The 50,098-nt window shown below is 71.8% G+C and carries 44 protein-coding genes; 20 read left to right on the top strand and 24 right to left on the bottom strand.

Annotated elements, in window-relative coordinates; genetic code table 11:
* Positions 1 to 90: 90 nt before the first annotated feature.
* Both ACIP4X_RS34325 and ACIP4X_RS34320 read right to left on the bottom strand, forming a co-directional pair.
* Complete coding sequence (locus tag ACIP4X_RS34325; protein ID WP_391460148.1) at positions 91 to 1,914, bottom strand: DEAD/DEAH box helicase; 1,824 nt, start codon at positions 1,912 to 1,914, stop codon at positions 91 to 93.
* An 87-nt stretch (positions 1,915 to 2,001) separates the two neighbouring features.
* Positions 2,002 to 2,205 carry a cold-shock protein gene (locus ACIP4X_RS34320; RefSeq protein WP_023544341.1) on the bottom strand — a complete coding sequence of 68 codons (204 nt, stop codon included), beginning with the start codon at positions 2,203 to 2,205 and terminating at the stop codon, positions 2,002 to 2,004.
* Between the two features lie 289 nt (positions 2,206 to 2,494).
* On the opposite strand from ACIP4X_RS34320, the gene ACIP4X_RS34315 reads away from it, so the two are divergent.
* Both ACIP4X_RS34315 and ACIP4X_RS34310 read left to right on the top strand, forming a co-directional pair.
* Positions 2,495 to 2,842 carry a hypothetical protein gene (locus ACIP4X_RS34315; protein ID WP_358737315.1) on the top strand — a complete coding sequence of 116 codons (348 nt, stop codon included), beginning with the start codon at positions 2,495 to 2,497 and terminating at the stop codon, positions 2,840 to 2,842.
* 261 nt (positions 2,843 to 3,103) lie between these two features.
* On the top strand, positions 3,104 to 4,915 hold the full coding sequence (locus ACIP4X_RS34310) for a phosphatidylglycerol lysyltransferase domain-containing protein (protein ID WP_391460145.1): 1,812 nt from the start codon (positions 3,104 to 3,106) through the stop codon (positions 4,913 to 4,915).
* On the opposite strand, the gene ACIP4X_RS34305 is transcribed toward ACIP4X_RS34310, so the two are convergent.
* The 4 genes from ACIP4X_RS34305 to ACIP4X_RS34290 form a co-directional block, all read right to left on the bottom strand.
* Positions 4,912 to 6,387, bottom strand: a complete 1,476-nt coding sequence (locus ACIP4X_RS34305; RefSeq protein WP_358737311.1) for a HAMP domain-containing sensor histidine kinase — start codon at positions 6,385 to 6,387, stop codon at positions 4,912 to 4,914. The two genes, ACIP4X_RS34310 and ACIP4X_RS34305, sit on opposite strands and share 4 nt — an antisense overlap.
* Entirely contained in the window at positions 6,388 to 7,116 is a 729-nt protein-coding gene (locus ACIP4X_RS34300; protein ID WP_358737309.1) for a response regulator transcription factor, read from the bottom strand.
* A gap of 188 nt (positions 7,117 to 7,304) precedes the next feature.
* A complete protein-coding gene (locus tag ACIP4X_RS34295; RefSeq protein ID WP_391460153.1) occupies positions 7,305 to 7,955 on the bottom strand; it encodes a CE1759 family FMN reductase in 651 nt (216 codons plus the stop codon).
* Between the two features lie 11 nt (positions 7,956 to 7,966).
* Positions 7,967 to 9,070: an LLM class flavin-dependent oxidoreductase gene (locus ACIP4X_RS34290; RefSeq protein ID WP_358737307.1), complete on the bottom strand. Its 1,104-nt coding sequence runs from the start codon at positions 9,068 to 9,070 to the stop codon at positions 7,967 to 7,969.
* A gap of 129 nt (positions 9,071 to 9,199) precedes the next feature.
* Here ACIP4X_RS34290 and ACIP4X_RS34285 point away from each other — a divergent pair, with 129 nt between their 5' ends.
* From ACIP4X_RS34285 to ACIP4X_RS34275, 3 genes are read left to right on the top strand one after another with little or no spacing between them, the layout of a single operon-like run.
* On the top strand, positions 9,200 to 9,538 hold the full coding sequence (locus ACIP4X_RS34285) for a YnfA family protein (RefSeq protein ID WP_100572389.1): 339 nt from the start codon (positions 9,200 to 9,202) through the stop codon (positions 9,536 to 9,538).
* A 52-nt stretch (positions 9,539 to 9,590) separates the two neighbouring features.
* On the top strand, positions 9,591 to 10,367 hold the full coding sequence (locus ACIP4X_RS34280; RefSeq protein ID WP_358737305.1) for an SDR family oxidoreductase: 777 nt from the start codon (positions 9,591 to 9,593) through the stop codon (positions 10,365 to 10,367).
* Positions 10,367 to 10,519 carry a hypothetical protein gene (locus ACIP4X_RS34275; RefSeq protein WP_358737303.1) on the top strand — a complete coding sequence of 51 codons (153 nt, stop codon included), beginning with the start codon at positions 10,367 to 10,369 and terminating at the stop codon, positions 10,517 to 10,519. The genes ACIP4X_RS34280 and ACIP4X_RS34275 overlap by 1 nt, the downstream gene beginning before the upstream one ends.
* A gap of 15 nt (positions 10,520 to 10,534) precedes the next feature.
* Here ACIP4X_RS34275 and ACIP4X_RS34270 read toward each other — a convergent pair whose 3' ends face one another.
* A complete protein-coding gene (locus tag ACIP4X_RS34270) occupies positions 10,535 to 11,728 on the bottom strand; it encodes an RtcB family protein (RefSeq protein ID WP_358737301.1) in 1,194 nt (397 codons plus the stop codon).
* Between the two features lie 185 nt (positions 11,729 to 11,913).
* Between ACIP4X_RS34270 and ACIP4X_RS34265 the strand changes: the two genes are divergently transcribed.
* From ACIP4X_RS34265 to ACIP4X_RS34255, 3 genes are all read left to right on the top strand, one after another.
* Positions 11,914 to 12,777 carry a DUF3558 domain-containing protein gene (locus ACIP4X_RS34265; protein ID WP_391460140.1) on the top strand — a complete coding sequence of 288 codons (864 nt, stop codon included), beginning with the start codon at positions 11,914 to 11,916 and terminating at the stop codon, positions 12,775 to 12,777.
* 118 nt (positions 12,778 to 12,895) lie between these two features.
* The gene (locus ACIP4X_RS34260) at positions 12,896 to 13,819 is read left to right on the top strand and encodes a DUF3558 family protein (protein WP_358737297.1); all 924 of its coding nucleotides are present in this window, start codon (positions 12,896 to 12,898) and stop codon (positions 13,817 to 13,819) included.
* A gap of 129 nt (positions 13,820 to 13,948) precedes the next feature.
* Positions 13,949 to 15,232 (top strand): DUF2637 domain-containing protein, encoded by a 1,284-nt coding sequence (locus ACIP4X_RS34255; RefSeq protein ID WP_358737319.1) that lies wholly within the window; start codon positions 13,949 to 13,951, stop codon positions 15,230 to 15,232.
* Between the two features lie 59 nt (positions 15,233 to 15,291).
* On the opposite strand, the gene lysS is transcribed toward ACIP4X_RS34255, so the two are convergent.
* On the bottom strand, positions 15,292 to 17,061 hold the full coding sequence (gene lysS / locus ACIP4X_RS34250) for a lysine--tRNA ligase (protein ID WP_358737295.1): 1,770 nt from the start codon (positions 17,059 to 17,061) through the stop codon (positions 15,292 to 15,294).
* Positions 17,062 to 17,292: 231 nt separating this feature from the next.
* On the opposite strand from lysS, the gene argS reads away from it, so the two are divergent.
* The 5 genes from argS to ACIP4X_RS34225 all read left to right on the top strand — a co-directional run bounded on the left by argS (position 17,293) and on the right by ACIP4X_RS34225 (position 25,570).
* A complete protein-coding gene (gene argS, locus ACIP4X_RS34245) occupies positions 17,293 to 19,056 on the top strand; it encodes an arginine--tRNA ligase (protein ID WP_358737293.1) in 1,764 nt (587 codons plus the stop codon).
* A 165-nt stretch (positions 19,057 to 19,221) separates the two neighbouring features.
* Positions 19,222 to 20,424 (top strand): hypothetical protein, encoded by a 1,203-nt coding sequence (locus ACIP4X_RS34240; RefSeq protein WP_358737291.1) that lies wholly within the window; start codon positions 19,222 to 19,224, stop codon positions 20,422 to 20,424.
* Positions 20,425 to 20,427: 3 nt separating this feature from the next.
* Positions 20,428 to 22,293 (top strand): hypothetical protein, encoded by a 1,866-nt coding sequence (locus tag ACIP4X_RS34235; RefSeq protein WP_391460136.1) that lies wholly within the window; start codon positions 20,428 to 20,430, stop codon positions 22,291 to 22,293.
* Positions 22,290 to 23,585, top strand: coding sequence for a KH domain-containing protein (locus ACIP4X_RS34230; RefSeq protein WP_391460134.1), 1,296 nt, complete (start codon positions 22,290 to 22,292; stop codon positions 23,583 to 23,585). The genes ACIP4X_RS34235 and ACIP4X_RS34230 overlap by 4 nt, the downstream gene beginning before the upstream one ends.
* Positions 23,582 to 25,570 carry a VWA domain-containing protein gene (locus tag ACIP4X_RS34225; RefSeq protein WP_391460132.1) on the top strand — a complete coding sequence of 663 codons (1,989 nt, stop codon included), beginning with the start codon at positions 23,582 to 23,584 and terminating at the stop codon, positions 25,568 to 25,570. Before ACIP4X_RS34230 ends, ACIP4X_RS34225 begins: the two co-directional genes overlap by 4 nt.
* Positions 25,571 to 25,610: 40 nt before the next feature.
* On the opposite strand, the gene hemB is transcribed toward ACIP4X_RS34225, so the two are convergent.
* Positions 25,611 to 26,603: a porphobilinogen synthase gene (gene hemB, locus ACIP4X_RS34220; RefSeq protein ID WP_358737284.1), complete on the bottom strand. Its 993-nt coding sequence runs from the start codon at positions 26,601 to 26,603 to the stop codon at positions 25,611 to 25,613.
* A 403-nt stretch (positions 26,604 to 27,006) separates the two neighbouring features.
* Between hemB and ACIP4X_RS34215 the strand changes: the two genes are divergently transcribed.
* Positions 27,007 to 28,341, top strand: a complete 1,335-nt coding sequence (locus ACIP4X_RS34215) for an NAD-dependent succinate-semialdehyde dehydrogenase (RefSeq protein WP_358737283.1) — start codon at positions 27,007 to 27,009, stop codon at positions 28,339 to 28,341.
* A gap of 85 nt (positions 28,342 to 28,426) precedes the next feature.
* On the top strand, positions 28,427 to 29,845 hold the full coding sequence (locus ACIP4X_RS34210) for a PH domain-containing protein (protein ID WP_391460130.1): 1,419 nt from the start codon (positions 28,427 to 28,429) through the stop codon (positions 29,843 to 29,845).
* An 11-nt stretch (positions 29,846 to 29,856) separates the two neighbouring features.
* Here the strand turns inward: ACIP4X_RS34210 and ACIP4X_RS34205 are convergent, their stop codons facing one another.
* The gene (locus ACIP4X_RS34205; protein ID WP_391460128.1) at positions 29,857 to 30,861 is read right to left on the bottom strand and encodes a helix-turn-helix domain-containing protein; all 1,005 of its coding nucleotides are present in this window, start codon (positions 30,859 to 30,861) and stop codon (positions 29,857 to 29,859) included.
* A 495-nt stretch (positions 30,862 to 31,356) separates the two neighbouring features.
* Here ACIP4X_RS34205 and ACIP4X_RS34200 point away from each other — a divergent pair, with 495 nt between their 5' ends.
* On the top strand, positions 31,357 to 32,196 hold the full coding sequence (locus ACIP4X_RS34200) for a helix-turn-helix transcriptional regulator (RefSeq protein WP_358737276.1): 840 nt from the start codon (positions 31,357 to 31,359) through the stop codon (positions 32,194 to 32,196).
* Complete coding sequence (locus ACIP4X_RS34195) at positions 32,193 to 32,396, top strand: DUF397 domain-containing protein (protein WP_358737274.1); 204 nt, start codon at positions 32,193 to 32,195, stop codon at positions 32,394 to 32,396. The genes ACIP4X_RS34200 and ACIP4X_RS34195 overlap by 4 nt, the downstream gene beginning before the upstream one ends.
* A 57-nt stretch (positions 32,397 to 32,453) precedes the next feature.
* Here the strand turns inward: ACIP4X_RS34195 and ACIP4X_RS34190 are convergent, their stop codons facing one another.
* The 5 genes from ACIP4X_RS34190 to ACIP4X_RS34170 all read right to left on the bottom strand — a co-directional run bounded on the left by ACIP4X_RS34190 (position 32,454) and on the right by ACIP4X_RS34170 (position 38,233).
* Positions 32,454 to 34,160 (bottom strand): uroporphyrinogen-III synthase, encoded by a 1,707-nt coding sequence (locus tag ACIP4X_RS34190; protein WP_391460125.1) that lies wholly within the window; start codon positions 34,158 to 34,160, stop codon positions 32,454 to 32,456.
* The gene (gene hemC / locus ACIP4X_RS34185; RefSeq protein ID WP_358737270.1) at positions 34,157 to 35,122 is read right to left on the bottom strand and encodes a hydroxymethylbilane synthase; all 966 of its coding nucleotides are present in this window, start codon (positions 35,120 to 35,122) and stop codon (positions 34,157 to 34,159) included. The genes ACIP4X_RS34190 and hemC overlap by 4 nt, the downstream gene beginning before the upstream one ends.
* A complete protein-coding gene (locus tag ACIP4X_RS34180; protein WP_391460123.1) occupies positions 35,119 to 36,888 on the bottom strand; it encodes a glutamyl-tRNA reductase in 1,770 nt (589 codons plus the stop codon). Before ACIP4X_RS34180 ends, hemC begins: the two co-directional genes overlap by 4 nt.
* Positions 36,885 to 37,649, bottom strand: a complete 765-nt coding sequence (locus ACIP4X_RS34175; protein WP_358737266.1) for a redox-sensing transcriptional repressor Rex — start codon at positions 37,647 to 37,649, stop codon at positions 36,885 to 36,887. The genes ACIP4X_RS34180 and ACIP4X_RS34175 overlap by 4 nt, the downstream gene beginning before the upstream one ends.
* A gap of 299 nt (positions 37,650 to 37,948) precedes the next feature.
* The gene (locus tag ACIP4X_RS34170) at positions 37,949 to 38,233 is read right to left on the bottom strand and encodes a glutaredoxin family protein (RefSeq protein WP_358737264.1); all 285 of its coding nucleotides are present in this window, start codon (positions 38,231 to 38,233) and stop codon (positions 37,949 to 37,951) included.
* Positions 38,234 to 38,386: 153 nt separating this feature from the next.
* Here ACIP4X_RS34170 and ACIP4X_RS34165 point away from each other — a divergent pair, with 153 nt between their 5' ends.
* The 3 genes from ACIP4X_RS34165 to ACIP4X_RS34155 all read left to right on the top strand — a co-directional run bounded on the left by ACIP4X_RS34165 (position 38,387) and on the right by ACIP4X_RS34155 (position 42,074).
* The gene (locus ACIP4X_RS34165; protein ID WP_358737262.1) at positions 38,387 to 39,313 is read left to right on the top strand and encodes an HAD-IB family hydrolase; all 927 of its coding nucleotides are present in this window, start codon (positions 38,387 to 38,389) and stop codon (positions 39,311 to 39,313) included.
* 415 nt (positions 39,314 to 39,728) lie between these two features.
* On the top strand, positions 39,729 to 40,553 hold the full coding sequence (locus ACIP4X_RS34160) for an ECF subfamily RNA polymerase sigma factor, BldN family (RefSeq protein ID WP_358737260.1): 825 nt from the start codon (positions 39,729 to 39,731) through the stop codon (positions 40,551 to 40,553).
* Positions 40,554 to 40,787: 234 nt separating this feature from the next.
* Positions 40,788 to 42,074 (top strand): DUF5667 domain-containing protein, encoded by a 1,287-nt coding sequence (locus ACIP4X_RS34155; protein ID WP_391460120.1) that lies wholly within the window; start codon positions 40,788 to 40,790, stop codon positions 42,072 to 42,074.
* Positions 42,075 to 42,144: 70 nt separating this feature from the next.
* On the opposite strand, the gene ACIP4X_RS34150 is transcribed toward ACIP4X_RS34155, so the two are convergent.
* The 9 genes from ACIP4X_RS34150 to ACIP4X_RS34110 form a co-directional block, all read right to left on the bottom strand.
* Positions 42,145 to 43,200 (bottom strand): 1-acyl-sn-glycerol-3-phosphate acyltransferase, encoded by a 1,056-nt coding sequence (locus tag ACIP4X_RS34150; protein WP_391460118.1) that lies wholly within the window; start codon positions 43,198 to 43,200, stop codon positions 42,145 to 42,147.
* Between the two features lie 13 nt (positions 43,201 to 43,213).
* Entirely contained in the window at positions 43,214 to 44,275 is a 1,062-nt protein-coding gene (locus ACIP4X_RS34145) for an NAD-dependent epimerase/dehydratase family protein (protein WP_358737255.1), read from the bottom strand.
* Positions 44,276 to 44,509: 234 nt separating this feature from the next.
* The gene (locus tag ACIP4X_RS34140) at positions 44,510 to 44,608 is read right to left on the bottom strand and encodes a 30S ribosomal protein bS22 (RefSeq protein ID WP_003948845.1); all 99 of its coding nucleotides are present in this window, start codon (positions 44,606 to 44,608) and stop codon (positions 44,510 to 44,512) included.
* Positions 44,609 to 44,772: 164 nt separating this feature from the next.
* On the bottom strand, positions 44,773 to 44,985 hold the full coding sequence (locus ACIP4X_RS34135) for a helix-turn-helix domain-containing protein (protein ID WP_157842153.1): 213 nt from the start codon (positions 44,983 to 44,985) through the stop codon (positions 44,773 to 44,775).
* Positions 44,986 to 45,113: 128 nt separating this feature from the next.
* A complete protein-coding gene (locus ACIP4X_RS34130; RefSeq protein WP_358737253.1) occupies positions 45,114 to 45,929 on the bottom strand; it encodes a phosphatase in 816 nt (271 codons plus the stop codon).
* 91 nt (positions 45,930 to 46,020) lie between these two features.
* The gene (locus ACIP4X_RS34125) at positions 46,021 to 47,193 is read right to left on the bottom strand and encodes an acetoin utilization protein AcuC (RefSeq protein WP_391460115.1); all 1,173 of its coding nucleotides are present in this window, start codon (positions 47,191 to 47,193) and stop codon (positions 46,021 to 46,023) included.
* A complete protein-coding gene (locus ACIP4X_RS34120) occupies positions 47,144 to 48,397 on the bottom strand; it encodes an MFS transporter (protein ID WP_391460113.1) in 1,254 nt (417 codons plus the stop codon). Before ACIP4X_RS34120 ends, ACIP4X_RS34125 begins: the two co-directional genes overlap by 50 nt.
* 60 nt (positions 48,398 to 48,457) lie before the next feature.
* On the bottom strand, positions 48,458 to 49,204 hold the full coding sequence (locus tag ACIP4X_RS34115) for a VC0807 family protein (protein ID WP_358737247.1): 747 nt from the start codon (positions 49,202 to 49,204) through the stop codon (positions 48,458 to 48,460).
* Between the two features lie 93 nt (positions 49,205 to 49,297).
* Complete coding sequence (locus ACIP4X_RS34110; RefSeq protein WP_358737245.1) at positions 49,298 to 49,942, bottom strand: HAD family hydrolase; 645 nt, start codon at positions 49,940 to 49,942, stop codon at positions 49,298 to 49,300.
* Positions 49,943 to 50,098 lie beyond the last annotated feature (156 nt).

Raw genomic sequence — 50,098 nt, 5'->3', positions numbered from 1 at the left:
CGGCAGCAATCTCGTCCGGAGTCACACCCCCTCAACGCCACACCGAACCCGAAAGACACGCACCACCACAGCCGACCTGACCAAGCACTACTAGGTGGCGGAGCCCCGGCGGCCGCCGGTGCCCGAGGAACCGCGGCCGCTCGTGCCGCGCGTGGCTCCACCGGCCGCCGGGCGGCGGCCGGAGCCGCGGGCCGGTGTGCCGGAGGCGGCGCCGGGCGCGGTCCGGCGGTCGGAACCGCGGCCGCCCGTACCGGCGGCGCCCTTCGCTCCGGCCGCTCCCGCCCGGCGGGCAGCGGCGCCGCGCCCGCCCGACCCCGACGCGGAGGAACCACCAGCAGCACCGGCGGTTCCGGCCGATCCGGCCGAGGCACGACGGCCGCGACCGCCCGTACCGACGCCGGCGTCCTTGGCCGATCCGGCCCCGCCACGCCCGCCCGTGCCGGCGGCACCGCCCTTCGCCGGACCGCTCGCGCCGCCCGTACCGGCGGCACCGTTCCTCGCCGGGCCCGACCCGCCGCCGCTCCGGCGTCGGCGGCTGGGGCGCCTGCCCGGTTCCGTGGCGGACTTGCGGTCGGTGCCGGATGCCGGCGGTGTCGTGGGCTGGGGGATCTCGATGGTGACGGCCACGCCGGACGGCTCGCGGGCGCCCGTGAGGGTGGCCAGTTCCGCGTCGCTCGACCTGATGCTCGCCGTCCGGGGGCGGATGCCCGCGTCCGACATGAGCCGGGTGACGTCCCGCTTCTGGTCGGGCAGGACCAGCGTGACCACGCTGCCGGAACCGCCGGCGCGAGCCGTGCGGCCGCCCCGGTGCAGATAGTCCTTGTGGTCGGTCGGGGGGTCGACGTTCACCACGAGGTCGAGGTCGTCGACGTGTATGCCGCGGGCCGCGACGTTCGTCGCCACCAACGCGGTGACCTGGCCGTTCTTGAACTGCTCCAGGGTGCGGTTGCGCTGCGGCTGCGAGCGGCCGCCGTGCAGTGCCGCCGCGCGGACACCGACGGCGAGGAGGCGCTTGGCCAGCCGGTCGGCGGACCTCTTGGTGTCGAGGAAGAGGATGACCCGGCCGTCACGGGCCGCGATGCGCGTGGTGACCGCCTTCTTGTCGGTCTCGTCCTGGACGTGGAGCAGGTGGTGCTCCATGGTCGTCACCGCGCCCGCGGACGGGTCCACGGAGTGCACCACCGGGTCGGTCAGGAACCGCTGCACCAGGCGGTCGATGTTGCGGTCCAGGGTGGCCGAGAAGAGCATGCGCTGCCCGTCGGGCCGCACCTGCGTGATCAGCTTGGTGATCTGCGGCAGGAAGCCCATGTCGGTCATCTGGTCGGCCTCGTCCAGCACCGTGATGCGTACGTCGTCGAGCACGCAGTCCCCGCGCTCCACGAGGTCGTTGAGCCTGCCGGGGGTGGCCACGAGCACCTCGGCGCCGCGCCGCAGCGCACCGGCCTGCTTCGTGATGGACAGCCCGCCGACCACGGTGGTGAGCCGGACGTCGACCGCCGTCGCGTAGGGGCTCAGCGCGTCCGCGACCTGCTGGGCGAGTTCACGGGTGGGCACCAGCACCAGCGCGAGGGGCGCCTTGGGCTCCGCGCGCAGCCCGGCCGTACGCGCCAGGAGCGCCAGCCCGAACGCGAGCGTCTTGCCGGAACCGGTACGCCCACGCCCCAGCAGGTCACGTCCCGCGATGGAGTTGGGGAGCGTGGCGGCCTGGATGGGGAAGGGCGTGGTCACGCCCTGCGCGGTGAGGGTCTTCAGCAGCTCCGCGGGCATGTCCAGAGCGGCGAAGTCCTCGACGGCGGGAAGAGCGGGTGTCGTACTTTCCGGCAGCCGGAATTCCCTCGGCGTCGACGGCGACGAGGGCGATGACGGACGTGACGAGGCGCGCCGGTTGGTCGACTTCTGGGGTCTGCGGGACATGCGGTGGTCTGCCTTCCTCGAAACAGCACAAACCGGGGTCCGCACCATGTCGGTGCCGACCCCGGTGAGCAGATACGCGCCCGGCGATCAGGCGGGGACGATGTTCTCCGCCTGCGGGCCCTTCTGGCCCTGCGTGACGTCGAACGAGACCCGCTGGCCCTCCTGGAGCTCACGGAAGCCCTGGGTCGCGATGTTCGAGTAGTGGGCGAAGACGTCGGGGCCGCCGCCGTCCTGCTGGATGAAGCCGAAACCCTTTTCGGCGTTGAACCACTTCACGGTTCCCTGTGCCATGACTTTCTCCTTCTGTAGGCAGAGGCCCCATCCGGAGATGCCGGGAAAACAAATAATGCGCCTGTGAGGAACATTCCCGTCAGGCGCACATAGGTTCATGGGTACCACAACTGCAACACCAAAACCGTAGCACAGTCCGGCGGGCCCCTGCCCGGAGCGGCGGAGCACGGCCGGAGGTGACGATGGCATTGCGGTCGGACACGGCCGGTGACCGAACGGGTTTCCCTCCGGCAGCGGCCCTACGTACTGTAGGGGGTCGGCTCGCCATTCAACCATCGACGGGGGACCCATGCAGGAAGCACGCGCTACGGGGCGGCCCGGTGCTTCGCCCGGGGAGAACGCGCAGGGCGGGCTCGGGCCGACCGTCGTCCTGCTCGTCGTCAGCCTCACCGCCGCCGCCGTCGGGGTCTATCTGCTCTGCGGCTTCGGGCTGCACAGCCTCAACCCGCGGCCGCGGCTGTTCCGGGCCGGCTTCGCCACGGCCGGGGTGATCGTCGCCGCAGTGGCGGCCGGTGCGGCGGTGGGCAACCTGGCGTGGCTGCTGACGGCGTCCCGCAGACGCGAGGCCGCGGGCGGCGGCCCGCGCCGCGCTCCCGCCGAGGGCCGTCGCGCACCGGCCTCGCTTCCCACCGACTAGGGAGCGGCAGCGACTCCGCCTCCCGCCGAGCGGGACCGGCCCCGCACCGCCTCGCGTCTTCGTTCCCTTTCCTTACCTTTTCCGTACGCACAACGGACAAAGAGCCGACCCGGCCCCGTTACCCTACAGAGCGTAGGGTCGGCGCCATCGCCGTGGACGTACGACCGCTCGTCCGTCCGGCTGTCCCCCTGGGGTCCCCTGATCCCCGCCGGTTCCGTCCCCGCCGGTTTGCCCGGCCCGCTCCGAGGTGACGTGTCACCCATGCCCGCACAGCAGCCGCCCCTCGTCCCCGCCCAGCGTGACGCCGACGCCTCCGCACGTCCCTCGCGGGGCGTCCGGCCACAGGTACGGGCCGCCGCGGCCACCGTCTGGTACCTGCGACTGCTCGCGGTGCTCAACATCGTCGCGGTGCTCTCGCTGCCGTTCCGCGAGGAGGTCCACGAGCACAACGGCGGCGAGTTCTTCACCCCGTACCTGGCCACCGCCGGCCTGGTCTCCGCGGCGCTCGCGCTGTTCCTCGCCGTGGTGATGCGACGCCGCAAACGGGCCGCCTGGGCGTTCAACATGCTGCTCGCCGGGCCCCTGTTCGCCCTCTACGTCCTCGCACTGACCCAGGACCGGTTCAACGACCACGTCTTCAACTGGGTCTCCGCCGCGCTCACCGGACTCTTCGTGACCGCGCTACTGATCGGCCGTCGCGAGTTCCACGCCGTCGGCGACCGCTCCAACCCGAGACTCGCTCTCGCCGTCGGCGCCGGCGGCCTCCTCGTCAGCGCGGGCCTCGGCACCCTGCTGGTGGACGCCACCAACAAGGCGCACGGCGGCGCCTCCCTCGCCCAGCGGATCGGCTACGTCCTGCTGCGCGGCGTCAGCGTCGGCCCGCTCGCCGAGCGCGTCCCGGCCGTGCACGTGCCTCACTGGGTCGACATCACCCTCAACGTCTCCATGGCGGCGACCTTCCTGCTCGTCCTGTACGCCTGCTTCCGCTCCCCGCGCGGCCGCGCCCTGCTCGGCGAGGAGGACGAGAAGCGGCTGCGCGAACTGCTCGACAGGCACGGTGAACGGGACTCCCTCGGCTACTTCGCGCTCCGCCGCGACAAGGCCGCGATCTTCTCCCCCACCGGCAAGGCCGCCGTCACCTACCGCGTCGTCGGCGGGGTCAGCCTGGCCTCCGGCGACCCCATCGGCGACCCGGAGGCCTGGCCCGGCGCCATCGACGCCTGGCTGGCCGAGGCCCGCCGGCACGCCTGGACGCCCGCCGTGATGGGCGCGAGCGAGGAAGCCGGCACGATCTACGCCCGGCACGGCCTGGACGCCCTCGAACTGGGCGACGAGGCCGTCGTCGACGTCGCCGACTTCAGCCTGGAGGGCCGCGCCATGCGCGTCGTACGGCAGGCCCACAACCGGGTACGCCGGGCCGGCTACACCGTGTGCGTCCGCCGGCACGAGGACATCCCCGACGAGGAGATGGCCCTGCTCGTCGAGCGCGCCGACCGCTGGCGCGACGGCGCCACCGAGCGCGGCTTCTCCATGGCCCTCGGACGGCTGGGTGATCCGGCCGACGGCCGCTGCGTGATGCTGGAGTGCCGGGACGCCGACGGGGTCCCGCGGGCGCTGCTGAGCTTCGTCCCGTGGGGCGAGCACGGCCTCTCGCTGGACCTGATGCGCCGCGACCGCGACGGCGAGAACGGCCTGATGGAGTTCATGGTGGTAGAACTGCTGCTGCGGGCCGGAGAGTTCGGGGTGCGGCGGGTGTCGCTGAACTTCGCCATGTTCCGCTCGGTCTTCGAACGCGGGGCACGGCTCGGCGCCGGTCCGGTGCTGCGGCTGTGGCGCTCGGTGCTCACCTTCTTCTCCCGCTGGTGGCAGATCGAGTCGCTGTACCGCGCCAACGCCAAGTACCGGCCGGTCTGGGAGCCCCGCTTCCTGCTGTTCGCCAAGAGCAGCGACATCCCGCGCATCGGCCTCGCCAGCGCCCGCGCCGAGGGCTTCCTCACCCCGCCCGCCCTCCCGTCCCTCACCCGCCGCAAGGAGTCCGGGCGCGCCGGGGAGTACGCCGACACGCGTTCCTAGCCCCCGTCCCGGCCCGGGCCCGGCGACCCGGTCGCCGTTCCGCCCCTGTCCTGGTGGCCCCGTTCCGCCCCCGCCGTGAACCCGATCACCGATCCGCCGCCCTCCCGGCGGAAGGCGAACGGCGCGCCGCCGTGGGCCAGCGCCACCTCGCGGACGATGGACAGGCCGAGGCCGGAACCGGGCAGGGAGCGGGCGTCGGCGGCGCGGTAGAAACGGTCGAAGACACGTATCAGATCGCCCGCGGCGATACCGGGCCCGCGGTCCAGGACCTCGACGCGGACCATGCCCGGCCTGGCGGGCCCGGCGACGACGATCTCGATGGGCGCCCTGCCCTCGCGGTCGAACTTGGTGGCGTTCTCCACGAGGTTGGAGATGGCCCGCTGGAGCATGCCCGGCCGGCCCTGGATCGTCGTGTCGCCGCTGGAGCGGACCACGATGTCGCGTCCGCTGCGCCGGCGTGCCAGTCCCGCGACGTCCCAGGCGATGTCGGCGACGTCGACCCGCTGCACCGGCTCGGTGTCGGACTGACCGGCCGCGAGGTCGACCAGCTCGTTGACCAGGTCGGTCAGCTCGCGGGCCTCCTGGGTCAGGTCGGCGACCAGTTCCTCACGGGTCGCGGGCGGCAGTTCGTCGATGCGGCGCAGCAGGGAAATGTTGGTGCGCAGGGAGGTCAGCGGGGTCCGCAGTTCGTGGCCCGCGTCCTGGACCAGGCGGCGCTGGTCCTCCTCGGACTGGGCGAGCCGGCCCAGCATGCGGTCGAAGGAGCGGCCGAGGCGGCCCACCTCGTCGTAGCCGGTGACGGGCACCTCGACGCCGAGCCGCCGGGTGCGGGCGACGCCCTCGGCGGCGGAGGTGAGGATCACCAGCCGGCGTGTGATGCGGCGGGCCAGCCACCAGCCGCACAGACCGGCGGCGACCACCACGGCGACCATCAGGATCAGCGTGCGCTGCTGGAGAGCGTGGAGCAGGTCCTCGGTGTCGCTGAACTCCTGGGCGACCTGCACGGCGCCGTGGCCGCTGCCGAGGGCGACCGTCGCGACCCGGTACACCTCGCCCCCGACGTTCACGTCCTTGTACTCGACGGCCGTGCCGGCCTTCGCGGCGGCGGCGACGGACTTGTCCCCGGCGGTCACGGGCAGCGGCGGAGTGCCGTGGTCGACGATCTCGCCGCGGGCGCCGAGCACCTGCACGTTGGTGCGGTGGGGCCGGACCAGTTCGTGCCCGGGACGGGAGGAGGTGAAGTCCGCGGGCATCAGCTGGTAGCGCCGCACCTCGTCCCGTACGTCCTGCACGACCTGCGTGAACACCGACTGCTGGTCCACCCGGACCAGCCGGGCGGCGGAGTTGTACGACAGGATGCCGACCAGGACGGTGACCGCCGCGGTCACCGCGGCGAACGACACCGCGAACGTGGTCCGCAGCGACGACAGCCGGGGCCGCGGTCTGTCCAGCAGCCGCGCGAGGCGGCCCACTCAGTCCTCCCGGAGCACGTAGCCCACGCCTCGGACGGTGTGGATGAGCTGCGGCGCGTTCGGCTCGTCGAGCTTGCGGCGCAGGTAGCCCACGTAGACGGCGAGGTTCTTGGAGCCGGGGCCGAAGTCGTAGCCCCAGATGCGGTCGTAGATGGTGGAGTGGTCCAGCACGATCCCGGCGTTGCGGACGAGCAGCTCGAGCAGTTCGAACTCGGTGCGGGTCAGCTCCAGCTCGCGCGTGCCCCGCCACACCCGGCGGGCCTGGAGGTCCATGCGGATCCCGGCCGCCTCGATCTGCCGCTCGGGCACCTGCGGCTCCTTCGCCGGTACGTCCCCCGCGCCGCCCGCGCCCACACCGACCGGGCTGGTGCGGCGCAGCAGGGCGCGCAGCCGGGCGAAGACCTCCTCGACGTCGAACGGCTTGACGACGTAGTCGTCGGCGCCGGCGTCCAGGCCGGCGATCCGGTCGGCGGTCTCCACCAGGGCGGTGAGCATGAGGATCGGGGTGCGGTCGCCCTCGGCGCGCAGCACCCGGCAGACCTGGAGTCCGTCGATGCCCGGCATCATCACATCGAGGAGGAGGACGTCCGGCGGGCTCTTGTGGGCGTGGGCGAGTGCCTCGACGCCGTCGGCGACCGCCGTCACGTCGTAGCCCTCCAGGGTCAGGGCACGCTCCAGGGCGTGACGGATGGCACGGTCGTCTTCGGCGAGGAGCACAGTCTGAGGCACCCGTCCAGTCTGCCAAGGCCGCGGGCCCGCGACCGAGACGAATGGGCCTACGATCACCCTTTTTACCCGCCTCTCACCGACTCGGAGGCAACGCGACGGGCCGCCTACCGTTCTCTCACCGTCGTCCCCGTCGTCCCCGTCGTCGGCGGGCCCGTCCGGCCGCGGCCCCCGCGAGCGGCGGACACCCGTCACCTCCGCAGCGCGGCCAGCTGCTCCTCGAACGGCACGACCGTGAAACCGCCGGCCTGCGGGGGCGCGGTCTGCGGGGGCGCGGCCTGGTCCGGCACGGCGGTCTGGTCCGGGCGCCGTGCCACCGACAGCCCCGTCATCAGCGCCGCCAGCCCCTCGGCCGCCCGCCCGATCCGCTCGGGCAGGCCCTCGGCGCTGCCCCAGTCCTCCGAGGCGGCGTAGACGCCGGTGGGGACGACGACGGCCTTCAGGTACGCGAAGAGCGGGCGCAGCGCGTGGTCGAGGACCAGGGAGTGCCGGGCGGTGCCGCCGGTCGCGGCGATCAGCACCGGCTTGCCGGCCAGCGCGTTCCCGTCCCGTACCCCGAGCACGTCGAAGAAGGACTTGAACAGTCCGCTGTAGGAGGCGGAGAACACCGGCGTGACGACGATCAGCCCGTCCGCCTCGGCGACCGCGTCCAGCGCGTCCGCCAGGGCCGGGCCGGGGAAGCCGCCGGTGAAGTTGTGGGCGATCTCCACGGCCAGGTCCCGCAGCTCGATCACGCGCGCGTCCACCGCGGCGTGCCCGGCGGTCGCGGCCGCCAGCCGGTCGGCCAGCAGCCGCGTGGAGGACGGGACGCTCAGCCCCGCCGAGACGACGAGGAGCCTCATGCGGTGGTCGTTCATGCGGTGGTCACCTCTTCCTCGTTCCCGGACCGGTTCGCGGCGAGCAGGGAGCCGTGGTCCGGCGCGTCCGGCACGTCCGCCGGGCGGTTCTTGGCGAACTCCTCACGCAGCACCGGCACGACTTCCTCGCCGAGCATGTCGATCTGCTCCAGCACGGTCTTCAGGGGCAGGCCCGCGTGGTCCATCAGGAACAGCTGGCGCTGGTAGTCGCCGGCGTACTCGCGGAAGGACAGCGTCTTCTCGACGACCTGCTGCGGGGAGCCGACGGTCAGCGGGGTCTGGGCGGTGAAGTCCTCCAGGGAGGGCCCGTGGCCGTAGACCGGCGCGTTGTCGAAGTAGGGGCGGAACTCGCGCACCGCGTCCTGGGAGTTCCTCCGCATGAACACCTGGCCGCCGAGCCCGACGATCGCCTGCTCGGGGGTGCCGTGCCCGTAGTGCGCGTACCGGGTCCGGTACAGCTCGATCATCCGCTTGGTGTGGTCGGCCGGCCAGAAGATGTTGTTGTGGAAGAAGCCGTCGCCGTAGTACGCGGCCTGCTCGGCGATCTCCGGGGAGCGGATGGAGCCGTGCCAGACGAAGGGCGGTACGCCGTCCAGCGGGCGGGGCGTGGAGGTGAAGCCCTGAAGCGGCGAGCGGAACCTGCCCTCCCAGTCGACGACGTCCTCGCGCCACAGGCGGTGCAGCAGGGCGTAGTTCTCGATGGCGAGGTTGATGCCCTGGCGGATGTCCTGCCCGAACCAGGGGTAGACCGGTCCGGTGTTGCCGCGGCCCATCATCAGGTCCACCCGGCCGTCGGCCAGGTGCTGGAGCATCGCGAAGTCCTCGGCGATCTTCACCGGGTCGTTGGTGGTGATCAGGGTGGTGGAGGTGGACAGGATCAGCCGCTCCGTCCGGGCGGCCATGTAGCCGAGCATGGTGGTCGGCGAGGACGGCACGAACGGCGGGTTGTGGTGCTCACCGGTCGCGAAGACGTCCAGGCCGGCCTCCTCGGCCTTCAGCGCGATGGCGACCATGGCCTTGATCCGCTCGCGCTCGGTCGGCGTACGCCCCGTGGTGGGGTCCGGCGTGACGTCTCCGACGCTGAAGATCCCGAACTGCATGGCCACTCACCCTCCAATTGGTTGATGGTTCAACTATACCCGCCCAACGGTCCCCGTCCGGGAAGTATTCCGCCGGGCCCGGGCCACTCCGCGCGGAGGGCGCGAAGGGCTCCGTGCGAGGCTGCCCCCATGCTGATCCTTCGCTCCGCCGCCCTCTTCGTCGTCGCCGCGCTGTTCGAGATCGGCGGCGCCTGGCTGGTCTGGCAGGGCGTGCGCGAGCACCGCGGCTGGATGTGGGCCGCCGGCGGGGTCCTCGCGCTCGGCGCGTACGGCTTCGTCGCCACCTTCCAGCCCGACGCCCACTTCGGCCGCGTCCTCGCCGCGTACGGCGGGATCTTCGTCGCCGGCTCGATCCTCTGGGGCATGGCCGCGGACGGCTACCGGCCCGACCGGTGGGACGTGACCGGCGTGCTGATCTGCCTGGCGGGCATGGCCGTGATCATGTGGGCGCCACGGAACGGCGGCTGACGTTCACCTAGGCTGGGGGCGCACGCATCGCACTCCGCCCCGAGGAGCCGTCATGGCCACCGCCGCCCCGTCCGCCGCCTCCCGCCTCGCCGTCGTGACCGGTGCGAGCAGCGGCATCGGCGCCGCCACGGCCCGGCAGCTCGCGGCCGCCGGCTACCGGGTCGTCCTGACCGCCCGCCGCGAGGACCGCATCGAGGCGCTGGCCGAGGAGATCAACGCGGCGGGCCACTCCGCCACCGCCTACCAGCTCGACGTCACCGACCGCGCGGCGGTGGACGAGTTCGCCACGGCCTTCAAGTCCGTCGGCGTCCTGGTCAACAACGCGGGCGGGGCGCTGGGTGCCGACCCCGTCGCCACCGGCGACCCGGCCGACTGGCGCACGATGTACGAGACGAACGTCCTCGGCACCCTCAACCTCACCCAGGCGCTGCTGCCCAAGCTGGAGGCCAGTGGCGACGGCACGGTGGTCGTGGTCTCCTCCACCGCGGGCCACGGCACCTACGAGGGCGGCGGTGGCTACGTCGCCGCCAAGCACGGCGCCCATGTCCTCGCCGAGACCCTCCGCCTGGAGATCGTCGGCAGGCCGGTCCGCGTCATCGAGGTGGCCCCCGGCATGGTCAGGACGGAGGAGTTCGCCCTCACCCGCTTCGGCGGCGACCGGGAAAAGGCCGACAAGGTCTACGCCGGTGTGGCCGAGCCCCTGACCGCCGACGACGTGGCCGACACCATCACCTGGGCGGTCACCCGCCCCAGCCACGTCAACATCGACCTCCTGGTCGTCCGCCCCCGCGCCCAGGCGTCGAACACCAAGGTCCACCGGGAGCAGTGATGACCGACGCCGCCGACCAGAACCCGGACCGCGCCCGCCTCGCCCTGGAGAAGAAGCGCGAACGCTACGTCTGGTACTACCTCGGCTACTTCCTCTTCGGCATCCACGTGGTCGCCTTCGTCATGATCTACGCGGTCCGCCACGCGAAGTAGCCGTACGGCCGCGCCTCAGCCCTTCACGCAGACGACCTGCTTCAGCCTCGCGACGACCTCCACGAGGTCCCTCTGCTGGTCCATGACCTGCTCGATCGGCTTGTAGGCGCCCGGGATCTCGTCCACGACGCCGGAATCCTTGCGGCACTCCACTCCCCGCGTCTGCTCCTCCAGGTCCCGCGTGGAGAAGCGGCGCTTGGCGGCGCTGCGGCTCATGCGCCGACCGGCGCCGTGCGACGCGGAGTTGAACGCCTTCTCGTTGCCAAGCCCTTTCACGATGTACGTGGCAGTTCCCATCGAGCCCGGGATGATGCCGAGATCGCCGGCACCCGCCCTGATCGCGCCCTTGCGGGTGACCAGGAGGTCCATCCCCTCGTACCGCTCCTCGGCCACGTAGTTGTGGTGACAGCTGACCTCCGCCTCGAAGGTCGGCTTCGCCTTCCTGAACTCCTTGCGGATCACGTCTTTGAGGAGGGCCATCATGATCGAGCGGTTGTATTTCGCGTACTCCTGCGCCCAGTAGAGGTCGTGCCGGTACGCGGCCATCTGCGGGGTGTCCGACACGAAGACGGCGAGGTCACGGTCGACGAGACCCTGGTTGTGCGGAAGCTTCCGGGCAACACCGATGTGGTGTTCGGCGAGTTCCTTGCCGATGTTGCGGGAGCCGGAGTGCAGGGTCAGCCAGACCGCGTTCTCCGAGTCGACCGACACCTCCAGATGGTGGTTGCCGCTGCCCAGCGTGCCCATCTGCCTGAGAGCGCGCTCCTCGCGGAAGCGCACCGCCTCCGCCACCCCGTCGAACCGCCCCCAGAACCCGTCCCAGCCCGCGGTCGGCAGGCCGTGGAAGTGGGTCGGGGCGACCGGGTCGTCGTGCATGCCGCGGCCCACCGGGATCGTCTGCTCGATCTTCGAGCGGAGGCGGGACAGGTCGCCGGGGAGGTCGTTCGCCGTCAGTGACGTCTTCACCGCCGACATTCCGCAGCCGATGTCCACACCCACCGCCGCCGGGCAGACCGCGTTCCGCATCGCGATGACCGAGCCGACCGTCGCGCCCTTGCCGTAGTGCACGTCCGGCATGACGGCGAGGCCCTTGATCCAGGGCAGGGTCGCGACGTTCCGGAGCTGCTGCATCGCCGCGTTCTCCACCGTCGCCGGGTCGGTCCACATACGGATCGGGACCTTCGCGCCCGGCATCTCCACATACGACATATCGCCCTCATCCCCCGGAAAACAGCATGGAAGTACGGAAACGCAATACCGGCGCCAAGGTCTACGAAACAGGGCAACGGACCGGCGTCCACGGCAGTGCGTGCGATACACATTGTCTCCGGAGTGCGCCCCCGCCCGGCAAGCGAATAACCAGCGGGGCCGTCGAGAACGAGAGGAGCCTGACCGTGCTGCGGAAGGCGTACGTACCCGGCGCTGCCGCGCTCGCGGCGCTGCTGCTGGGCGGCTGCACCGGTGGTTCGTCGAGTGACGGCGGGGCGGACAACGCCAACCCCGGCGGCTCCGACGCGACGACCGCGGTGGCCCAGCCGGGCCGGTACCGGACGCTTCCGGAGGCCTGCCACGCGGTCGGTCACAACACCCTCGACTCACTGCTGCCCGGCATCAGGCAGATCATGGACGTGGACCAGCGGGACAAGGCCTACGAGGGCCAGGCGACGCTCACGTACGACACCGACCGCAAGGTCGGATGCCGCTGGAAGGTGGAGTCCTCGGACGCCACCGACCACCTCTACGTCGACTTCGAGCGCGTCGTCTCCTACGACAACACCGTCAGCGACGACAGCCAGGCCCAGTCGGTGTTCGCCGGCAAGCAGGACGCCGCGCACCTTCCCGAGCCGACCGCCACCGAGAGCAGCTCCGCCTCCACGACCGAGTCCCAGGCCGGCCCCGACGCCGGCTCCGGCGGCAGCCCCTCCGCCTCGTCGTCCCCGTCGTCCTCCTCGTCCTCGTCGTCGTCCCCCGACTCCCCCTCCTCCCCGTCCACCTCCGGCGATGCCACCCCGCCCGATCTCCGGCCCCGGGTCCTGAGCGACCTCGGCGACGAGGCGTTCGTGGACGACGACCTCGGCAACGCCGGTTCGACCGCCAGGCAGCGCACCGTGACTGTGGCGTTCCGCACGTCCAACGTGGTCGTGACCATCGTCTACGAGGAGCAGCCGGCGACCGTCGGAATCGTCCCGGACAGCAAGGAAATGCAGGACAAGGCAAGGAAACTGGCGGCTCGGCTGGCCGATTCCCTGGGTGGTTGACGGCGCTCGTGCGGCACCCGGTGCCACTGCGCTCAGTGGGACAAGTGGGACCGTAGGGCTGTCCTACCGCGTACGGTGGCCCCTCGGACCCGATCCCACCGCAGGAACCACGAGCGTCATGAGTGAAGGAACCATGCAGCGAGCAGCCCAGCGAGAAGACCGAGCCCCGCGTACCCCGCGAGGAGGGCGTCCGCACCGTGCCCTTGTCTGCGCGATGGCCGTCCCCGTGATGCTGCTCGCCGCGGCCTGCTCCTCCTCGGACTCCGGTTCCGGCGGAGATGCCGGGAAGACCACGGCGGCCGATGTGAACGGCTCCGCGAGCGCGAGCGCCGGCCCGTCGCCGACGGTGCAGGCGGCGGCGTACGGGAAGCTGCCCCAGGCGTGCAAGGTGCTGTCGGACAAGACCCTCGGTGAACTGGTCCCGAAGGGCGCGAAGTCGGGCAAGGAGAGCGCGTCGAGCGATCTCTCCACGCGGGCCGGCTGCGCCTGGAACAGCCTGGACAACAACGGGGTGAAGGGCTCTCAGTTCCGCTGGCTGAACGTCTCGCTGCTGCGTTTCGAGTCCGATGTCACCCGCGGCTCGGGCGAGAAGCAGGCGCAGGAGTTCTACCAGCGGCAGGTGCAGGACGCGCAGCACGCGGAGGACGCGCGGAACGTCAAGTCGGGGCCGGCCGCCGGTACGGGCGACGAGGCCACGCTGGTGCGCTACGACCTGAAGAAGAAGGAAGGCGACTTCAAGCAGCAGACGGTCGTGGCGCGGGTGGAGAACGTGGTCGTCACGCTCGACTACAACGGCGCGGGTCTGGCCGGTGACAGGACCCCGGACGCCGACGGCCTGGCGAAGGCCGCGGAGAAGGCCGCCAAGGAGACGGTGACCGCGGTGGCGGCGGCGAACGGCGCGTCCGGCGGCACGGCGCCGAGCACTTCGTCGTCCTCCTCCCCTTCTTCGTCCTCCTCTTCCTCCTCGGCGTCCGGGTCCCCCGCGAAGCCGTCGTCGCCGTCGAAGTCGGCCTCGCCGTCCGCGTCCGCGTCCAACGGCTGAGCCCCGGACGGCCGGTAGGGGCAAGCAACCGGACCGGTACCCCATCCCTCGCACAGATGTGCCACCCTGTTGCGCGCAACAACACGCAAGGGGAGGGAGTTACGGGTGGCCACGCCACAGCTGACCCGGATGCACCGCGTTCTCATCGGCGTGGTCGTCACGGGCGCCGTGATCATCGCCGGTATCGGCTTCGCGGGTTCGTACGCCGCCGTCCGTGAACTCGCCATCAAGAAGGGCTTCGGGAACTTCAGCTATGTGTTCCCGATCGGCATCGACGCGGGCATCTGTGTGCTGCTCGCCCTGGATCTGCTGCTGACCTGGATCCGGATCCCCTTCCCGCTGCTGCGTCAGACCGCGTGGCTGCTGACGCTGGCCACGATCGCCTTCAACGGCGCCGCCGCCTGGCCGGACCCGCTGGGCGTGGGCATGCACGCGGTGATCCCGGTGCTGTTCGTGGTCGCCGTGGAGGCGGCCCGGCACGCGATCGGCCGGATCGCGGACATCACGGCGGACAAGCACATGGAAGGCGTCCGGCTGACCCGCTGGCTGCTCTCCCCCGTGCCCACCTTCCTGCTGTGGCGGCGCATGAAGCTGTGGGAGCTGCGCTCCTACGACGAGGTCATCAAGCTGGAACAGGAACGCCTCGTCTACCAGGCCCGGTTGCGCTCCCGCTTCGGCCGCGCCTGGCGCCGCAAGGCCCCGGTGGAGTCCCTGATGCCGCTCCGCCTCGCCCGGTACGGCGTCCCGCTCTCGGCCACGGCCCCGGAGGGCCTGGCGGCGGCGGGCATAGAACTCCCGGCGCTCCTGCCGGCACCCACGCCCGCTCCCGCGCCCGCCCCGGCGGCGCCTCAGAGCGAGCAGCGCCCCGAGTCGGCCCCCGCTCCCGCCGCTCCCCCCGCCGAACAGCCCGCACCCGCGCCGGTGCCGGCACCCGATCCTGAGGCGAACCCCTGGCTGCACGCCAGGAACCCCCAGCAGATCGAGTACCAGGGCGACTACGACCCCACCTACGAGCCGCCCTACGACCCTCATTACGCCGAGGAGCAGTACGCGGCCTGGTACGAGCAGGAGCAGTACCAGCAGGAACAGTTCCCCCGGCACCAGTTCCGCGAGGAGCGGCAGCCCTTCCCCGAGGAATCCCCGTCGGAGACGACCAGCAGCTTCCCCATCCCCTCGGGTCCGGGTCGCACCCGTGAGCTCGGAGAGGGCGGCGGCGCCCCGGAACCGACCGAGGAAGACTTCTACCTGGTCTTCAAGAAGTCGATAGACGGCAGCCTGCCCACACCCCGTGAGTTCGCGGACGGGGTGGAGGCCACATACGGGATCTCGCTGCCCGACAACGAGGCCAAGCAGATGGTGACCGACTTCTCCCACCGCTTCAACACGGAGCTGGAGGAGGACCACATCGCCTGAACCGCGAACCGCGGAGCACGAACGAGGGGCCCTCGTATGAGGGCCCCTCGTCGTATCCGTTACTGCCCGAGCAGGGTCCGCACCCGCTCCTGCCCCACCGCGAGCAGCAGCGTGGGCAGGCGCGGACCGGTGTCGCGGCCGACGAGCAGGTGGTAGAGCAGCGCGAAGAAGGACCGCTGGGCGGTCTTGATCTCCGGCGGCAGCTCCTTGGGCGTGGCGTCGGCGGAGAAGCCGGCCTGGACCTTGGGCACGCCGTACACGAGGTGGGTGAGCCCGTCGAGCGACCAGTGGTCCCCGAGGCCGTCGAGCAGCAGCCGGAGGGACTGCCGGGAGGGCTCGTCGAGGGACTTCAGCAGGTCGGTGTCGGGTTCGTCGCGGACGATGGTGCGCTGGTCGGCGGGGACGTGGGTGTTGATCCACGCCTCGGCCCTGTCGTACCGCGGGCGGGCCTCGTCGAGCGAGCCCAGCGGGTCGGCCGGGTCGAGTTCGGACAGGATGCGCAGCGCCTGGTCCTGGTGGCCGGCGGTGATGTCGGCGACGGACGCGAGCGTGCGGTACGGCATCGGGCGCGGCGTCCTCGGCAGCTCCGCGGCGGCGGTGCCAACGGCGCGCGTGTACGCGGCGATGTCACCGGGCAGGGCGGAGCCTCCCCCAGTGCTTGATGCCTGGGAGGTGCCCCCAGCGACCTTGGCGGCGAGCTTGTCCCACTCGTCGTACAGGCGCTGGATCTCCTGGTCGAAGGCGATCTTGAAGGACTGGTTCGGCCTGCGCCGGGCGTACAGCCACCGCAGGAGCTGCGGCTCCATGATCCGCAGCGCGTCGGCCGGGGTGGGCACGCCACCGCGCGAGGACGACATCTTCGCCATGCCGGAGATGCCCACGAAGGCGTACATCGGGCCGATCGGCTGCTTGCCGCCGAAGATCCCGACGATCTGCCCGCCGACCTGGAACGAGGAGCCCGGCGAGGAGTGGTCGACACCGCTCGGCTCGAAGATCACGCCCTCGTACGCCCACCGCATCGGCCAGTCGACCTTCCAGACCAGCTTGCCGCGGTTGAACTCGCTGAGCCGGACCGTCTCCGAGAAACCGCACGCGGTGCAGGCGTAGGTCAGCTCGGTGGAGTCGTCGTCGTAGGCGGTGACGGTGGTGAGGTCCTTCTCGCAGTTGCCGCAGTACGGCTTGTACGGGAAGTAGCCGGCGGAGCCGGAGCTGCCGTCGTCCTCGGAGGCGGCGCCCGAGCCCTCCTCGGCCTCCAGCTCGGCCTCGTCGACGGGCTTCTGCTGCTTCTTGCCCGCCTTGGGCTTGGTGCGGTACTGGGCGAGGATCGCGTCGATGTCGCCGCGGTGCTTCATCGCGTGCAGGATCTGCTCGCGGTACACGCCGGCGGTGTACTGCTCGGTCTGGCTGATGCCGTCGAACTCCACGCCCAGCTCGGCGAGCGAGGTGACCATGGCGGCCTTGAAGTGCTCGGCCCAGTTGGCGTACTCCGAGCCCTTCGGCGCCGGGACGGAGGTCAGCGGCTTGCCGATGTGCTCGGCCCACGACTCGTCGACGCCGGTGACACCGGCCGGGACCTTGCGGTACCGGTCGTAGTCGTCCCAGGAGATCAGGTGCCGTACCTCGCGGCCCCGGCGGCGGATCTCGTCGGCGACGAGGTGCGGGGTCATGACCTCGCGCAGGTTGCCCAGGTGGATGGGGCCGGACGGCGACAGGCCGGACGCGACGACGACCGGTTTGCCCGGGGCCCGACGCTCCGACTCCTCGATGACGTCGTCCGCGAAACGGGAGACCCAGTCGGCGGTCTCGTTGCTCTGAGCCACGATCGGCACGTCCTCTTTCCCTGAAGTTTCTCTGAAGGTTCTCCGTGGGCAGCCGCAGCGGTCGCACGGCTGACCGCTCCATTGTCCCAGGCGGGTCGGCATCCGTGAAAACGCCTTTTCAACGCGTTGGACGGGCGCGGACGGCCCGGGGTTCGCCGGGCGACCGGAAAATTCGCTTTACCCCGCGTGGGATACTGGGCCTGTCTATCCATCCCCACGAGGAGAACGGCACCCTTTCCTATGGCCTCGGTCACGTCCCTCACCGCTTCCGTCCACCAGCGCCTCGCGTCCGCCCTCTCGGCCACCCTGCCGGAGACCGGCGCCGCGGACCCGCTGCTGCGACGAAGCGACCGGGCGGACTTCCAGGCCAACGGGATCCTGGCGCTGGCGAAGAAGGCGAAGGCGAACCCGCGCGAGCTGGCGGCGCAGGTCGTCGGGCACGTGGTCACGGGTGACGTGATCAAGGACGTCGAGGTCTCCGGACCCGGCTTCCTCAACGTCACGGTCACCGACCGGGCGATCACGGAGAACCTCGCCGCGCGGGCGGCCGACCCCGACGGCCGCCTCGGCGTGCCGTACGCGGAGCAGCCGGGCACGACGGTGATCGACTACGCCCAGCCGAACGTGGCGAAGGAGATGCACGTCGGTCACCTGCGGTCCGCGGTGATCGGCGACTCCGTCGTCCAGCTGCTGGAGTTCACCGGCGAGAACGTGGTCCGCCGGCACCACATCGGCGACTGGGGCACCCAGTTCGGCATGCTCATCCAGTACCTGGACGAGCACCCGCACGAGCTGGACCACAAGGCGTCCGAGGTGAGCGGCGAGGAGGCGATGTCGAACCTCGACCGCCTCTACAAGGCCGCGCGCAGGCTGTTCGACTCCGACGAGGAGTTCAAGACGCGGGCCCGGCGCCGGGTGGTGGACCTCCAGGCCGGTGACGCGCGCACGGTCGCCATGTGGCAGAAGTTCGTGGACGAGTCGAAGATCTACTTCTTCTCCGTCTTCGAGAAGCTGGACATGGACGTCCGGGACGCGGACATCGTCGGCGAGTCCGGCTACAACGACATGCTCGCCGAGACCTGCCGCCTGCTGGAGGAGTCCGGCGTGGCGGTCCGCTCGGAGGGCGCCCTGTGCGTCTTCTTCGACGACATCAAGGGCCCGGACGGCAACCAGGTCCCGCTGATCGTCCAGAAGTCCGACGGCGGCTACGGCTACGCGGCCACCGACCTGTCGGCGATCCGGGACAGGGTCTTCAACCTCAAGGCGAACACCCTGCTGTACGTGGTGGACGCCCGTCAGTCCCTGCACTTCAAGATGGTCTTCGAGACCGCGCGGCGGGCCGGCTGGCTGAACGACGACGTGACGGCGTTCCAGCTGGCGTTCGGCACGGTGCTCGGCAAGGACGGCAAGCCGTTCAAGACCCGTGAGGGCGAGACGGTCCGCCTGGTCGACCTGCTCGACGAGGCGATCGACCGCGCCTCCGCGGTCGTCCGGGAGAAGGCGCAGGACCTCACGGAGGAGGAGATCACCGAGCGGGGTGCCCAGGTGGGCATCGGCGCGGTGAAGTACGCGGACCTGTCGACCTCGGCGAACCGGGACTACAAGTTCGACCTGGACCAGATGGTCTCGCTGAACGGCGACACGTCGGTCTACCTCCAGTACGCCTACGCCCGGATCCAGTCGATCCTGCGCAAGGCCCAAGAGGTGCGGCCCGCTGCCCACCCGGAGCTGGAACTGACGCAGGCGGAGCGCGCGTTGGGACTGCACACCGACGCCTTCGCGGAGGCGGTGCGGGAGTCCGCCGAGGAGTACGCCCCGCACAAGCTGGCCGCGTACCTGTACCAGCTGGCGTCCCTGTACACGTCCTTCTACGACAAGTGCCCGGTGCTGAAGGCCGAGACGCCGGAGCAGGTGGAGAACCGCCTGTTCCTGTGCGACGTCACGGCCCGCACCCTGCACCAGGGCATGGCCCTGCTGGGCATCCGGACGCCCGAACGCCTCTGACCGTCCGATGGCGACGAGCGGCAGCCGGCTGCTCGTCGCCATCAGTTTCCACAGGTGAACCCTCAGCGACGTCCGTGCTGTTACTTTTGAGACTGTTAGGCATCGTCAGGAACGACTGCTCATGGTCCGGGGGGACGGCCGGTGCGGCGGAGTTCGTCATGTGTCGTGTTCGAAGTCGGGTTGGCCGCCGCGGAGCCGCTGCCCGAGGAGTGGGCCGAAGGCCCCCTGCCCGCGTTACTCGCCGACGGGACGGCCGCCGACCGTGAGCGGCGGCTGACGTACTTCGAACCCCGGGTCGGCACGTCCCTCTTCGGCGATCCGGGCCGTCCGTCCCGCTGGCACCTGCGGCGCCCTCCGGATGCGGACGAACCGGCGGTCGAGGCGGTGGAGTTGCTCCGCGTCCCCGCCGCGGCGGGCCTGGACGACCGGCGGGCGGCGCTGGCGGTGCTGCATGTACGCCTCGGGGACGATCCGGTGGCGGAGCTGGCGGAGCTCGCCGCGCTCCCCACGGACCACGCCCGTCTGGCGAAGATCCTGCCGAGCGGGGTGGAGGTCGCCGCCGGTACGGCACGCGCCTGGACCCTGGCGCACGTGACGTTCGAGCAGGGTCGCCCGCCGCCGGTGATGCCCACCGCGTACACCTCGTGGAGCACGCGCGACCAGTGGCTGTGGCTGCTGGCCTCCCGAAGCCCTCTGGAGCGTTTCGCGCCGGACCCCGAGGACACGGCCCTGTTCGCCGGCAGGGTGCGGTTCTCCGCGGACTGGCAGGCACTGGTGCTGCGGGACGGGGCCGCCTTCGTCGGGACCTCCCCCGACCCGGGCGGCGAGGAGACGTTCCACGCCACCGCCGCCCACCACGTCCACACCATCTACCTCGACGTGTTCCTGCTGGCCCGGCTTCAGTACCTCGGCGCGAACGCCCTGGCCAACGCCGTCTCCGCGCTGACCGCGCGGGAGTCCGACGCGAACCGGCTGCTGCGCCTCGAAGGACGCCTGACCGAACTGCGCCGCGCCCTGTGGTCGTCGCACATCACCTCCCAGGGCAAGGGCAACGAACTGCTCGAACGCTTCCAGGAGCAGCTCTGCCTGGATCAGTTGCTGTCACACACCGCAGTGGGCCTCGCCGGCACGGCGCGCCATGTGGAGGCGGCGCGCTCGCGGCGGATCTCGGTCGCACTGGGGCTGCTGTCGTCGGTGGGGCTGCCCTTCGGTGTGGCGTACGCGGCCGGGGCCCTGTGGGGGTCGGGGCCATGGACCCTGCTCGTCACCACCCTCGTGGCGGTGCTGGTCACCGTCGTGCTCTTCGTACTGCTCCCACCACTGCGGGGGTTGTGGTCCAACACGATGTGGGACAGGACGGAGGACTGAGCCATGGTCCTGGTGGCACTCAGCCGTTCCGGTCCGCTCAGGCAGCGGATCGCCAAGGGCTACAGCGTGTACGTTCCCGGACCGCGCCCGGGCCGTGGCGCGCCGGAACTGGTCGCCGCGCTGCTGGCCGCCCCGCCGTCGCTGCCCCCGGGACCGGCGGGCCCGCCGTTCGCCCTGCGGGGCAGCGCGCGTGCCCCGGCGGCCCTGTGGATCGACACCGGCCGCGTCTCGCTGCACGGCCCCGAGACCCGGGAACGTGTCGCCGGTGCGCTGGCCGTGGCGGTCGCCCAGGTGGCCGCCGAGGTACGCCGCGGTGGCGGGCTGCTGCTGCCCACCGGCTGGCAGCAGCAGCCCGATCCGACCGCCGGGTTGTGCGCCGATCTGCACTCCGCCGAGGTACTGGGCCCGGTGCAGCGGGAGTTGTTCGGCAATCTCGTACGCGAACACACAGCACCCCTCATCGCACTGGCGGGCCGTCAGCTCTACGGCCCCGGTGGGGTGTCACCGGGTGGTTCGGCCCGGCTCTCGCGCTCGGTCGATCAGGCCAGCACCCGTTACATCGAGTCGTACGCGCCGGAGCACCTGGAGCGGGTGCGCACCAGGCTGCGGCAGGAGGAACGGCTCAGCCGCCTGGAGGCCATGGACGTCAGTCCGCTCGGGGAGCCGGAGGCGGGGGCCGAGGGCGATGTCACCCTGCGGCTGTTCGACGCGCAGGTCACCGTCGCCACCACGATGGCGCACGCGCTGCTGGTGCAGGCGCTGTCGATGTGGTCCCGCGATCTGGAGCGCACCGGACGACGGGTGCGCCAGGTGCCGCAGCCGCTGATCGAACGGGACCGCGCGCGAGCCGTCGCCCATGGGCTCGCCGCGGAGCTGCACGTCGAGCAGGGCAAACGCGGCGACGGGCCCGCGAAACCGCGGTCCGCCGGGCGCGCGATGCTGGGACTGCTGCACGAACTGATGCCGTACTTCCGGCAGTTGGATGCCACGGTCGACGAACTGGCCCCGCTGTCGATCGGCATGGAACTCGCCGGTTCGGCCACCGCCTCCGCCTTCGTGCGCAACGAGAACGATCTGCTGGCCCGGTGGCGGGCGGACGACGCGAGCGCCCTCGCCCCCGAGCGGCTCGCGCAGGGCCTCGCCACGCCCGGCTGGCTGACCACCGACCATCTGAGCGCCGCCAACCAGGCGATCGCGCGGGGAAGTTGGGCCGCGGCACGGATCTGGCTCACGGAGCACGTCACGGGCCCGCCCGCACCCCGTCCCCGCCAGGAGGCCCCGTCCGACGCCGGACGGTCCAACACCGGACGGTCCAGCACCGGGCAGCCCGGAACCGGGCGATCCAGCACCGGCCGACCCGGAACCGGGCGGTCGAGCGCCGGGCAGCCCGGAACCGGACAGCCGGCGCCGCTCACCGCCGACCAGCTCCTCGATCTGGTCGGCAAGCCGGACATCCGCGTCCCCGAGGTGCTGGACGCGCTGCGTTCCTACTGTCTGGCCAGGGGCGCCCTGGACCTGACCCGTCCGCTGCGCACCCGCGGGCGGGACGAGGCGCGGGCGCTGCGCCGCGCGCTGCGCCCGCGCGCCGGGCAGCGTGTGCGGTGCGAGGAGCCGCTGTCGTCGTGGGACGACGGGGCGGCGGACCGCGCCGTGCGCGTGGCGGGCGAGCAGGGCGTGGCACTGCTGCACTGGGACCTGCCCGCGCAGGACCGCCCCCGGGTGCGCGAGGGCCTGCGCAGCGCCGGCCGGGCACCGGGCGGGATGCGGCACGTCCTGCTGACCGACACGACCTACACCGGCAGCGGGGACGAGCGCCGTGGCACGGTCGAGGTGCTGCTCGTGGCTCCGCGTGAGGAGGCCGACCGATGACCCTGCCCGCTCCGGCCCATCCGGTCGTGCCCGTCACCCTGGACCTGCGGGACTTCCAGCGCGTTCCCCGGTCGACGGACGAGTGCGTCGCGCTGTGGGACCGGCTCGAACCGGCCGTGGTGACGGTCGACCCGCTGGCGGGCCCGCGGGTGCGGATCGATCTGGGGGACGAGGGCGAGGTCGGCATCTGGTTCCTCGATCCGGCCACCGCTCCGAGGCCGCTCGGGCCCGGCACGCGGTTCGCGATCCGGGGCGTCCTGGAGCCGCCCGAGGTCCGGCACGCCTGCACCACCTGCCGCGCGGCAGGTACCACGACGTATGCGCCCTACCGCTGCGCCGGGTGCGACGAGGACCGGCGTACGGGCCGGGTCTGCGAGGCGCACGCCGTCTTCCTGGACGGCGGCCTGCGCGCCTCCTGCCCGCGCCATGTGCCCGAGTGCCGGTGCGGCACGAAGGCCGCCGCCTGGTGCGACGGGGTGCGGTGCCGCGGGCGCAGGGCCTGGTGCCGGACGCATCTGCGCGGGCACCCCGCCGACGCGACCGTCTCCTACTGCGCCGACTGCTACGACGAGCGCTTCCCCGTGTGCGAGCGCGACGGGTGCCGCGGCACCGGCTACATCCGCTGCGAGCACCGCACCCTGTCCGCGATGAAGGCGTGCGGCCGGCGCGTCTGCGTCGAGCACGCCCAGCGCTGGCAGGTGTACGGGCCCTACAGCCGCGGCGTCGCCCTGTGCTCCCGTCATCACCAGGAGCTGAGGTCGACCCCGCCCGAGGGCCTGATCGACATCGTCGTGGCCGGCACCGTGGCCCGCGCGAAGGGCCACCGCGGGCAGTCGGCGAGCCGCCGCCGGGTGCAGGTGCCGCGCATCAGCGTCGTGCGGCACATCCTCATCAACACGCGCGGGACCGTGCTCGACATGGAGGCCATCGACCGTCTCTTCAGCGGCCTCGAACAACGGCTGCGCGACCGGACACCGCGCGACGCCACGGTCTCGTCGGCGCTGGAACTGCTCGCCGGGCACCGCCCGTCGCGGCAGGAGGACATCAAGCGGTTCCGGGAGCAGCACGTCGAGGGGCGGGGGCACTTCGACCGCCTGGTGCAGGAGCTGCGTCTCCTGGGCCGGCACCAACTCGCCGACGCGGTGGAGTTCTCCGACTTCCGCCCGCGCAGCCGGATCCTCTTCGTCAAGGTGCCGCAACAGCTCCAAGGCGCCTTCATCGGCACCGGCGGTGCGACCATCAAGCGTCTGCGGCAGCGCGTGGGCGTGGACATCAATCTGGAGCGCGGATGACTGCCTTCAAGCACTCGGCGGCCGACACCCGGCTCGTCACGGCGACCGGGGACGGCCTGGTCGGCGACAACCGGCTCGCCGTGTCCGAGACGCGGCTGACCACCGAGTCGGCGGGCGTCCTCCAGGTGCACGGCATCGGTGGCGCGCCCGCCCGATCGGTGGCGGTACGGCTGGTGCCCGCGCCCGGGGTGCCCGCTGATGTCGTCGTGGCGCCCGCCGCCCTCGTACAGGAGCATCGCCTCACGCCCGACGAGGGCTGGGAGCTGGTGTCGGCGGACGCGCTGACACCGGCCGTGCTGGAGCTGGAACTGCCGTCGGGCCCCTCGCTCGACGAGGCGACGACGATTCTGCGGGAGGCGCCCCTGCTGTGCGGGCACGTCTTCGCGCACGGCCTGGAGGCGTTGCCCGACGCGTGGGTCGACGCGTCGGGAACCCTGTTCCGGGTGCGGCAGGCCCTCGACCAGGGCGGGCAGGTGCTCCGCGGTCTGCTGCGCATCGGCGCGGAGACCCGGCTCACGCTGTTCGCGCCGGGCGAGCGCAGCGGCGTGGACATCGTCGTGCTCGCGGACTGCAGCGGCTCCATGAGCATCGACGACATCCCGGCGGCGGCACGCGACCAGGGCAAGTGGCTGGGCAGGCTGCGCTCGGGCTCGGCCGACTCCACGATCTCCCGGATGAACGCGCTCAAGGACGCGCTCGGCGCCATGATCGACGCCCGGACGCGGTACGACGGGGTGGGCACCCGCTTCGCCCTGGTGCGCTTCGACCACGACCAGGAACCGGTGTTCCCGGCGCGGTGGGGCATGGAGGAGGTCTCGGACGCCCACTCCGTGCAGCAGTTGCGCGGGGCCGTGTCGCTGCTGGACTTCCGCCAGTCGGGCACGGACATCGGCAGGGCGCTGCACAAGGCCGGTGAGCTGCTGCACCGTTACGGCGTCCCGGGCAACGACCGGCTCGTCGTCCTGGTCAGCGACGGCGCTCACTTCGCGCCGCTGCCCGAGGAGCGCAGCGGCGAGTCCCTGTCCGGCACACAGGACCCCGTGTCGCTGATGGAGGACCTGCACTCCGGTCTGGACATCCGGCTGCACGCCGTCGGGATCAGCGACGACTCGCTCTTCGACCGCTGGTGGCAGGCGCAGCGGCACCGCCCCGGCTGGGCGCCGCAGGCTCACGAGAGCATGGTGCCCAACCATCGGATGCTGGGCGAACTGGTGGCGGTCGCGGGCGGCGACCGGCAGCGCATCGGCGGCCTCGACGTCCTGGAGGAGTACTTCGCCGAGCTGGGCAGCGGTGTCGTACGCGCCGTGGGCCGCCCCGCGCGCCCCCGTCTGCCCAGGCTGCAGCTCACCGCCCGGGAACTGGCCGCCGGGCCGCCGCGACGCGCGGCCGCCGACCCGCGGCAGCGGCGGACCTGGGAGGCGGCCGTGGAGGAGGCCCTGATCGCCTACAGCAGGGTGTGCGAGGCGTCCCGGGCCCGCCTCGGCTACCAACTGCTGCGCTCGTCGCCGCCCGACGACTTCGCCCGGCTGCGCAGGCAGTGCGCCGACCGCGCCGATTTCACGGCCTGGCTGTCGGTCACGTACCAGGTCTTCAACGAGCGCCTGCACGCTCCGCTGCGCCGTCCCAGGAAGGACCCGGCGGTGCTGGACCTGCCGGCGCTGTCGATGCCGTTCTGGGACGGCCGGATGGCGCAGTTGCACGAGCTGCGGAACTTCTACCACCACGACCGCGACATGGAGGAGCGCGCGGAGCACAACCGCATCGCGGGCGTCATCATCCACAAGCACACCGGCAGTTACGCTCCGCCGGAGAGCGACGCGGAGGCGTGGCGCGCCCTGCAACTCGGCCTCGTCCATGACCTGGCGGCCCTGCTGAACGAGGCCCACTCGATCCTCGACACGGCCCCCGGGCCGGACCCCGCCCCCGATGTACCGGAGGCGACGGCCGCGGGGGGTGTGCGTATCACATCGCAGGGCTACGACTGAGCGCGGGCCCGGACCGCGTCACTGCGGCCGGGCTTCGACGTCAGCGCAGCTTCTGCGCGACCTCGGTGGCCCAGTAGGTGAGGATGTTGCGCGCCCCGGCCCGCTTGATGCCGGTGAGGGTCTCCAGGATGGCCCGGTCGCGGTCGAGCCAGCCCTTCTCGGCGGCGGCCTCGATCATCGCGTACTCGCCGGAGATCTGGTACGCGGCGACCGGCACGTCGGCGGCGTCGGCGACCCGGGCGAGGATGTCGAGGTAGGGGCCGGCCGGCTTGACCATCACCATGTCGGCGCCCTCCTCCAGGTCGAGGGCCAGCTCCCGCAGCGACTCCCGCAGGTTCGCCGGGTCCTGCTGGTAGGTCTTGCGGTCACCCTGCAGCGAGGAGCCGACCGCCTCCCGGAAGGGGCCGTAGAAAGCGGACGAGTACTTGACGGTGTAGGCGAGGACGGCCACGTCGTCCCGCCCGATCTGGTCGAGCGCGTCCCGGACGACGCCGATCTGCCCGTCCATCATGCCGCTGGGGCCCACGATGTGGGCGCCGGCGTCGGCCTGGACCTGGGCCATCTCGGCGTACCGCTCGAGCGTGGCGTCGTTGTCGACCCGTCCCCCGGCGTCGAGGACGCCGCAGTGGCCGTGGTCGGTGAACTCGTCGAGGCACAGGTCGGACATGACGAGCAGTTCGTCCCCGACCTCGGCGCGCACATCGCGCAGCGCGACCTGGAGGATCCCGTCCGGGTCCGTGCCCGCCGTGCCGAGGGCGTCCTTCTTGTCCTCCTCCGGCACCCCGAACAGCATGATCCCGGAGACCCCGGCCTCCACCGCCTCGGCGGCGGCCTTCTTCAGGCTGTCGCGCGTGTGCTGGACCACGCCGGGCATCGCCGAGACCGGCACGGGCTCGCTCACACCCTCGCGGACGAACGCGGGCAGGATGAGGTCCGCCGGGTGCAGCCGGGTCTCGGCGACCATGCGCCGCATGGTGGGGGTGGTGCGCAGCCGGCGAGGACGCGTACCGGGGAACGATCCGTACTTCGTCATGCCCTCTACGCTACGCCCGCCGTCCCGGTGCCTTTGCCGACGGGAAGTCGGCCGGTGCGGGGCGCCGCGTCGGCGCCGCCCCGCCGTCCCGCCGCCGCGCGTCGGCCTCTTCGCCGAACGTCCCGCCGTGGCCGAGAGGTTCGGCGCCACCCACACACTTCGACGGCGCCGGGACCGACGTCGCGGCCTGGTCCGACCGGTTCGTTCGACCTGTTCGACCTCGCCGACCAGGGGAAACGTATCCTCGGCTGCAACGACCTGATCGGCAGGACCCGGCCGCTGCGGGAGACGGCGGAGGCGTTCGACGACCTCGGGTCGAACACCGGGGTCCGCACGATCCTGACGCCGTGAGCAGCGTCGAGCCCGACAGCCGCCCCGCACCCAACCGCCTTCAGGAGGCCTGATGTACGCCGTCACCGACCCCACCACCGGCGAAGTCGCCGAGACCTACCCGACCGCCACCGACGCCGAGATCGAGGCGGCCGTCGCCGCCGCCCACGCGGCCACCGCCTGGGGCCGCGGCAGCACCGTGGCCGAGCGCTCCGCGCTGCTGCGCCGGCTCGGCGACCTGCACACCGAACACCAGGCCGAGCTGGCCGCGAGCATCGTGCGCGAGATGGGCAAGCCGCTCGCGGAGGCCGAGGGCGAGGTCGGCTTCTGCGCCGACATCTACCACTACTACGCCGACCACGCCGAGCGGTTCCTCGCCGACGAGCCGCTCGACGTCACCTCCGGCCCCGGCAGCGCCGTCGTCCGGCGCGGCCCGGTCGGCGTCCTGCTCGGCATCATGCCGTGGAACTTCCCCGCCTACCAGGTGGCCCGGTTCGCCGCCCCGAACCTCGCGCTCGGCAACACCATCGTCCTCAAGCACGCCCCCCAGTGCCCGGCCACCGCCGCGCTCCTGGAGAAGCTGTTCGCGGACGCCGGCTTCCCGGCCGGCGCGTACGTCAACGTGTACGCCACCAACGAGCAGATCGCCGAGGTGATCGCCGACCCGCGGGTCCAGGGCGTCTCGCTCACCGGCTCCGAGCGCGCCGGTGCCGCCGTCGCCGAGATCGCCGGACGGAACCTGAAGCGCGTCGTCCTCGAACTCGGCGGCTCCGACCCGTTCATCGTGCTGTCCACCGACGACCTCGACGCGGTCGTCGAGGCCGCCGTCGCCGCCCGGCTCGACAACACCGGCCAGGCCTGCAACGCCGCCAAGCGGTTCGTCGTCGTCCAGGACCTCTACGACGCGTTCGTCGAGAAGTTCACCGCCCGGCTGCTCGCGGGCGAGACCGGTGCCCCACTGTCGTCGGCCGCCGCCGCCGAGAACCTCGCCCGGCAGGTGGACGAGGCGGTCGCCCAGGGCGCCACGCTCCACAGCGAGGGCGAGCGGCGCGGGGCCTACTTCCCCGCCGGGGTCCTCACCGGGCTCACCACCGAACACACCGCCGCCCGCCAGGAACTCTTCGGACCGGTCGCGATGGTCTTCCCGGCCGCCGACGAGGACGACGCCCTGCGCATCGCCAACGACACCCCCTACGGGCTCGGCTCCTACGTCTTCACCACCGACCCCGCGCAGGCCGAGCGCGTCGCCGACCGCATCGAGGCCGGCATGGTCTTCGTCAACGGCGTCGGCGCCGAGGGCGCGGAACTGCCCTTCGGCGGCATCAAGCGCTCCGGCTTCGGCCGCGAACTCGGCCGCCTGGGAATCGAGGAGTTCGTCAACAAGAAGCTCATCCGGACCGTGGCGTAACGACTCGTGGACGGGTCCGGGCCTCCGACCGGCGGCCCGGACCACCCCGTCGGCGCGCGGCCCGGCCGATGACACGATGGCGCGCATGGCCGATGTGTGGAACCTGACCTGCCGCCCCCGCTGGAGACGCGCCCTGCGGCCGTTCGTCCGGGTGAGCGCCGACGCCCGGGGTCTGCACGTGCGAACGCTGCTGCGCCGTCAAAGCGTGCCGTGGGGCGACATCGCCGAACTGCGCGTGCACCAGAGGCCCGCGCGAACTCCCTGGACCCGCACGCCCCGTCGCGTCAGCCTGATCCCGCACTACACACGTGAGCGGCTCCTGCCCCTGCCACGGAGCCGCTCGTCCGACGACCCGGCCTTCGACGCCGAGGTGGAGGCGCTGCGCGCGCTGCACCGCCGCCACGCGGCCACGGGTCCGAGCAAGGTCTCCGCCGTGTCGTACGGCACCCCCCGGCGCGGCTGGGCAGGGGTGCTGGTCCTGTGCCCTGTGCTGCTCGTGTTCGCGGCCATGGCCGCGGGGTCCGTGTCCGGCACCGCGTCGGACGAGCGGGCGTGGAAGTCGGCCACCGCGTGCACCGCCCGGACGCCCGCCGCGGAGCGCCGCGAGTGCCTGACCACGACGCCGGCCGTGATCTCGCGAACCGAGGACGGCCGGAGCGCGCGGCAGCCCAGCTGGCTGTACTTCACCGACGGCCGACCGCTGGTGCGAGCCGAGGTCTCCCGCGATGCCGCCCTGGAGTTCCAGGCCGGCGACCGCGTCGAACTGACCTTCTGGCGCGGCCAGGTGATGAAGGTCGTCGGAAAGAGCTACGCGTGGCACGAGAACGTCGCCACTGCCGGGACCGCCGCCGTCTTCGCGGCCGCGTTCGTGCTCGCCGCGTGCTACGCCGCGGCCCACTCGGTGCTGAGCCTGCTCGGGCGCCGGCTGCGCGACGCCGAGGACCTCCCGCCGGCCCTCGCGTTCGGGGGCGCGCTCGCCGCCACCGCCCTGTGGCTCCTGCCGCTCTGCTACCTCCACCCCACGACCCTGTTCTCCTCCCCCGCGGCGATCACGTGGCTGGCCGTGGGTTCGCTGGTCACGCTGGGCCTGTTCATCGGAGCCTGGCACACCACCACCGCCTCCGCTCCGGACACGGCGACCGGTGAGTCCGCCGCCGAAAAGACCGAGGAGGAGTTCGTGCCCGCCCGCTTCCTGGAGGACACCGACTACAACCCGCACGGCTTCGGCACCCACATCGTCCTGGACGGCGGCCCTCTCGCGGTCGCGCCCGGTCCCGGCCGGTTCGCGGCGAAACCGATACCGGTGCGGCGGCTCACCCTCAAGACCGTACGACGCGCCCGGCACACCGACCCCGTGGACAGACACTGGGACATCGCCGAACTCGACGACGCCGGCACCCCGATCCGCCTCGCCGCCGAACCCGCGGACCTGACCCGCATACTCCGCGAACTGGCCCGCGCGAAGACCTCCGTGCCGCCCAAGGACGCGTTCCAGCGCCGGTGAGCGGTACGCGCTCAGGCCGCTCTGACCACCTCTGCCGTTGCCTTCGAAGCGGTTCGGCACTCGCGGCAGCGGCCTGGCTCGGAGGCGCGGAATGCTCGCTCACAGCCGTCGCAGTTCTGGAGCGGGTGAGGACGGTGGCGGGTCCCGGTGGTCGCTGATGTCTGCGGAGGAAGCGTGGGGACCGGAGGAAGCGGAGGGGGCAGAAGTTCGCGAAGACGGTGGGCCACCAGTCCGGCCGGGTGCCGCAGGTCTGCCGGCACGTCGGAAGTCAGGGCCCGGTGGACGACCGCGGCCTTGGCACCCGCCTTGAACCAGGCGACGACAGTTGGGGCCAACCTGTTCACGTCCCGGAGGGAAAGGGTGAGGCGGGCGTCGCTGCGGCGGAGCCCCGCGAGGAGGGCGACGGCCTCGTCGTGGTACCGATCGCGTGGCGTGCTGTCGCCTTCCGGCGGTGCGGGCGGGTTGGGCACTTCAGGTACTTCGGGGCGATCCTCGCGTACGTCGGAAGGCATGGGCTCGGTCGGCGGGGGCGGTGGCGGCTGCCGCCGGGCCCGGTCGTGCTCCTGGGGCGGTTCCTGCGCGCCGGCCCGGAGGCCGGACACCGGGCCCCGGACCGCCGCGGTACGGCCGTGGACAGGATCCGTGTCCGTCACTGCGGGCGTGTGATGGGCGTACGTCCGCGTGAACAGACGCCCCGCGTCCGTCCGTTCGCGCACCCGCTCCAGATAGCCCTGGGCTTCCAGTTCCCGCAGCGCGAACGCGATCCGGTCCCGTCCCTCGGGGAAGCGGTCCGCAAGGCTGCGGATGTCGACCGGTGCGCCCTCGGGCAGCGACAGGACGTGCGTGGCCAGTCCGATCGCGGTCAGCGACAGCTCACGGTGCTGGGCGAGGTGGTTGCCCACGACCACGTACCGGCCGGACTGGTACGTGCGTACGTGCGTGACACCGGAGTGGGTGGCGGTTCGCCGAACACCCTGATTCGGGCGCGGGGCAGCGTTAAGCTTCTCGTCAGCCATGGGGAAGGTCCTGCTTCCTCGTTGGTCAGGCCCTCGCACTGGGATGCCAGTCCCGGCGGGGGCCGATGCATGTGTGGGGTTGTGGAGGCGACGCGGAGTCGCCTCGGCCCGAGACTGCCCGTCCGATCCGCCCACGCGCCACTCGTACCGCCCGGTTTCACCCACCCGAGTGATCGAGTCAAGGTTTGGTTGGTTGGGTAGGTTTTTTCCCAGGGTTCTTTGGTCTTTTACCGCCCGCAGCCCCGACCCCCGAACCGCCGACTCCCGCTTCTCCGGGTTCCGGTAGGGGAGAACGTCTCACGGAGTTGCCGGGTCGGGTGATTTCCTCAGTCACGTCACTCAGCGTGTTCGACTGTACTTAACCTGTGAAGATCCGGCATCCGTGCGGAAGGCGGCCGTCCGGACCCGGTCCGGATTCCGTCCGGCTCGTCCGCAGTGACGGCCCGCGTACGGCCGGAGTTGAGCACAGAAGCGCGGCGAAGGGTGGTGGCGGACGTGGACAACTGGAACGCGGAGCCGGAGGACGACGAGGCCGAGGGCATCACGCGGACGGTCATCCGGCAGTTGAAACTGTGGCGAGAGGCCGCCGGCATGACCCAGGCGGAGTTCGGGACGGCGATCGGGTACGGGCAGGAGCTGGTCTCGTCCGTGGAACGGGGGCGGCGGATCCCCCGGCCCGAGTACCTGGACGCGGCGGACGCGGCCCTGGGCGCGGGCGGCAGGATCTCGGCGATGAAGGAGGACGTGGCGGAGGCCCGGTACCCGAAGAAGGTACGGGACCTGAAGAAGCTGGAGGCGGAGGCGGTCGAGCTGTGCGCCTACAACAACTCCGTGATCCATGGGTTGTTGCAGACGGAGGAATACGCACGGGGAGTTTTCAACGCCCGTCGACCGGGATTCACCGAGGAGGAGGTGGAACAGCAGGTCATGGCACGCCTGACACGCCAGAAAATCCTCGACCCCATGACCGGACGACGCATGTTCAGTTTTGTTCAGTGCGAGTCGACGCTTCGTAGGCCCATTGGGGGCAGGATGGTGATGCGGCGGCAACTCGAACGACTGTTGGAGGTGGGGCAGTGCCGCAACGCGGACCTCCAAGTCCTGCCCCTCGATCGCGAGGAGAACTCGGGAACCGACGGCTCGTTCAGGCTCCTCAAGCTCAGGGACGGAGCCACAGTCGCGTTCAGCGAAGCACCGCTCAGCAGTCGGGTAATGACCAACCCCAAAGAAACGACGGTCCTCGACATCCGCTACGGAGCCATCCGCGCCCAGGCCCTCAGCCCACAGGAGTCGTTGACCTTCATCGAAAAGCTACTGGGAGACACAACGACATGACGCTCAAGGCATCCGGAGCTGAAGCCGAGATGGAGTGGATAAAGAGCAGCTACAGCACCGCCGACGGGCCCGACTGCGTCGAGGTGGCAACCCTCCCCGACCACATCCTCGTCCGCGACTCCAAGAACCCGGACGGCCCCCGCCTCGCCCTGCCTCCCACCACCTGGGCGGCCTTCCTGCCGTACGCCTCCGGCCGCTGACCGAACGAACGAACGCGGCCCGCACCCGACTTCCGGGTGCGGGCCGCGCCGGCAAACTCACGTCGAGGTACGACGCCTCCGTGCCCCCGGGCGGCGTTCGCTCGGGCGGGTCACCGGGTCGCCCGCGTCCAGGGCCGCGAGGCGGCGGCGGGCGCCGAAGTCGGCGAGGGCCTCGGCCAGCTTGTGGACGGACGGCTCGGGGGCCATCACGTCCACCCGCAGGCCGTGCTCCTCGGCGGTCTTCGCCGTGGCCGGACCGATGCAGGCGATCACCGTCACGTTGTGCGGCTTGCCCGCGATGCCGACCAGGTTCCGCACCGTGGACGACGACGTGAACATCACCGCGTCGAAGCCGCCGCCCTTGATGGCCTCGCGGGTCTCCGCCGGGGGCGGGGAGGCGCGGACCGTGCGGTAGGCCGTGACGTCGTCGACCTCCCAGCCCAGTTCGATCAGACCCGCCACGAGGGTCTCCGTGGCGATGTCCGCGCGGGGCAGGAAGACACGGTCGATCGGGTCGAAGACCGGGTCGTACGGCGGCCAGTCCTCCAGCAGGCCCGCGGCCGACTGCTCGCCGCTCGGCACCAGGTCCGGCTTCACGCCGAAGGCGATCAGCGCCTTGGCCGTCTGGTCGCCGACCGCGGCCACCTTGATGCCGGCGAAGGCCCGGGCGTCGAGGCCGTACTCCTCGAACTTCTCCCGCACCGCCTTCACCGCGTTGACCGAGGTGAACGCGATCCACTCGTAGCGTCCGGTCACCAGGCCCTTGACCGCGCGCTCCATCTGCTGGGGCGTGCGCGGCGGCTCGACGGCGATCGTCGGCACCTCGTGCGGCACGGCCCCGTAGGACCGGAGCTGGTCGGAGAGTGAGGCCGCCTGCTCCTTGGTGCGCGGCACGAGGACCTTCCACCCGAACAGCGGCTTGGACTCGAACCACGAGAGCTGGTCGCGCTGGGCGGTCGCGCTGCGCTCGCCGACGACGGCTATCACCGGGCGCCCGCCGTCCGGGGACGGCAGGACCTTGGCCTGCTTCAGGGTCTGCGCGATCGTGCCGAGCGTCGCCGACCAGGTGCGCTGGCGGGTGGTCGTACCGGCGACCGTCACCGTCAGCGGGGTGTCGGGCTTGCGGCCCGCCGAGACCAGCTCGCCGGCCGCCGCGGCGACCGAGTCGAGCGTGGTCGACACCACGACCGTGCCGTCCGAGGCACCGACCTCGGTCCAGCAGCGGTCCGAGGCCGTACGCGCGTCGACGAACCGTACGTCGGTGCCGTGGGCGTCACGCAGCGGCACCCCGGCGTACGCGGGCACGCCGACGGCGGCCGCGATGCCGGGGACGACCTCGAAGGGAACGCCCGCGGCGGCGCAGGCGAGCATCTCCTCCGCGGCGTACGTGTCGAGTCCCGGGTCCCCGGACACCGCACGGACGACCCGCCTGCCGCCCCGCGCGGCCTCCATGACAAGATGTGCGGCATCCCGCACCGCGGGGATCCCAGCGGTTGTTGACGTGCCGTCAACAACCGTGAGCTGGGGCGTGCCCGTGCCCGGATGCGAGTCCGCCGAAGGACCCGGGTCCGTGTGCACGACGGCGACGCCCTGCCTGGCGTGCGTGCGCACGACGTCGAGCACCTCGTGCTCGGCGACGAGGACATCCGCGTTGGCCAGCGCCTCCACGGCGCGCAGTGTGAGCAGTCCCGGATCTCCGGGTCCGGCACCGAGGAAGGTGACGTGCCCGTGTTCGGGACAGGCGGGAAGGGTGGTGGGGCTCACTGTGCTCGCTCCCCCATCAGACCGGCCGCGCCCTGGGCGAGCATCTCGGTGGCGAGTTCGCGACCGAGTGCCATCGCCTGTTCGTGCGTCTGGGGCACGGGACCGGTGGTGGACAGCTGCACCAGTGCGGAGCCGTCGGGCCTGCCGACGACGCCCCGCAGGCGCATTTCCTTGACAATCTGCCCGTCGCCCGGCTGGTCGAGGTCGGCCAGCGCGCCCACCGGGGCGCTGCAGCCGGCCTCCAGGGCGGCGAGCAGTGAACGCTCGGCGGTCACGGCGGCCCGCGTGAGCGGGTCGTCGAGCCGGGCGAGCTCGGCGGCGAGGGCAGCGTTGACCGCGGTGCACTCCACCGCCAGGGCCCCCTGGCCGGGGGCCGGCAGAATCGTGTCGACCGACAGGAAGTCGGTCACCTCGTCGCTCCGGCCGACCCGGTTCAGCCCGGCGGCGGCCAGGACCACCGCGTCGAGCTCGCCGTTCTTGACGAAGCCGATGCGGGTGTCGACGTTGCCCCGGATCGGGACCGTCTCGATGTCCAGGCCGTGGGCGCGGGCGTACGCGTTGAGCTGGGCCATGCGGCGCGGCGAGCCCGTACCGATGCGCGCCCCGCGGGGCAGGTCGGTGAACTTCAGCGCGTCCCGGGCGACGAGCACGTCACGCGGGTCCTCGCGCTCGGGCACGGCGGCCAGGACCAGGTCCTCGGGCTGCGCGGTGGGCAGGTCCTTGAGCGAATGAACCGCGAAGTCCACCTCGCCCCGCTGCAGCGCCTCGCGCAGCGCGGCCACGAACACGCCCGTGCCGCCGATCTGTGCGAGGTGCTCACGGGAGATGTCGCCGTAGGTGGTGACCGGGACGAGCTCGACAGGCCGTCCGGTCACCTGGCTCACGGCGTCCGCCACCAACCCGGACTGGGCCATGGCGAGCTTGCTCCGCCTGGTCCCGAGCCTCAGTGCCTTCTCAGTCATGCTGGCCCTCGGTTCTTGCTGTGCATCTCGGAGTCGTCGTGCTTCTCGGAGTCGTCGGAATCGCGGTCGGCCCGGGAGACGGAGGCGACCGTCTCGGGGTCCAGGTCGAACAGGGTGCGCAGGGCGTCCGCGTACCCGACGCCGCCGGGCTCGGCCGCGAGCTGCTTGACCCTGACCGTCGGCGCGTGCAGCAGCTTGTCCACGACCCGCCGGACGGTCTGGGTGATCTCCGCCCGGTGCTTGTCGTCGAGGCTGGGCAGCCGCCCCTCCAGGCGGGCGATCTCGCTGCTCACGACGTCGGCGGCCATGGTGCGCAGCGCGACGACGGTGGGCGTGATGTGCGCCGCCCGCAGGGCCGCCCCGAAGGCGGCGACCTCGTCGGAGACGATACGGCGGACCTGGTCGACATCGGCGGCCATCGGAGCGTCGGCGGAGGCCTCGGCGAGCGACTCGATGTCCACCAGGCGCACCCCGGCGAGCCGGTGCGCGGCCGCGTCGACGTCGCGCGGCATGGCGAGGTCCAGCACGAAGAGGACGGGCTCGCGGCGCGGCGCGACGGCGACCGGCTCGGGCCTGCGGTGCTCGGGAACCCGGCCTGCGCTGGCCGCGGTCGCGGCGAGCGCGGTGATCAGCTCGGCGTCGGTCTCCGGGTCGGTCCCGGCGCGGGCGGACTCGCGGCGGTCGACGTCCCCGTTGTCCACCCAGGTGCCGTGCTGCTCCAGGGTGGCCGCGTCCATGCCGGCCACGGCGGACTCGCCCATCAGGGAGAACCCGGGCTCGGCGGCGAGGTCCAGCGGGCAGTTCTCGTCGGCACCGGCGGCGCCCACGAGCGGCACGGGGGTCTCGCGGACGTCCGTGCGCACGGCCGTACGAGCGCTGCCGTGCTCCTCTCCGGCCGTCCGCGCCCCGGTGACGGGCGCTCCGGTACGGCCTTCGACCGCGGCGGTGACCGTCTCGGCGGTCAGCACGAGTCCGGTCGCGCCGGTGCAGGAGACGGCGACATCTGCACGTGTCAGCTCGAACGGCACCGCGTCCATCGGTACCGCGCGGGCCGACACGTCCGTGTCGTCGCCCTCGGTGAGGATCCGGACGAGGCGCTCGGCCCGGTCCTGCGTACGGTTGGCGATCACTATCTCGGCGACGCCGATCCGGGCGAGCGTGGCCGCGGCCAGCGACGACATCGAACCGGCGCCGATGACCAGGGCCTTCTGGCCGCGCGCCCAGGCCCGCACGTCCGCGCCCGCGGACAGCTGCTCAAGGCCGAAGGTGACCAGGGACTGCCCGGCGCGGTCGATGCCGGTCTCGGAGTGGGCGCGCTTGCCCACCCGCAGGGCCTGCTGGAACAGGTCGTTCAGCAGCCGCCCGGCGGTGTGCTGGTCCTGGGCGCGGGCCAGGGAGTTCTTGATCTGGCCGAGGATCTGTCCCTCGCCGACGACCATCGAGTCCAGACCGCAGGCCACTGAGAACAGATGGTGGACGGCCCGGTCCTCGTAGTGCACGTAGAGGTACGGGGTGAGCTCCTCGAGGCCGACCCCGCTGTGCTGGGCGAGCAGCGTGGACAGCTCGGCGACACCGGCGTGGAACTTGTCCACGTCGGCGTACAGCTCGATGCGGTTGCAGGTGGCGAGCACGGCGGCCTCGGTGGCCGGCTCGGCGGCGACCGTGTCCTGGAGCAGCTTGTCCTGGCCGTCCACGCTCAGCGAGGCGCGCTCCAGGAGGCTGACCGGGGCGCTGCGGTGGCTCAGTCCGACGACGAGAAGGCTCATGCCGGCATCACGGCGGGGACATCCCCGTCCGGGCCCTGGTCGGTGGACTCCTCACGGACCGCGGCGGCGGTCGGGACGGAGCGGTCGGCGACGGCCTCCTCACCGGCCTTGCGCTGCTCGTGGAAGGCGAGGATCTGCAGCTCGATGGAGAGGTCGACCTTGCGCACGTCGACGCCGTCCGGGACGGACAGCACGGTCGGCGCGAAGTTCAGGATGGAGGTGACTCCGGCGGCCACCAGCCGGTCGCAGACCTGCTGGGCGGCGCCCGCGGGGGTCGAGATCACGCCGATCGAGACCCCGTTGTCGCGGATGATCCGCTCCAGCTCGTCGGCGTGCCGGACCGGGATGCCGGCGACGGGCCGGCCGGCCATCGCGGGGTCGGCGTCGATGAGCGCGGCGACGCGGAAGCCGCGGGAGGCGAAGCCGCCGTAGTTGGCGAGGGCGGCACCGAGATTTCCGATGCCGACGATCACAACCGGCCAGTCCTGGGTGAGGCCGAGTTCACGGGAGATCTGGTACACGAGATACTCGACGTCGTAACCCACCCCGCGGGTCCCGTAGGAGCCGAGGTAGGAGAAGTCCTTGCGCAGCTTGGCGGAATTGACCCCCGCCGCGGCCGCGAGCTCCTCGGAGGAGACCGTGGGCACCGAGCGCTCCGACAGTGCGGTCAGGGCTCGGAGGTACAGCGGAAGCCTGGCGACGGTGGCCTCGGGAATCCCTCGGCTACGGGTCGCCGGTCGGTGAGTTCGGCCAGTTGCCACGGTGCTCCTGCGGGTAGAGCGGGGCTGCGGGCGGTCGTATGTCCCCAGACCGCCCCGTCGACAGCAGGCTATGTCTTTGTGAACGTGTGCACAAAGATGGTGTCCGATTTGCCCGGCCAACGTGACCGGGGTCACGCATGTCCGACGCGGATGCCCGGAGCCGGCGCATCCACACCGCTGCGCCTTTCTTGTTGGGGGCAAAACCGCACACTCTCCTCTACGATCCCCACCCCCGAGACCAAGACGCCATCGATCCTAGGCGACTTCCGGCCACTTTGAACTCATCGGTCAGTCTTCGATCACCCCGCGAGCTCCTTTCGCAGCCGGTCCTCGTTCACCCGCCAGAAGGTGTGCTGTTCACCGTCGACGAGTACGACCGGGATCTGCTCCCAGTACCGGTCGTACAGCTCCTGGTCCTGGGTGATGTCCTTCTGCTCCCAGACGACACCGAGATCGGCGCACACCTTCTCCACGACGGCCTGCGCGTCGTCGCACAGATGACAGCCCGGCTTGCGGACCAGGGTGACGAGCCGCCCCTGGGGCCCGGGGGACTTGCGGCGGAAGATGGGACTCATGTAGGCCATTGTCGCTCCGGCACGGGGCCGAGGAACCCGGTCGGCGCGGGGCCGAGGAACCCGGTCTGCGCGGACCGGCGCAACGCCGCCGTCGCGAAGAGTTCACGGCCCGCGAAACCTCTCGACTCCGGAACCACCCCGCCAACTGGCTATGCTCACGCCATGGCCGCTCTCGGATGGCTCACTTCCCGTAGGCGCTCCGCCACGGCGCGAAGCGTGTTGGCAGGCGAGGCCTCGGCGGAGGCAGCGCGCAAATCCTCGCAGGAAGCAGGCGCCCCGCCCTCCCCGCAGGAGGCCTCGGAGTTCCCGGTGCACGGGGACGAGAGGGCCGCTGCCTTCTTCGACCTGGACAACACCGTCATGCAGGGCGCCGCGCTGTTCCACTTCGGCCGGGGCCTGTACAAGCGGAAGTTCTTCGACACGCGCGACCTCGCCAAGTTCGCCTGGCAGCAGGCGTGGTTCCGGATGGCCGGGGTCGAGGACCCCGAGCACATGCAGGACGCCCGCGACTCGGCGCTGTCGATCGTGAAGGGCCACCGGGTCGCCGAGCTGAAGTCGATCGGCGAGGAGATCTACGACGAGTACATGGCCGAGCGGATCTGGCCGGGCACGCGCGCGCTCGCCGAGGCCCATCTGGACGCCGGTCAGAAGGTGTGGTTGGTCACAGCCGCGCCGGTGGAGATCGCACAGGTCATCGCCCGCCGCCTGGGCCTGACCGGCGCGCTCGGCACGGTGGCGGAGTCCGTCGACGGCGTCTACACCGGCCGCCTGGTCGGCGAGCCGCTGCACGGCCCGGCGAAGGCGGAGGCGGTCCGCGCCCTGGCCGCGGCCGAGGCCCTGGACCTGAGCCGCTGCGCCGCCTACAGCGACTCCCACAACGACATCCCCATGCTGTCCCTGGTCGGCCACCCCTACGCCATCAACCCGGACGCCAAACTCCGCCGCCACGCCCGCGAGATGGACTGGCGCCTGCGCGACTACCGCACCGGCCGCAAGGCGGCCAAGGTCGGCATCCCCGCGGCGGCCGGCGTCGGCGCCGTGGCCGGCGGCACCGCGGCCGCCATCGCCCTGCACCGCCGCCGCCGCTGACACCGGCGCGCCGCTCCTCCCCGCCTCCGAAGGCGATCCCCGCCCGCACCCGTGCCGCCCAATGGCCGCACGGGCCTTCGGCGATCGCGTTCGTACGGCGCACCGGAACCGCGGGCAATTGACCGAACGTACGCCCATACCGTTCCGGCCATTCGACTTGGCGGTGCATCGCCAGGAAGCGCCCCAGACATGAGCCCAAAACGGAACTGATCGGTCACCAACCGGTCACTCTCCGACGCCTGAACGCATGCCAATCGGTTACGGAAGCGACGGAATCGATGATTTGAGCAACTCGGTGTAGCGGTGCCTGCACGAAGCGTTATTCTCCTCAGACGCAAACCGGTCCCCCATCGTCGCTACGACGGGTGAACGGTTCCGCACTGCACGTGATGGAAGCTCTGCCTCTGGGAGTCCCGTGTACCCATACGTCGGGGTTGACGCCTCGGGCCTGGCTGCGCTCCGCGCCACGGTTCTGGACCTGCTGCGCGGTCTCGTCCCCACCGGGTACGCCGGCCCCGCATTCGCCACCGCCGCGCCGGTCGGCCCGTGCTACGCGCTGGCCGACGGCATGGAACAGGTGCCGACTCGCAGCGCCGTGGTCGCGGGGCGACGCACGGGCGAGGCGCGCGCGACCGGCAGGCGAGGACGCCCGGCCGCCGCGGCCACCGTCCGCCGCCCGGCCGCGGACAGCGACAGCGCCCGGATGATGGAGCTCGTCGAGCGCGCGCAGGCCGGTGAGGCCGACGCCTTCGGACGGCTCTACGACCAGTACAGCGACACCGTGTACCGGTACATCTACTACCGCGTCGGCGGCAAGGCGACGGCCGAGGACCTCACCAGCGAGACCTTCCTGCGCGCCCTGCGCCGCATCGGGACCTTCACCTGGCAGGGCCGCGACTTCGGCGCCTGGCTGGTCACCATCGCCCGCAACCTCGTCGCCGACCACTTCAAGTCCAGCCGGTTCCGGCTCGAGGTCACCACCGGCGAGATGCTCGACGCCAACGAGGTCGAGCGCTCCCCCGAGGACTCCGTCCTCGAATCCCTGTCCAACGCCGCCCTCCTGGACGCCGTACGACGGCTCAACCCGCAGCAGCAGGAGTGCGTCACGCTCCGCTTCCTGCAGGGCCTGTCCGTCGCGGAGACCGCCCGGGTGATGGGCAAGAACGAGGGTGCCATCAAGACCCTCCAGTACCGGGCAGTGCGCACCCTGGCCCGGCTTCTCCCCGACGACGCGCGCTGAGCCGCGAACACGCTCAGCGACCTCCAACTCACGCTCCGTCGAAGCGTGTTGACTTCTCGATCCGATCCGCCCGGGTCCGTAACCCAAGTGCCGCGCCGCTCGTTGTGCGGGATAGAGGCTCCCTGTGGTCACGCCCTGGCCAATCCTGATCGACCGATCGGGAGAGGCGGCTGCGGACGTGCACCCTCAGGACCCCCGGGGAGTCGACCGTCATGACGAGAGGAGGTGCCGCCAGTGATCGCGAAAGTATCGGCACACCGGCGGGCGAACGCCTTCGCCCAGGCCCTGGAAGAGCTGTCCGACCGGGGCACGGCGGCCGAAGAGGCCGAAGGACCGGCACCGGCACCGGCTGCCGCGGAACAGACCGGGCAGGGCCGCATGCTGGCCCTCGCCACCGGTCTGGACGCGCTGCCACGGCCGGAGCTGGACCCCGAGGTCAAGGTCGTCCAGCGGGCCCGCCTGGTGGCCGCGATGGAGGCCATGCTCCAGGAGAGCGCCGCGGCGGGCGAGGCGAGTGACCCACCGGTGCCCGCCCAGAAGAGGGGGAGCGAAGCGACTTCCTCGGAAGGGCGGCGGCGGGAGACGGGCGGGCGGGCGCGCGGCGCACACCGGGCGAGCGGCCTGGGGAAACTGCGGCCGCGCACGCGGCTGAGCAAGTCGCTGGCCGCCGGCGGACTCAGCGTGGGTGTGGCCGCGGGAGCCTTCGGCGGAGTGGCCGCCGCCAGCTCCAGCGCCCTCCCCGGTGACTCGCTGTACGGGCTCAAACGCGGCATCGAGGACTTCAAGCTCAGCTACCTGACCGACGGCGCGGACGAGCAGGGCCAGGCGTACCTCGATCTGGCCTCGACCCGCTTGAGCGAGGCGCGCCGGCTGATGGAGCGCGGCCGCGGCGGACAGCTCGACCACGAGTCGATCGGCGAGATCCGCCGCACCCTGTCCGGGATGCAGCACGACGCCACCGAGGGCCACCGGCTGCTGCACCAGGCGTACGAGCGCGACCCCGATTCCCTGCGTCCCATCCAGGCCCTCTCCACCTTCTCGCGGTCCCACCGCGAGGCCTGGGGCGCGCTCCGCGACCGGCTGCCCGTGCAGCTCGGCGACGTCAGCCAGCAGGTGTCGTCGGTGTTCGACGCAATAGACGACGAGGTCGCCCCGCTGCAGTCGATGCTGCCCCAGCCCGCAGCCCCGGGCGGCGCCGGCAAGCAGCAGGGCCCCCGGCCGACGCCGTCCGCCGGTTCGCCCGGCGCCGGGCACTCGGCCCAGCCCAGCACCGGCGCCGACGCGTCCTCCGGCAGCCCCCACTCCGGCAGTGAGGACCCCAGCGCGCCGGCCGGCTCCGGCAGCGAGAGCGACGGGCTGCTCGGCGGCTCCACCGGCGGCCTGCTCGACCCGCCGAAGCCCAGTGGCAGCGCCTCCCCGTCCGCGACCAAGTCGCCGCCCAGCGGCCCGGACGTGACGATCCCGCCGCTCCTCCCGGGCCTGCTGCCCGGCCTCGGCATCAACGCGGAGGACGCGAAGTAGGCGGTGCCGAGCCGCCCCACGACTGCGGGGGCGTCCCCCACCAAGGGACGCCCCCGCAGTCGTCGCACCGTCAGAAGAACACCGACCTGCGCTGCACCAGCAGCTTGTAGAGGGTGTGCTGGATCTGCTCGCGGACCTGGTCGGTCAGGTTGAACATCAGCATCGGGTCCTCGGCCGCCTCCGGCGGATACCCGTCCGTCGCGATGGGCTCACCGAACTGGATCGTCCACTTCGTCGGCAGCGGGATCGCGCCCAGCGGACCCAGCCACGGGAAGGTGGGCGTCAGCGGGAAGTACGGGATGCCCAGCAGCCGCGCGAGGGTCTTGGCGTTGCCGATCATCGGGTAGATCTCCTCGGCCCCGACGATCGAGCACGGGATGATCGGCACGCCCTGGCGCAGCGCGGTCGACACGAAGCCGCCCCGGCCGAACCGCTGCAGCTTGTAGCGCTCGCTGAACGGCTTGCCGATGCCCTTGAAGCCCTCCGGCATCACCCCGACCAGCTCGCCCTCCCCGAGCAGCCGCTCGGCGTCCTCGGTGCAGGCGAGGGTGTGGCCGAGCTTGCGGGCCAGTTCGTTGACCACCGGCAGCACGAACACCAGGTCGGCCGCGAGCAGCCGCAGATGCCGCCCCGCGGGATGCCGGTCGTGGATGGCGACCTGCATCATCAGCCCGTCCAGCGGCAGCGTGCCGGAGTGGTTGGCGACGATCAGGGCGCCGCCCTCGGCGGGGATGTTCTCGATGCCCTTCACATCGACCCGGAAGTACTTCTCGTACAGCGGCCGCAGCAGGGACATCAGGAGCTGGTCGGTGAGCTCGGCGTCGTAGCCGAAGTCGTCGACCTCGTAGTCCCCGGTGAGACGGCGGCGCAGGAACGAGAGACCGCTCGCGATGCGCCGCTCCAGGCCGCCGTCCTCCGCCGGCCCGCCGGGCGGCTGCGGCTGCTCCCCACCGGTCACGGGGACGTCCTCCTGGGGCCCCATGCCGGGCAGGGGCTGCACCTCGCCGGCCGCCGCCGGCTCGGCGCCGCCGCGGCGGCTCCCCGTGCCCCGGCGCCGCGACGGCCGCTGTCCGGCGCTCCCACGGGACCGGTCGTCGTCGAACGGGATGACCTTGGCGTCCGCCATGGTGCTGCGCTCCTCAGTTGGCGCTCTGCGTCTGGGGGTGGCCACTGCCCGGGAGGGACAGCGCGGCGATCCGGTCGACGGCCCCCGCGAGGGCCTCCGGCGGCAGCAGCCCGGGGCCGTGGCCGCGGGCGAACTCCGCGAAGGTCTCCGCGGTCGTGTACTTGGGCACGAAGCCGAGTGTCTCGCGCATCTGGTCCGTCGCCACGACCCGGCCGTGGGTCAGCAGGCGGATCTGCTCGGGTGAGAAGTCCGTCATTCCCAGCGTACGCACCAGCGTGCCCGCCCACGTCACGGCGGGCAGCAGCAGCGGCACCGTGGGGCGTCCCAGCCGCCGCGAGCACTGGGAGAGCAGCAGCACGCCGTCGCCGGCGATGTTGAACGTGCCGCTGTTGAGGGTGGCGCGGCGCGGCTCGTGCGAGGCGATCCGCAGCACCTCGATCACGTCGTCCTCGTGCACGAACTGCAACCGCGGGTCGTATCCGAACACCGTCGGCAGCACCGGCAGCGAGAAATACGAGGCGAGCGGGGTGTCCACCGTCGGGCCGAGGATGTTGGCGAACCTGAGCACGCACACGGCGACGTCCGGCCGCCGCCTGGCGAAGCCCCGCACATACCCCTCGACCTCGACCGTGTCCTTCGCGAAGCCGCCGGACGGCAGGGACTTGGGCGGGGTGGTCTCGGTGAACACCGCCGGGTCGCGGGGAGCGGAGCCGTAGACGTTGGTGCTGGACTTGACCACCAGCCGCTTGACGGACGGGGACTTCTGGCAGGCGCCCAGCAGCTGCATGGTGCCGATGACGTTGGTCTCCTTGACCAGGGCCCGGCTGCCGCTGCCCAGCGCGGTGCCGGTCACGTCCATGTGCACCACGGTGTCGGCGGACGTCTCGGCGAGCACCCGCGCGATGGTGGGCTGCCGGATGTCCGCCTGGACGAAGTCGGCGCCGCCCAGATGGTGCTCGGGCGGGACCGCGTCCACGCCGACCACCCGGTCGACCTGCGGGTCCCGCTGGATACGGCGCACGAACCGGCCCGCCAGCTGACGGGCCACTCCGGTCACGAGCACGACCTGTCCCAAGATCAGCGCCTTCCTTCCCGCCCGGATTCCCGCCGGGTTCCCCGTGTGCGGCCAACCTATCGGGTCGGGACGGCGCCACGGCGGGGCTCGATGCGCGCGTGACGGAAGGTACGTGCGTGCGAACGGGATCGAGCCACCACGGCGACCGGCCCCGGACGCACGCGACCCCCCACCGGACGGTGGGGGGTCACAGACACGCTTTCGCGTTGGCGCGCAACCGCGCGCGACCGGCGTCTACTTCTTGTTGCGACGCTGGACGCGGGTGCGCTTGAGCAGCTTGCGGTGCTTCTTCTTGGCCATCCGCTTGCGCCGCTTCTTGATAACAGAGCCCACGACTACCCTCGCTCACTTCTCATCACTCGGTGTTTGGGCGCCATGGGCCCACACGACCTACGAGGGGCTAGCCTACCCGCCCGAGGGCTGAGGTCGTAATCGAGGTGTCCGGAGGGATCCGGAAGTGTTCCGTACTGTCCTTCACGGACCCCTCCCGATCGTCGTCAGGCGGTGTCCACCCCCACGTAGCTCTCGCGGAGGTACTCGTGAACCGCTTGCTCCGGGACGCGGAAGGACCGCCCCACCCGGATCGCGGGCAGATGACCGCTGTGCACCAGGCGGTACACGGTCATCTTCGACACTCGCATGACCGAGGCGACTTCCGCCACGGTAAGGAACTGAACCTCGTTCAGAGGCCTTTCGCCAGCTGCAGCCATGACACACCTGAACCTTCCGCACTCGACGGCCACCGGCTTCCCCTTCCGGTGACTCTTCGTCGCTGCGTGCTCACTCCCCAGGGTAGGGGCGTGTGATGCGAGTGGGGAAGAGGTGGACCATCGGCGGCCTACTGTGACAGACAGGCGCGATTGAGTACGTAGCGGGCCACCGGGCGGTAGTAGGCGGACCGTACGCCGTCATCAAGTGGAACGACCACGGACACGCTTCCCTCCGCCTGCCCCACGAAGAGCGCGGGGTCGTTCGTGTCGGCCGGGCCCATCGCCTCGAACCCCAGCTGACCTGCGCCGCAGACCCAGCCGTGATCGCCGATCACCAGACCGGGCAGCGGTCCGCCGGCGTCGGCCGCCGCCGCGAGCGCCAGCCGAACCGGCAGTGGTGAATGCGTGTGCGCGCCGGGCTCACCACCGGAGCGTTCGGCGCCGTGAAGCCGGACCAGGGCGACTCCCCGGACGTACTCGAGGCGGTACGTGCGTAGACCGAACCGGGTCGTTATGTCGACAGAGCGACCCTGCGCGGGGGTGAGGACGGTACATCCCGCCGCCGACAGGGCGTCCGCCAGCGCGGCGTAGAAACCGAGCAGCCGGTGCGGGTGCCCGGTGCCCAGGAGCACGGGGGCACCCCGCCGGGCCGCCGCACCGAGCCGGTCCGCGAAGGCGTCCAGCGCGGCCAGCGTGAGATCCGGGTCGATGACATCCGGGCCGAGGGTGTGCAGCGGATCGGCCGAAACACCGCACCTGCGCGCCATCAGCTCGATCAAGTCCCGCTGCTGCCAGGGCCCTTCGGGGTCGATTCCGATCAGCGCCCGGGGATCCCGGGCCGCGAACAGCCGATAGCTGCGCAGACCGGCCTCCCGCGTCGTGGCCACCACCCCGGCGAGACGGGCCCGCACCAGATGGGCGCGCAGCGCCGCGATGCTCAACACCCGAGCGATGCTGACGCACGGCCTCCGCGGCCGTCCCGGGAACCCGGGAACACCGCACAGTCGGCCTAACCCCGAAAAGCGCGGGCCAGGCCTACGGCAACAGGCCCCGCAGCGGGAACACCGCCCGCCGGGTCGCCAGGATCGCCTGGTCCAGCCGGTCCGCCGGGTCGTACCCCGCCTCCCAGTCCGCCCAGGACACCGGCCACCGCCCGTCGGTCATCCGCATCGGGCCCAGCCGCCGCGTCCGCGCGTACACCGCCTGCCGCCAGCTCTCCGGGATCACCGTCTCCGGCTCCACCGGGCGCCCCACGGCGATCCCCACCAGATGCGTCCACGACCGGGGGACGACGTCCACCACCTCGTACCCGCCGCCGCCCAGCGCGATCCACCGTCCTTCGGCGTGCTCGTGGGCCAGCTCGTGGCACGCCGACTGCACCGCCCGCTGCGCGTCCAGCGACACCGTCAGATGCGCCAGCGGATCCTCGAAGTGCGTGTCGGCCCCGTGCTGGGTGACCAGCACCTGCGGCCGGAACTCGGCGACGAGTTCCGGCACCACCGCGTGGAACGCCCGCAGCCACCCGGCGTCCCCGGTCCCCGCCGGCAGCGCCACGTTCACGGCCGATCCCTCGGCGGACGGCGCCCCGGTCTCCTGCGGCCATCCCGTCTGCGGGAACAGCGTCCGGGGATGCTCGTGCAGCGAGATCGTCAGCACCCGCGGGTCCTCCCAGAACGCGGTCTGCACCCCGTCCCCGTGGTGCACGTCGGTGTCGACGTACACGACCCGCTCGGCGCCCAGCTCCAGCAGCCGGGCGATGGCCAGCGCGGCGTCGTTGTAGACGCAGAAGCCCGAAGCCGCGCCCGGCATCGCGTGGTGCAGCCCGCCCGCGAAGTTCACCGCGTGCAGCGCGTCCCCGTGCCACACGGCCTCCGCCGCCGCCACCGACTGCCCCGCGATCAGCGCGGACACCTCGTGCATCCCGGCGAACGCCGGATCGTCCAGTGTCCCCAGGCCGTACGCCGTGTCCGCCGATCCCGGATCCGCCGACGCGGCCCTCACCGCGGCGATGTAGTCCTCCCGGTGGACCAGCCGCAGCGTCGAGTCGCCGGCCGGCCTGGCCGCCACCACCCGCGCCTCCCGGTCGAGTCCGAGCGCGTCGACGAGTTTCCGGGTCAGGACGAGGCGGATCGGGTCCATCGGGTGGTCCCGGCCGAAGTCATAGCCCGTTACCGCCTCGTCCCACATCAGCTGTGCGCGGCCGCTCATGCCCGTCACCGTATCGGTCCGGCCGCGGCGCGAACGACCCGGCGCACACCGACGTCACCAGCACCAAGGCCATGGGCACCAGCATCGCCCCGCGGTAGCCCCACGCGTCACCGAGCGCGCCCACCAGCGGGGAGCCGACCAGGAAACCCACGTAGTTGAAGATGTTGAGCCGGGCGACGGCCTGGTCGGAGGCCCCCGGGAACAGGCGGCCGGCCGCGGCGAAGGTCTGCGGCACCAGCACGCACAGCCCCAGCCCCAGCAGCGTGAACCCGAGCATGCCGACCCAGGGGCCGGGCGCCCCGGCGACCACCGCGAAGCCGAGCGCCGCCACCAGCGCGCCCAGCCGTACGACGGCCACGGCGCCGAACCGCCGCACCCCGGTGTCCCCGAGGGCACGCCCCAGCAGGGTGGTGACCATGTAGACGTTGAACGGCACCGTGGCGAGCTGCTCGGAGCTGCCCAGGGTGTCCTGGAGGTACTTCGCGCTCCAGTTGGAGACGGTCGAGTCGCCGATGTACGCGAAGGTCATCACCAGGCAGAGCGGCAGCAGCAGCCGGAACACGACGGTCCCGCCTTCTTCGCCACCGGCCTGTCCACTCGCCTTCCCGTCGGCCTTCCCGTTGGCCTTCCCGGGTGCGGCGGAGCTGTCGGCGTCGACGTACCACCGGCTGCCCACGAGGGCCGCCGGCAGCAGCACCGCCACCACCGGCAGGTACGACACCCACAGGGCCAGGTGCCAGTGCGCCCCGGCCCAGGCCAGCGAGGCACCCAGGATCCCGCCGAGACTGTAGACGGCGTGGAAACCGAGCATGATGCTGCGGCCGTACGCCCGCTGGAGGCTCACGCCGAGCATGTTCATCGAGGCGTCCAGCATCCCCACGGCCAGCCCGAACGCGGCGAGAGCGACGGCCAGTTCGGCGACGCGGTCGCCCGCCCCGACACCGAGCAGGGACAGGAGGACGACGGGCTGGGACCAGCGCAGCAGCCGGCCGGGCCGGACGCGTTTCACCAGTTGCTCGGTGGCCGTGCTGCCGACACCGGCGAGGATCGGCACGGCGGCCAGGAAGACCGGCAGCAGCGCGTCGGAGACCCCGTACCGGCTCTGGACGGCCGGAATGCGCGTCACGAGGAGAGCGAAGGCGACGCCCTGTGCGAAGAAGCTGAACGCCAGCGAGGCCCTACCGCGCCGCAGCACATCAGTCATGGCGGCGAGCGTAGGGCCCTGGGCTACCTGTGGGTAGGTCCGGTGAAAGGTGAATTCCGCTCAGCTTCCGGCGAGGGCGAGTCCCTTCGGGGACCTCGCGGCCTCGCGGGCCGACGCGGGCTGCCGGACGCCGGCGGGCTCCTGGACCTGCGCGGACCCCTCGGCCGCGGCGTTCGTCTCGGCGATCAGCAGGTGCGCCATCGGCCCGGCGGCCAGAGCACCGCTCAGGAGGAATCCGAGCACCATGCTGACCGCCAGGATCACGGTGCCGAGCCACACCATGGTGTCCACCGGCAGCGTGTAGGCGCCCACGACCCGCACCACGCACTCCGCGAGCAGGATCACACCCCACACCAGCGAGAACACCTTCTCCGCCCGCCGGAAGGCCGCGGATCCGGCCGCCAGCCGGGCCCAGGCGGCTTCCCGCCCCGCGTCGCCCTTCACCAGCCAGGGCTTCATGGCCTCCGTCATCATCGGCCTGCCCAGCGCCACGGACACCAGGATGCCGAGGCCGATCGCGCTGCTGACGCCGCTGTCCTTGGCGAGCATCAGCCGCGGGTCACCGGCGACGAGACTGAGCAGCAGCCCGACCACGTTGACGAACAGGATGAGCGCGGCGAGCGCGTTGACCCTGCGCTCCCGCGCCGCGGCCCAGCCGGTCCGCACGGCCGGGACCACACTGCTCCACCCCAGGGCGGCCAGCGTGCTCATCCCGAGGCCGTTCTTGAGCAGGTAGTACCCGCCGACCGGAACCGCCACATCGACCAGCAGGGGGGCGAGGCTCGCGCGCTTCGTGTTCGTCGTCATGCTCAAAGCTTCGCGGGCGAGGGGGGTCCGCCGGTAGAAACGATCGTCCGGAGGTCCGCATGACAATTGTCAGTGCCACGGCGGTGGCCGGCGTCATGTCAGCAGGTCGGCCAACTCCTCCATGCGGGAGAAGAGTTGGGTGGCATCCGCGAGCTTGGCGGCCGGGGTCATCGCGGTGAACCCGTAGACGTCCATCCCGGCCGCGACGGCGGCACGGACGCCCAGGGGGGAGTCCTCGACGACGACGCAGCGCTCGGGGGCCACTCCCATCCGGTCGGCCGCGTGGAGGAACAGGTCCGGCGCCGGCTTGCCCCGGCCCACGTCCTGCGAACTGAAGATCCGCTCCTCGTCGAACCACCGGTCCAGGCCGGTCGCCCGGTGCCCCACCCGGATCCGCTCGTGACTCCCCGAGGACGCGACACAGTACGGCGTCCCGTCCACCGTCAGTTTCTCCAGTACGTCGGCGGCACCGGCCACCGGCTTCAACTCCCGCTGGAACGCGGCGAACACACGGGCGTGGAAGACGTCGTCGAAGTCGTCCGGCAGCCGCTTCCCCGTCCGCTCCAGGACCAGGTCGTGGATCCGGTGCATGGCCGACCCCATGTAGTCGCGGATGGAGTCCTCGTAGGAGGTGGGGTGTCCCAGCTCGGTGAGGTAGGCGGCGAGGAGCCGGTTGGAGATGGGCTCACTGTCGACAAGGACGCCGTCGTTGTCGAAGATGACGAGGTCGTAGCGCATGAGTACGAGCCTAAGCGAGTACCGGCCGGCAGGCTATAAACGCAGAAAACCCCCGTGCTGAAAAGCACGGGGGTTTTCCCACAATTTGTTCGGCGGCGTCCTACTCTCCCACAGGGTCCCCCCTGCAGTACCATCGGCGCTGTGAGGCTTAGCTTC

The organism is Streptomyces sp. NPDC088817 (assembly GCF_044750345.1).
Taxonomy (GTDB): Bacteria; Actinomycetota; Actinomycetes; order Streptomycetales; family Streptomycetaceae; genus Streptomyces.
This window is presented reverse-complemented; position numbering and strand designations above follow the sequence as displayed.

Excerpts from the sequence above, each read along its gene's own strand:
- ACIP4X_RS34125 (WP_391460115.1), bottom strand. The coding sequence starts at position 47,193 with ATGAGCGGCCGCGCACAGCTGATGTGGGACGAGGCGGTAACGGGCTAT.
- ACIP4X_RS34285 (WP_100572389.1), top strand. The coding sequence starts at position 9,200 with ATGCTGATCCTTCGCTCCGCCGCCCTCTTCGTCGTCGCCGCGCTGTTC.
- ACIP4X_RS34260 (WP_358737297.1), top strand. The coding sequence starts at position 12,896 with ATGAGTGAAGGAACCATGCAGCGAGCAGCCCAGCGAGAAGACCGAGCC.
- ACIP4X_RS34205 (WP_391460128.1), bottom strand. The coding sequence starts at position 30,861 with ATGGCTGACGAGAAGCTTAACGCTGCCCCGCGCCCGAATCAGGGTGTT.
- argS (WP_358737293.1), top strand. The coding sequence starts at position 17,293 with ATGGCCTCGGTCACGTCCCTCACCGCTTCCGTCCACCAGCGCCTCGCG.
- ACIP4X_RS34230 (WP_391460134.1), top strand. The coding sequence starts at position 22,290 with ATGACCCTGCCCGCTCCGGCCCATCCGGTCGTGCCCGTCACCCTGGAC.
- ACIP4X_RS34280 (WP_358737305.1), top strand. The coding sequence starts at position 9,591 with ATGGCCACCGCCGCCCCGTCCGCCGCCTCCCGCCTCGCCGTCGTGACC.
- hemC (WP_358737270.1), bottom strand. The coding sequence starts at position 35,122 with ATGACTGAGAAGGCACTGAGGCTCGGGACCAGGCGGAGCAAGCTCGCC.
- ACIP4X_RS34110 (WP_358737245.1), bottom strand. The coding sequence starts at position 49,942 with ATGCGCTACGACCTCGTCATCTTCGACAACGACGGCGTCCTTGTCGAC.
- hemB (WP_358737284.1), bottom strand. The coding sequence starts at position 26,603 with ATGACGAAGTACGGATCGTTCCCCGGTACGCGTCCTCGCCGGCTGCGC.
- ACIP4X_RS34270 (WP_358737301.1), bottom strand. The coding sequence starts at position 11,728 with ATGTCGTATGTGGAGATGCCGGGCGCGAAGGTCCCGATCCGTATGTGG.
- ACIP4X_RS34225 (WP_391460132.1), top strand. The coding sequence starts at position 23,582 with ATGACTGCCTTCAAGCACTCGGCGGCCGACACCCGGCTCGTCACGGCG.
- ACIP4X_RS34290 (WP_358737307.1), bottom strand. The coding sequence starts at position 9,070 with ATGCAGTTCGGGATCTTCAGCGTCGGAGACGTCACGCCGGACCCCACC.
- ACIP4X_RS34150 (WP_391460118.1), bottom strand. The coding sequence starts at position 43,200 with ATGGCGGACGCCAAGGTCATCCCGTTCGACGACGACCGGTCCCGTGGG.
- ACIP4X_RS34195 (WP_358737274.1), top strand. The coding sequence starts at position 32,193 with ATGACGCTCAAGGCATCCGGAGCTGAAGCCGAGATGGAGTGGATAAAG.
- ACIP4X_RS34295 (WP_391460153.1), bottom strand. The coding sequence starts at position 7,955 with ATGAGGCTCCTCGTCGTCTCGGCGGGGCTGAGCGTCCCGTCCTCCACG.
- ACIP4X_RS34235 (WP_391460136.1), top strand. The coding sequence starts at position 20,428 with ATGGTCCTGGTGGCACTCAGCCGTTCCGGTCCGCTCAGGCAGCGGATC.
- ACIP4X_RS34320 (WP_023544341.1), bottom strand. The coding sequence starts at position 2,205 with ATGGCACAGGGAACCGTGAAGTGGTTCAACGCCGAAAAGGGTTTCGGC.
- ACIP4X_RS34275 (WP_358737303.1), top strand. The coding sequence starts at position 10,367 with ATGACCGACGCCGCCGACCAGAACCCGGACCGCGCCCGCCTCGCCCTG.
- ACIP4X_RS34135 (WP_157842153.1), bottom strand. The coding sequence starts at position 44,985 with ATGGCTGCAGCTGGCGAAAGGCCTCTGAACGAGGTTCAGTTCCTTACC.
- ACIP4X_RS34120 (WP_391460113.1), bottom strand. The coding sequence starts at position 48,397 with ATGACTGATGTGCTGCGGCGCGGTAGGGCCTCGCTGGCGTTCAGCTTC.
- ACIP4X_RS34255 (WP_358737319.1), top strand. The coding sequence starts at position 13,949 with ATGCACCGCGTTCTCATCGGCGTGGTCGTCACGGGCGCCGTGATCATC.
- ACIP4X_RS34325 (WP_391460148.1), bottom strand. The coding sequence starts at position 1,914 with ATGTCCCGCAGACCCCAGAAGTCGACCAACCGGCGCGCCTCGTCACGT.
- ACIP4X_RS34210 (WP_391460130.1), top strand. The coding sequence starts at position 28,427 with ATGGCCGATGTGTGGAACCTGACCTGCCGCCCCCGCTGGAGACGCGCC.
- ACIP4X_RS34180 (WP_391460123.1), bottom strand. The coding sequence starts at position 36,888 with ATGAGCCTTCTCGTCGTCGGACTGAGCCACCGCAGCGCCCCGGTCAGC.
- ACIP4X_RS34115 (WP_358737247.1), bottom strand. The coding sequence starts at position 49,204 with ATGACGACGAACACGAAGCGCGCGAGCCTCGCCCCCCTGCTGGTCGAT.
- ACIP4X_RS34315 (WP_358737315.1), top strand. The coding sequence starts at position 2,495 with ATGCAGGAAGCACGCGCTACGGGGCGGCCCGGTGCTTCGCCCGGGGAG.
- ACIP4X_RS34170 (WP_358737264.1), bottom strand. The coding sequence starts at position 38,233 with ATGGCCTACATGAGTCCCATCTTCCGCCGCAAGTCCCCCGGGCCCCAG.
- ACIP4X_RS34215 (WP_358737283.1), top strand. The coding sequence starts at position 27,007 with ATGTACGCCGTCACCGACCCCACCACCGGCGAAGTCGCCGAGACCTAC.
- ACIP4X_RS34310 (WP_391460145.1), top strand. The coding sequence starts at position 3,104 with ATGCCCGCACAGCAGCCGCCCCTCGTCCCCGCCCAGCGTGACGCCGAC.
- ACIP4X_RS34165 (WP_358737262.1), top strand. The coding sequence starts at position 38,387 with ATGGCCGCTCTCGGATGGCTCACTTCCCGTAGGCGCTCCGCCACGGCG.